Genomic DNA, 49346 nt, shown 5'->3' on the forward strand with positions numbered 1-49346 from the left:
CCGAGAACGGTGAGATGGCGCTCGGCAAGAACCTCCTCGTCGCGGTTCGGCATCCCGCGGACATGCGGTCACCTCGGGAGCGCAGGGCAGACCGCAGTCCCAGGGCGCGCGTCGGGCGCGCCGCCCCGCGGGGCCCGCAGCGCCGTCACCGACGCAGCGACCACGTCGCGGACCGGATCAGCCCAGCAGCATTGGCCTCACCCCGGCGGTCTTCGCCATGCCTCGACTCCTGCTTGTCGCATGCCCGCCTGGACGGCGCGTCGTGCACAAGCCCCGGCCAGCTCACCTAACTGCCCTGGGCCGTGGCAACTGCCAGCCAGCCGCCACCAAGTGGCCGTCAGCCAACCAGCCGCCAGCCGATGCCAGCGGCCACCAACTGGCCGCCAGTCGACGGCAGCGACCACCAACCGGCCGCAAGCCAACCAACTGCCGACCCCAGCCGCTCCCGCCCAGCCGCCAAGCTCCAGCACAACCTCAGGCAGTGGTCGCCAACGCGAACGGCAACACCCCCTCCGCGCCGGCCTGGCGCAGCAGCCGCGCCGCCAGGGTCATCGTCCAGCCGGTGTCGATCAGGTCGTCCACCAGCAGCACCGGACCGCGGCACTGCGCGACGCTCGCCGCCACGTCCTCCGGCAGGCTCAGCCTCCGCCACAAATCGGCCAGCCGCTGTGCGCTGTTCGCCTGCCGGGGCGGCGGTCCGGCCGAGGCGAGTTCGCCCAGATAGTCCAGCCGTCCGATCGCCGCGAGTCGCAGCGCGAGGCTGTCCACCAGTTGCGGCCGCGTCGCCGACGGGATCGCCACCACCGCCACCGGACGTTGCGCCCACTGCCAGCCCGCGAGCACCTTCACACACGCGTCGAAGACCGAGTCGGGGACCTCCGCGTCCTTCGCGCCCGGGCCGAGCAGTTCGCGCAGCCGCCCGCCCCAGCCGACGTCCGTGAGCCGGCCCAGCACCTGCCCCGGCTCGGCCTGTTCGCCCGCTTTGATCCGGCCCGACAGCGGCACGTCGAGCCCGCTCATCCCGCTCGGCCACTGTTTGCGCGGCGCGACCTCGACGCCGGGCCGGTCCAGCCGTTCCCTCGTGGCGCCCGTGACTTCCTCGGACACCGCCGTGCTCCAGTGCTCCCCGGTGCAGTTGTCGCACCGGCCGCACGGCGCCGCCTCCGGGTCGTCCAGTTGCCGCCGCAGATACTCCATCCGGCACCCGGTCGTGCGGATGTACCCGAGCATCGCCTCTTGCTCCGCCGCCCGCGCGACACCGACGCGTTCGTACCGTTCCCGGTCGTACTCCCACGGCTGCCCGGTGCTTTCCCATCCGCCGCGCACCCGGCGCACCGCACCGTCCACATCGAGCACTTTCAGCACCATCTCCAGCCTCGACCGGGAAAGCTCGACCGACGGCTCGAGCGCGGCTGTCGAAAGTGGACGGTCGGCGTACGCGAGCGCGTTGAGCACCTGCGTGACGCGCAGTTCGTCCGGGAATGCCAGCGACCCGAAGTACGCCCAGATCGCCTTGTCCTCCCGTCCGGGCAGCAGCACCACCTCGGCCCGCTCGACGCCGCGTCCGGCACGGCCGACCTGCTGGTAGTAGGCGATCGGCGACGACGGTGCGCCCAGGTGCACCACGAACCCGAGGTCCGGCTTGTCGAATCCCATTCCGAGCGCCGACGTCGCCACCAGCGCCTTAACCCGGTTGGCCAGCAGGTCGTCCTCTGCGGCCTGGCGGTCGGCCGGATCGGTCTTCCCGGTGTAGGCGGCCACCGGATAGCCGCGGTCGGACAGCAACGCGGCGACGTCGTGCGCGGCGGCGACGGTGAGCGTGTAGATGATTCCCGACCCCGGCAGCTCCGCCAGGTGCTCGGCGAGCCAGGCCAGCCGCGCCTCGTCGCTGGGGAGTTCGGCCACGGCCAGCCGCAGGCTTTCCCGGTCGAGCGGGCCGCGCAGGACGAGCGTGTCCGTCTCGCCGCCGATGCCGAGCTGCTCGGCGACGTCCGTGGCTACCCGGTCGTTCGCGGTCGCGGTGGTGGCCAGCACCGGCACGCCTTCCGGCAGGTCGCCCAGCAGCGTGCGCAGCCGCCGGTAGTCCGGCCGGAAGTCGTGGCCCCAGTCGGAAATGCAGTGCGCCTCGTCCACCACGAGCAGGCCGGCGCTGGCGGTGAGCTTCGGCAGCACGCTGTCGCGGAAGTCCGGGTTGTTGAGCCGCTCCGGGCTGACCAGCAGCACGTCCACCTCGCCCGCGGCCACCGACGCCTGGACTTGGTCCCACTCCTGCGCGTTCGCCGAGTTGATGGTGGCCGCGTGGATCCCCGCCCTGGCGGCGGCGGAGATCTGGTTGCGCATCAGGGCGAGCAGCGGCGACACAATGACCGTCGGCCCCGCTCCCTGTTCCCGCAGCAGCGCGGTGGCCAGGAAGTACACGGCCGACTTCCCCCAGCCGGTGCGCTGCACGACGAGCGCGCGCCGGTGGTGCGCGACCAGTGCCTCGATGGCGGTCCACTGGTCCTCTCGGAGGGCGGCGTCGTCTCCGGCGAGCGCGCGGAGCAGGGTCTCCGCGCGGGTCCGGAGGGCTGGGGTGGTATCGGTGGTGTCCACGCCCCCGGTCTACCCCATGCCCCCGACAATCCCGGAGCCGCCCGGACCGGAACGGACAGTTTCCGGCCGGAAACGCAGAGTTATGTGACTCATGTCACAACAGTAACCTAGGTCGCAGCCGCGACGGGAAGCCCTCGCGTGCCCGCGCGTATAGGCTCACCGGCTATGTCACCACGCCGGATCGGGGTCATGGGCGGCACCTTCGACCCCGTGCACCACGGCCACCTCGTCGCGGCCAGCGAGGTCCAGTCGCGGTTCGCGCTCGACGAGGTCATCTTCGTGCCGACCGGGCAGCCGTGGCAGAAGTCCGGCCGCCGCGTCACGCGCGCCGAGGACCGCTACCTGATGACGGTCATCGCCACCGCGTCCAACCCGGTCTTCTCGGTGAGCCGGGTCGACATCGACCGCGGCGGGCAGACCTACACCGTCGACACGCTGCGGGACCTGCACGAGGAGTACCCGGACGACGAGCTGTTCTTCATCACCGGGGCCGACGCGCTCGAGCAGATCCTCACCTGGCACAAGGCCGACGAGCTGTTCGACTTCGCGCATTTCATCGGCGTCACCCGACCGGGCTATCGGCTCAATTCGCACCATCTGCCCAGCGGCAAGGTGAGCCTGGTCGAGGTCACCGCCATGGCCATCTCGTCCACCGGATGCCGCGAGCGCGTCGAGCGCGGCGAGCCGGTCTGGTACCTCGTGCCCGACGGCGTTGTGCGCTACATCGCCAAGAAGGACCTCTACCGCAAGGACGCCGAGGCCTGACCGGGTACCCTCGTCCGGGCGTACCCCGAATCTGAAGGAGCACTGTGGCAGCGACGTCCGAGGCACGGGACCTGGCGGTGGCGGCCGCGCACGCGGCGGCGGACAAGCTGGCCACCGACGTGGTCGTCCTCGACGTGTCCGAGCAGCTCGTGATCACCGACGCGTTCGTGATCGCGTCCGCGGCCAACGAGCGGCAGGTCGGCGCGATCGTCGACAACGTGGAGGAGAAGCTCCGCATCGAGGGGCACAAGCCGGTCCGGCGCGAAGGCGCGCGCGAGGGCCGCTGGGTGCTGCTCGATTACGTCGACGTCGTCGTCCACGTCCAGCACGCCGACGAGCGCTCGTTCTACGGCCTCGAGCGGCTGTGGAAGGACTGCCCGCGGATCGAGGTCGAAGGGCTGGCGACGGTTCCCGCGAACGACACCGGCGACGCGGACGGTCCGGAGGCGTGAGCCCGCGGCGGCTGCTGCTCTGGCGGCACGGCGAGACGGACTACAACGCCGCCGGCCGCATGCAGGGACACCTCGATTCGGCCCTGACCCCGGTTGGCTGGAACCAGGCGCGCTTCGCCGTGCCCGCGCTCGCGCGGTTCGCGCCGGAGCTGGTGATCGCGTCCGACCTGCGCCGCGCCACCGACACCGCGACCGTGCTCACCGAGGCGATCGGCGTGCCGCTGCAGATCGACAAGCGGCTGCGCGAGACCCACCTCGGCGAATGGCAGGGCCTGACCGGCGCCGAGGTCGACGAGGGCTACCCGGGCGACCGGGAGCTTTGGCGCACCAACGCCGCGTGGGCCCCGCCGGGCGGCGAGTCCCGGGTCGAGGTGGCCGAACGCGCCGCCGAGGTGGTCGACGACCTGATGCAGCCGAACTCCGACGCCGGGGAGTCGGTCCTGCTCGCCTCGCACGGCGGCTTGATCCTCGCGCTGACCGCCAAGCTGCTCGGCCTTCCGGTCGAGGTCTGGCCGTCGCTCGGCGGGATCATGAACTGCCACTGGGTCGACCTCGGCCACCGCGACGGGAAGTGGCGGTTGCACGCGTACAACGCGGGCATCACCGGCTGACCCGATGAGCCCGCAGCTGCTCGTCTTCGGCGATTCACTCTGTTTCCACGGCCCTGAAGGCCCTTGCGCGGCCGACGATCCGCGTCTGTGGCCCAACGTCGCCGCGAACGCGTTGTCCGGAAAAGCCGACCTCGTCGCCGGCATCGGCTGGACCGCGCGCGACCTGTGGTGGTCGCTCACCGGCGACCCGCGCGTGTGGGCGGATCTGCGCCGTGTCGACGCCGTCGTGCTCGCTGTCGGCCACATGGACACACTGCCGTCGCCGCTGCCGACGTACTTGCGTCAAGGACTTCGCTACCTTCGCCCCGACGGCGTGCGTCGCGTTGTACGCGGTGCCTATCTCGCTGCGCAGCCACGGCTGTCTGTCGTGATGCGCGGACGTCCTCGCGTGCTTCCTGCGCGGCTGAGCGTGAGCTACTTGGACCAGTCCGTCGAAGCGTTGCGCGCGTTGCGGCCTGAGTTGCCTGTGTTCGGAATGCTGCCTTCAGTGCACCGCGCTGACGCGTACGGGCGCGTACACACGGGACGCGCCGAAGCAGCCGCCGCGATCGCTTCGTGGGCCGCGCGATGCGAAGTGCCGTTGCTCGACACGCCCGGCGTGGTTGGCGAACATGTCTTGAGCGGCGCGGGAAATCCCGACGGCATGCACTGGGGATGGGCGGGACACGAAGCTGTCGGCACCGCCATGGCGAAGCTCGTTGCGCCGCACCTCGGCCCTGGCAACGTAGGCTGACGACGTGTCGGTCGCCGTGGTCACGGATTCCACCGCGCACCTGCCCGAAGGCTTCGCCGAGCGGCACTCGGTGCGCGTGGTGCCCCTGCACGTCCTCGTGGAAGGCGTGTGCTCGCTCGACGGCGTCGAAATGGGTCCCGCCGCGCTCGCGGAAGCGCTGGGGGAGCGGAAGATCGTCACGACTTCCCGGCCCACTCCAGCCGAGTTCGTCACCGAATTCCGGGCCGCTCTCGACGCGGGCGCGGACGCGGTCGTCTCGGTGCACCTGTCGAGCGAACTGTCCGGCACGTGGGAAGCCGCCGTGCTGGCAGCGGAAGAAGTCGGTTCCGACCGGGTCCGCGTCGTCGATTCCCGCACTACGGCGATGGGTCTGGGCTTCGCTGCCCTGCACGCCGCGGACGCCGCCGCTTCCGGAGCCAGCCCCGCCGAAGTCGAAGCGGCAGCAACGAAAGCGGCCGAACGGTCGTCAACGTTGTTCGTGGTCGAGACGCTGGAGCACCTGCGTCGCGGTGGCAGGATCGGCTCGGCCGCGGCGTTGCTCGGCACCGCGCTGGCGGTGAAACCGGTGCTGCACATGTCCGACGGCCGGATTTTGCCGCTGGAGAAGGTGCGCACGATGAACCGCGCGATCGGGCGCTTGGTCGAGCTGTCCGTGCAGGCGGCGGGCACCGGACCGGTCGAGCTGGCGGTGCACCATCTCGCCTCGCCGGAGCGGGCCGTCGAATTGGCGAACCGGCTCGAGGAAGCGATCCCGGGGTGCGCCGGGGGATGCGTGGTGTCGGAGATCGGCGCGGTCATCGGCGCGCACACTGGTCCCGGCGTGCTCGGCGTGGTCGTGCAGCGCGCTAGCTGAGTTCCTGGTTGCCGAACCGCGCGAGCAGGTGCCAGACGCGCTTGAGAGCTTGCTCGCCGTGGCCAGCCGCTTTCCCCAGTATCCGTGGGTCGAGATGTCCGTCCTCGGCCAGTTCGGCACCGAGCGCGGTGAACTTCGGTCCGCGGTAGTCGGGGTGCCGAAGCAGTTCTCCAGTGGTGAGCCGGAACCCTTCGTGCCATTCGACCCTGCCCAGTTTCCGGGCCGTCGCTTCGATTTCCGTTCCTCGATAGGACGGATCGAGTACGAGTGCTTCGACGTCCCGAGCCAGGTCCACCTCTCCGTGCACCTGCGCCTCGATGTAGTCGTCCAGCAAGTCTTTGTCGTCAGCCTCCGCGGCTGCGACCAGCGCAGACAGTCGATCCTCGACGCCGAACGCCGTCGGCTCGAAGAAACTGTCGGGATAGGTGAAAGTGGTGCGGGACATGGTGTGCCGGGCGAGTCGCAGATGCGCCGAACCGAACCGCGGCGAGCCGCCTGTCTTCCGGCCGCGGAAATTCAGCGACCCGTATTTCGGCCGGTGCTCCGGTGCGGCCTCGTCGTAGGCGCCCGCGAACAACCGGCTTTCCCAGCGCCAGCGGTCTACGCCCGGATGCGCGGTCAGCCCGCCGTTGCTGACGCCGGTCTCGAACTGCGAGCGGTACCGGCCGTCCCGCGCCATGCACTCCAGGATCGGCACCCGTCGACCAGCCGATCCGGGTGGAAATGCAGCGTGACCCGTCATGACGGATCCGCTGGCCCGCCAGCCGCCAACCCGGCGACATGGGCGACCGCGCGTTCCCCAGGCTCCACTCGGATCACGGCCAGGACATCGTGATCGTGCGCTCGAAGTTGACGTACCCGGCGCGCCGGAACGCGTTCGCCATCGGGACGTTGCCGAGGTCCGTCGCCGCCCGGATACGAGGAACCTGTTCCGCAGCAAGGATTCGGGTGCCCTCGGCGAGAATGTCTTCGATGTAGCCGTTGCCGCGATGTTCGGGCAGGACGGCCAGATAGCCGATGACCGGGTGGTAGTCATTGCGTGCCGGCGTGACGAATCCGACCGGCGTGCCGTCGGGCAGAGTGGCGACTCGCCACCAATCCCGAGGACTGCGGTAGTGCGCCAATTCGTCCTGGTAATGGCGGATTGCCGCTTCACGAGCGGACATCCGGGTCAGATCGTCACGGCTGTGGGCGTCGAGGGTCCCGTTCAGGACCCGGGTCATCAGGTCGAGGATCTCGTTCTCGTCGCGGATCTTCCGGAAGACCAGCCGGTTTCGCGGCGGGGCGACCGGAATCCCTGGCCGCCACTCGAAGCGCAGCCGCTCGGCGAGCAGGTGAGCACCGTTCTGTTCGAGCGCGGCCATCCGGTCTTCGACCACGCTCCGGGTCGCGGCTTTTTCGCGCCAGTCAACGGGAATTATCCGGTTGTAGACCGGGGGTCGAGTGCCCGCGGGCAGAATCTCCGCCGTCGCGGTCCGGAGCAGCCGCGCGCCGATGGTCACGTCCTCGACATCGAAAAAGTCCAGCAGAAACGGGACAGGTTCCTCAGCCCGCCCCCACCACGCGGCCCTGGCGACGAGTTCTCCGCCGCGAAGCGCGACCCACAACCACTCCGGCCTGCGTCGGCCGGTGGCGAGGTCGTCGGCGAGTTCGTGGTCGAGCCCGTAGGTGAGCTGGCAGAAGAGATCGAGTTCTTGCGGCCCAGAGATCGGGCGGAAGGTCAGTTCGGCGTGGTCCACAGCTACGGCATGCCCCCGTTCAACGGCTGACTACCAGATCTAGCGGACGATTGCAGCGGACGCGAACGCTTTTCGATCGCCAGCGCAGCAGGCCAAACCCGCCAGTATGACCGCGCACCCCGACAAACTCCGCCGCGTCTCGGGCCGTAACGGCCGAACTGTCCCCAAGGGGCGGGTTGTCCACAGATCGCGCGGAACCCCCTCGCCGCCGGACCGGCCGACGCCTAGCGTCGATCGTGTGTTCGAGCACTCCGCCCGAGACCAGGGCACTCCCGTCACCGTCAGGCTCACCTGGCTGGCCGACCAGCTGGCCGCGGCCCCGCACCTCGCCGGACCCGGCAGCGGGTCGGCACGCCGCTGGCTGCCCCTTGGCGGGCCGGGCCGATCAGTGCGCAGCAGCGGGGCGGGCGAGGCGGATCGGTTGTCGGCAGGTGCAGACAGCGACCTGGACGCGGGCGCGGAGCTGCCTGGCGGAGATTCGGCTTCGCGGACCCGGGGCGAGGGTTCGAAACATCGACTGTCTGCGGGTGCCGACAGCCACCTGCAGACAGGCACAGACGGCGCGGCTCCTGACTCGGTACCGGGCCGGAAAGCAAGGCTGTCTCCAGTTGCTGACAGTTCACCGCTTCTGGGCGGCCAGTGGGATGAAGTGGCGAGCAGTTTGGCGGCGACTGCGGACGGCGCTGCGAACGACCGGCCGCTCGGCTCGATGCCGCTCCCACGGTCGGCGGGCTTGAAAGGTCGGCTGTCGCCAGGCGCAGACGGCCCGGCATCCGACTCAACGCCGCACTCGCGCACCACGGGGCGGAAATCGCGGCTGTCGGCAGGTGCTGAGAGGCCTCTGTCGGCAGTTGCAGACGGCGGGGCACCGGCTTCGCGCACCACGGGTCGGAGCCCTCGGCTGTCTGCAGCCGCTGACAGTCATCTGTTGGCAGGCGTGGACGGCCAGGCACCGGGCTCGCGCACAACGGGCAGGAAATCGTGGCTGTCGGCAGAGGCTGACAGTCGTCTGTTGGCAGGCGCGGATGGAGGGGCACCGGTCTCGCGAACCACGCGTCGGACACCTCAGCTGTCTGCAGCCGCTGACAATCGTCTGCTGAGAGGCGCGGACGGCGGGGCACCAGACTCGCGCACCACGGGGCGGAAGTCGCGGCTGTCTGCAATTGCCGACAGTTCACCGCTACTGGACGGCCAGGTGGCACCCGCCGCGGACGGTATGCCGCTCTCCCGGCCGACGGGCCTCAAAGCCCGGCTGTCCGCACTTGCCGACAACCCCGAACCACCGGAAAGCCCCTTGCCCGGCGGCAAACTGGTCCGCAGCTGGCTGCCGGAACACACCGAACACCGCCTGGCCCGCCGCTGGCTCCCCGGCTCAACTGGCCTGACCGGCTTCCTAGGCCGCCGAGGAATGATCTTCGCCCTGGCCTTGCTGGCCGCCACCGCCGTCATCGCTGGCGGCCTGGCAATCTTCGGCCGCTCACCCGCAGCAGAGATCGCTCCGCCGCTCCCAACCGCCCGGGCGCAAGTGCCGCACGCGTCGAAAGCCAACGAGAACCTGGTAATCAGCGTAGTCGGCCACGTACGTTCGCCAGGACTCGTCACCGTGCCGTCGGGCTCCCGCGTCGCCGACGCCCTCCGCGCAGCCGGCGGTGCCGACCCCGGCGTCGATCTGACCGCGCTGAACCTCGCCCGCAAACTCACCGACGGCGAACAGTTGGCAGTCGGTGTCCCAGCCGCCCAATCGGCACCGGTCGGCTCAGGAGCCGCGCCCAGCAAAATCGACCTGAACTCCGCGACCGCCGAACAACTCGACAGCCTCCCAGGCGTCGGCGAGGTCACCGCGCGGCGCATCACCGACTGGCGTACCCAGCACGGCGGATTCTCGAGCGTCGAACAACTCCGCGACGTTGACGGGATCGGCCAGAGCAAATTCGAAAAGCTCCGCGAGCAGGTGACCGTCGGATGAAACTGGACACCGAGGAAAAGTCGCGGCGGGACCACGATTTCCGCCTCGTCCCCGCTGCTGTCGCCGGATGGGCGGCCACCCTCGCCGGACTGCACCTTGGCTGGTGGGTCGCGACCCTGGTCGGTGCGGTAGCGATCATCTGCGCCACTGTGCTTCTGGTGCGCGGCCGCACCAGATATGTCGGTGTCGGGGGAGCGCTGCTGCTGGTAGGGCTCGTGGCAGCAGTACCCACCGCCCTGCGCATCCACGACGCGGCAGCCGACCCGCTGGGATCCGCTGCCGTACATGGCGGCACAGCGGCGCTGCGGGTCGAGATCAGCGAGCGCCCACGGCCGATCCACCAAGCCGGTTACGCCGATCAGCAGGCAGGTACCCGATCGGTGGCGATTCCCGCACGAGTCACAACGGCCACAGTGGACGGTCGTCCCGTCGAGTCGACCGGCAGGGTGCTGTTGCTGGCACCGGTCGCGGGATGGAGCGGCCTGCTGCCCGGCCAGGAAGTTACGACGTCCGGTCGCCTCATGCCCGCACGCGGCGGCGAGTTGACCGCCGCAGTACTCTCCGTCCGCGCGGCGCCAGCCGACGTCGGGCCAGCACCGTGGTGGCAGCGCGCCGCCGCAGTCCTGCGGAACAGTTTGCATTCGCTGTGCGCGATCCTGCCGGAGGAACCAGCGGGCCTCCTGCCTGGACTGGTCCTCGGCGACACGAGCGCGTTGCCGCAACGAGTCGAGGAGGAGTTCAAGGCCTCCGGGCTCACCCACTTGATGGCAGTGAGCGGCGGAAACCTTGTCATCATCGGCGGAGCCGTCCTCCTGCTGTGCCGATTGGTCCGTGCTGGACCGAGACTTTCCGCCGCAGCGGCTGGGAGCAGCTTGGCAGGTTTCCTCGTCCTGGTCGGTCCTGAACCGAGCGTCGTGCGGGCTGGCGTCATGGGCGGCATCGGCTTGCTCGCGCTGGCACTCGGACGGCGTGGTTCAGCGTTGCCCGCGTTGGCCTTCGCGGTGTGCGTACTGGTGGCATGGGACCCGACTATGGCGGGAAATTTCGGTTTCGCGCTTTCGGTTCTCGCAACGGCAGGCCTGGTGCTGCTCGCGCCGCGCTGGGCGGATTCGCTGGTACGAAGGGGAGTTCCTCCCGGTTACGCCGAAGGCCTCGCCGTGCCGCTGGCCGCGTTCGTCGTCACCGCGCCAGTCATCGCCGGGATGGCGGGAACGGTCAGCATCGTCTCAGTTGTCACCAATGTCCTCGCGGCACCGGTGGTCGCGCCGGTGACCGTGCTGGGAGTGCTGGCAACCGTCGTCGGGCCATGGTGGCCAGGTGCGGGGCATCTGCTGATCCAGGTGGCAGATCCGGAGGCCCGGTGGCTGATCACCGTCGCCCGGCACGGCGCGAGAGCGCCTGGCGCGGCGCTCTCCTGGCCGGGTGGCTGGTGGGGCGGACTATGCGCGGCTGTCCTGCTGGTCGTAATCGTCGTGGCGGCGCGGTTTCGCCGGCTCCGGCTGCTGGTGGCGATCGGATTGGTCGTTATGCTGCTGACGGTCGTGCCGGCCAAAGTCCTGGCTCCTGGCTGGCCGCCGGACGGCTGGGCGATGGTGGAATGCGATGTCGGACAAGGAGATGCGGTCGTCCTGGCTACCGCCGAACCCGGACGGGCCGTGGTCGTCGACACCGGGCCGGAGCCGGGGCCGGTCGACGAATGCCTGCGGAGGCTGGGCGTCGATCGGGTGCCGTTGCTCGTGCTGAGTCACCTGCACGCGGACCACATCGGCGGCCTTGCCTCGGTATTCGACGGCCGGGCAGTCGGCGCGATCGCGGTCGGTCCAGGACGTGCTCCGGCATGGGCGTGGCAGTCGGTGTCCGGCGAAGCGCGGCGTCGAGGCGTGCCGCTAGCGCAATTGAGCGAGGGGCAACGGCTGGAGTGGCCGGGGCTGTCGCTGGAGGTGCTCGGTCCGCGTTACGCCACCACTCGCGCACCCGCTCTGCAGGACGGCACGATGATCAACAACAGTTCCGTGGTCCTGCGCGCCGAAACCTCGGCTGGCCGGGTTTTGCTGACCGGGGACGTCGAACTGGCCGCGCAGGCGGATCTTCTCGCCGAGGGTGTGGACCTGCGGGCTGACGTCTTGAAGGTGCCGCATCACGGTTCGCGGTATTCGCTGCCGCAGTTCCTCGCGGCGGTGCGGCCGCGTACGGCGTTGATCAGTGTCGGCGCGGGCAACGGATACGGACATCCGAGCAAGTCCACAGTGGACGTTCTCGGCACGATGGGAGTGCTGGTCACCCGCACCGACGTGGACGGGGACACCGCCGTCCTGCCTGGAGGAAGCGGATCGGCGGTCGCGCGCCGGGGCGAGCCGCGGGGTCCGCCGCGGTAGTGCGGCGGACCCCGGGCCGGTGCGTCAGTAGCCGAGCGCCTTGGCGACGGCTTCGGCGGACGGCGGCACGGTGGCCTTCGGGCCGACGTGGTTCTCGACCGCGTCGAGGGTCTTGAGGCCGTCGCCGGTGATGAGGAGGACGGTTTCGGCGTCCGGGTCGAGCTTGCCGGTTTCGACGAGCTTCTTCGCGGTCGCCACGGTGACGCCGCCCGCGGTCTCGGTGAAGATGCCTTCGGTGCGCGCGAGCAGCCGGATGCCTTCGACGACCTCTTCGTCGGTGACGTCCTCGATCGCGCCGCCGGTGCGGTTGACCACGTCGAGCACGTACGGGCCGTCGGCCGGGTTGCCGATCGCGAGCGAGCGGGCGATGGTGTCCGGCTTGACCGGCTGGACCACGTCGTGGCCGTTGCGGTACGCGGTGGAGACCGGCGAGCAGCCGGTGGCCTGTGCGCCGAACACCTTGTACGGGCTGGCGTCCACGAGACCGAGCTGGCCCAGCTCGCGGAAACCCTTGTCCACCTTGGTGAGCTGGGAACCGGAGGCGATCGGCACGACGATCTGCTCGGGGAGGCGCCAGCCGAGCTGCTCGGCGACCTCGAAGGCGAGCGTCTTCGAGCCCTCGGAGTAGTACGGGCGGACGTTGACGTTCACGAACGCCCACTTCGGGTGCTCGGCGGCCAGTTCGGTGGCGAGCCGGTTCACGTCGTCGTAGTTGCCGTCGACGGCGATCAAGTCGCCGTCGTAGACCGCGGTGGTGAGGATCTTCGCGCGCTCGAGGCTCTTCGGGATCAGCACGACCGACCGCCAGCCGGCGCGGGCCGCCGCGGCGGCGGTCGCGTTGGCCAGGTTGCCGGTCGACGGACAAGCGAGGACCTCGAAGCCGAACTCGCGGGCGGCCGCGAGCGCGACGGCGACGACGCGGTCCTTGAACGAGTGCGTCGGGTTCCCGGTGTCGTCCTTGACCCAGACGCTCTTGAGGCCGAGCTCCTTCGCGAGCCGGTCGGCGCGCACGAGCCGGGTACAGCCGGGTTCGGTGTTCGGGATCTCCTCGACGTTCGAGGGGACGGGAAGGAGTCGCTTGTAACGCCAGATGTTGCGCGGGCCCGCCTCGATGTCCTCGCGGCGGACGCGGCCGAAGTCGTAGGCGACCTCGAGGGGCGAGAAGTCTTCGACGGAGACGAATTCCGGAGCGAGCGGCTGCCGGTGCCCTTCTTCCTTCGACACCAGTTCGACGGCCGGACCGAGGTCGATCGTCTTGTTGGCGGAGGTGGCGCTGAGGGCTGCAGTCATCGCGAGGTTCCTTTCCTCATCTGCCCCGCCGAAGCGGGCCGGAATTGGCACCGTGGTCGTCAGCTACCCCGCGATCGCGGGATGACAGGCTGTACGCCGGTTGCCGGGGCTTCGTCGGGCCGTTCCCTCTGCCCCTCTGGATGAGCGGTATTCGGTTGTCGGAGCGCCGCCGGGCGCGTCCTCGGCTACACCGTACGACATCGCGATCAGCTCATGCCATGGAGGCGGCCCACATCACCGGAGCGGGCGGCCCGGCGGCCGGGTGAGAAGATGGCCGGGTGACCACCGCACCCGCGCCGCTGCACCTCGTCACGGGCGAGGAAGAACTGCTCATCGAACGGGCTGTGCGAGCTTCCCTCGACGCGGCCAGGGCCGCGGACCCGACGGCTGACCTCACGCGGATGCGGGTGTCCGATCTCACACCGCCCGTGCTGGCCGAGCTGGTGAGCCCGTCGCTGTTCGCCGAGGGGCGCGTGATCGTTCTGGAGTCGGCGCAGGACATCTCGCAGGAACTGTCCGACGCGGTGCTGGCGTACGCGAAGGCACCGGCCGACGGCATCGTCCTCGTGGTCGTGCACAGCGGCGGCGGGCGGAGCAAAGCCGCCAAGGCGCTCCCGGGCGCGTTGAAAAAGGCGGGCGCGGAAATCACCGAATGCCCGAAGCTCACCAAGCCCGCCGAGCGCGAGTCGTTCGTCCGCAACGAGGTGCGCCGCGCGGGCGGCAAGATCGACGCCGGGGGCCTGATGGCGCTGCTCGACTCGGTCGGCTCGGACCTGCGCGAACTGTCCTCGGCGGCGACGCAGCTGGTCGCCGACACCGGGGGAGTCGTCGACGAGCAGGCAGTCCGCCGCTACCACACCGGACGCGCCGACGTGACCGGCTTCGCGGTCGCGGAGAAAGCCGTCGCGGGCGACCGGGCCGCCGCGATGGAGTCGCTGCAGTGGGCGATGCAGCTGGGCGTCCCGCACGTGCTGGTGGCCGACGCGCTCGCCGACGCGGTCCGCACGATCGCTCGCGTGTCCGCGGCCGGTCGCGGCAACCCGAACCAGATGGCGGGCGAACTGGGCATGCCGCCGTGGAAGATCCGCAAGGCGCAAGGCCAGGCCCGCGGCTGGGGACAGGACGGCCTGGCGACCGCGATGCGCGTCGTGGCGCGGCTGAACGCCGAGGTCAAGGGCGCGGCGGCCGATTCGAACTATGCCCTGCAGCGCGCGGTCCTCGACGTGGTCGCGGCCAAGGGAGACCGCTGACGTCCTAGTCAGGCGACTGCCTCAGCCGAGCGTCGGCCGCTCGAACCGCTGCGTGCCGAATGTCCCGGCGACCGCTGCGCGGGGCGGCTGCGGCCATGACTGGCGCCGAGCCCTGCGTTCAGCCGGTGCCGCCCCGAACGACTGAACCGGCCCACGATCCAGGACACGGAAAAGGCCCGGCAGCCGAAGCCGCCGGGCCTTCCGGAAAGACTGCGCTCAGAGCTGGTTCGCGCGCTTCGCGAGAGCCGACTTCTTGTTCGCGGCCTGGTTGGCGTGGATGACGCCCTTGGTGACGGCCTTGTCGAGCTTGCGAGCGGCGTCGCGCTGCAGTTCGAGGGCCTTGTCCTTGTCACCGGCTTCGGCGGCCTCGCGGAACTTGCGGATCGCGGTCTTCACCGAGGACCGGATCGCCAGGTTGCGCTGCCGCGCCTTCTCGTTCGTCGTGATGCGCTTGACCTGCGACTTGATGTTGGCCATGGAGGCGTTCCTCTTTCACTCGGTGAAGGTCGCTGCCGCGTTCGTGTGGCTCCGGACCAGTCCCGAGGGACTGCCGGGTTTCCTCCCTGACGGAATGCCGCACGGCAACAGTCGAAAATCTTAACAGCCCTGCTCGCGGCGCTGGAGAGGCCCCCGGCGAGGCGTCCGGCGGGGCCCTGGTGCCCGCGATCGCCCGGCATCCCGGCTCTGGCTCGGTTACGGTGGGCTTCGGTAGTGCCTAGGGTTCCGTCGCCTGCCCGTGGTCCCGCACGGCGGGTCGCGCAGACAACGAGGGCGGGCGGGCCTGGTCCGAGCGGCACCTTCGGCGGGACACCGAGCCTCGCCGTTCATCTGACGGGACAAAAGCCTGGAGGACCCGGTCTTCAGCGTGCGCTGAAAACCTGAAAGGGTCCGGATGAACACCACTGCCCTCGCCATGGTCCTCGTCGCCGCGGTCGTGCACGCCGCGTGGAACCTCGCCGCCAAACGGGTTTCCGGCGGCGGTCCGCGCTTCGTCTGGCTGTACTACACGGTTTCGGCGATCGGGATGCTCCCGGTGATCGCGGTCGCGCTGGCCGTCGAACCCGAACGTCCACAGTGGACTTGGCTGCTCGCCGCGCTGGTCACCGCGGTGCTGCACGTGGTCTACGGAATCGTGCTGCAGCGCGGTTACGAGGTCGGCGACCTGTCGATCGTCTACCCGCTGGCCCGCGGCACCGGGCCGCTGGTGTCGGTGCTCGTGGCCGTTCTGGTCCTGGGCGAACGGCCCGGCGTGCTCGGGCTGATCGGCGCCTTCCTGGTCGTCTCGGGCGTCCTGGTGATCAGTCTCGGCGGCAGCACCGGCGACGCGAAGGCCCGTCGCGCCGGCGTGTTCTACGGCGTCGCCACCGGAACGGTCATCGCGGCATACACGCTGTGGGACGCGCACTCGGTGACGTCGCTCGGCGTGCCTCCGCTCGTCTATTTCGGCGGAGGCGCGATCGGCCAGAGCATCCTGCTGGCGCCGACCGCCGCCCGCGGCCGGTCCGAGATCACGCGGCTGTGGCGGGACCATCGGCGCGAGGTGCTGATCGTCGGGCTCGCCTCGCCCGCGGGATACCTGCTGGTCCTGTACGCCCTGCGGATCGCGCCGGTCAGCCTCGTCGCTCCGGCGCGCGAGTTGTCGATCGTCTTCGGCGGGGTCGCCGCCTGGCTCGTGCTCCGCGAGCGCAACGCGGTCCGCCGGCTCGCCGGATCGCTCGTGGTGCTGGCCGGGATCGCTGCGATTGCGGTCGCCTGAGCGGCTCGGGTAGGCAGGAGCCATGGACGTACTGAGCAGCCGGGTGCTGATCCACCCCCGCGACCACGAGGTGTCGACCGCGTTCTACCGCGATGTCCTCGGCCTCGCGGTCGAGCGCGAGTTCCCTGGCGGCACGCGGTTCTTCGCCGGCGGCGGGTCGATCGAGGTGGTCGGCACCGGCGAGACCGGGCCCGGTCCGGACGTCAATCTGTTCCTGCAGGTCCGCGACCTCCCGGCGACGCTGGCCGAACTGGCCGGGCGCGGGGTCGAGCCGGTGCGCGAGGCCCGGCGCGAACCGTGGGGCACCGACGAGGCGTGGATCGCCGACCCGGACGGGCTGCGGATCGTGCTCGTCGAGGTCCCGGAGGACCACCCGTTGCGCCGAGACAAGCGCTAGCCCGGTTTCACGGCCCGGAGCTGGGCGGCGAGCGCGGCGAATCCCGGCGGGTCCCAGGTCCAGGTCTGCAGGTCGGTGAATCCGGCGGCGGCGGCTTCGTCGGCCAGCTCGTGCCGAGTCACCGGAAGCCACTTCTCGTGCGCCGAGAGCAGCAGCCGTCCGCCTGGCCGCAGCACGCGGAACAGCTCGGCGAAGCCGGCCGGACGGTCTTCCCAGAGCTGGACGTTGTTCACGGTCAGCACGACATCCGCGGACGCGTCCGCGCAGCCGGTGCGGGCCGCGTCGCCCGCGCGCACCTCGGCGCGGTCGCCGCAGCGGTCCGTGCAGAGGTCGCGCATCTCCGCCGAGGGTTCGACGCCGATCACCTCGCCGGCGAGTTTGCTCGCCGCGTCGAGGCCGACCCCTGGTCCGGGGCCGATGACGAGCACGGTTTCGTCGGGTTCGAGACGGGCCAGATCGACGATGCGGTGCTCGGTCGCGGCGTTGCCGGCCGCCATCAGCTTCCCGCCGAGCCTGCCCAGCAGGCCGCTGGGGTGGCCGAAGGCACGGTCGAGCGCGGCGTCGAGGACGCCGGGACCGGGCGGCGAGGGGGAGGGTGAAGTGGTCATGCTTCGAGGTCATCACGAGACGCGCGGGGCCGCATCGGGGATGACCCCCACCCGCACCCGGAGGTCCATGGGACGATGGGGTACGGACATCCCCCACCATCCCGAGGACAGCCCGAGTGACAGCGCCCAAGACGTTCGCCGACACCACCTTCACGCCGCCGGAGTTGATCCGCAACTTCTGCATCATCGCCCACATCGACCACGGCAAGTCGACGCTGGCGGACCGGATGCTGCAGCTCACCGGCGTCGTCGAGGAGCGAGCCATGCGCGCGCAGTACCTCGACCGCATGGACATCGAGCGGGAACGCGGCATCACGATCAAGGCCCAGAACGTCCGGCTGCCGTGGCAGGTGGACGGCAAGGACCACGTCCTGCACCTGATCGACACGCCCGGCCACGTGGACTTCACCTACGAGGTTTCGCGGGCGCTCGAGGCGTGCGAGGGCGCGATTCTGCTGGTCGACGCCGCGCAGGGGATCGAGGCGCAGACGCTCGCGAACCTGTATCTGGCGCTCGACAACGACCTGCACATCATCCCGGTGCTGAACAAGATCGACCTGCCCTCGGCCGATCCGGACAAGTACGCGGCCGAGATCGCGCACATCATCGGCTGCGAGCCCACCGACGTGCTGCGCGTGTCGGCGAAGACCGGCATGGGCGTGACCGAACTGCTCGACGAGTGCGTGCGCCAGGTCCCGCCGCCGGTGGGCGACGCGGACGCGCCCGCCCGCGCGATGATCTTCGACTCGGTGTACGACACCTACCGGGGCGTCGTCACCTACATCCGCGTGGTGGACGGCAAGATCACGCCGCGCGAGAAGATCAAGATGATGTCCACCGGCGCGACGCACGAACTGCTCGAGGTCGGCATCATCTCGCCGGAGCCGAAGGCCAGCAAGGGACTCGGCGTCGGCGAGGTCGGCTACCTCATCACCGGCGTGAAGGACGTGCGCCAATCGAAGGTCGGCGACACCGTGACGTCCGAGCGGCACGGCGCCGCGGAACCGCTGGCCGGGTACCGCGAACCGAAGCCGATGGTGTTCTCCGGGCTGTACCCGGTCGACGGTTCGGACTACCCGGAGCTGCGCGAGGCGCTGGAGAAGCTCCAGCTCAACGACGCCGCGCTGACCTACGAGCCGGAGACGTCGGTCGCGCTGGGCTTCGGCTTCCGCTGCGGCTTCCTCGGCCTGCTGCACCTGGAGATCACCCGGGACCGGCTGGAGCGCGAGTTCGGCCTGGACCTGATTTCCACCGCGCCGAACGTGGTGTACCGCGTGGTGCTGGAGGACCGCAGCGAGGTCATCGTCACGAACCCGTCGGACTGGCCGAGCGGGCTCAAGATCTCCGAGGTGCACGAGCCGGTGTCGAAGGTGAGCATCCTCGCGCCGTCGGAGTTCGTGGGCACGATCATGGAGCTGTGCCAGGCGAAGCGCGGCACCCTGCTGGGCATGGACTACCTGTCCGAGGACCGCGTCGAGCTGCGCTACACGATCCCGCTGGCGGAGATCATCTTCGACTTCTTCGACACGCTGAAGTCCCGCACGCGCGGTTACGCGTCGCTCGACTACGAGGAGTCCGGCGAGCAGGTGGCGGACCTGGTGAAGGTCGACATCCTGCTGCAGGGCGAGACGGTGGACGCGTTCTCCGCGATCGTGCACAAAGACGCGGCGTACACGTACGGAAACCGCATGGCGACACGTCTGCGCGAGCTGATTCCGCGCCAGCAGTTCGAGGTGCCGATCCAGGCGGCGATCGGCTCGCGGATCATCGCCCGCGAAACGATCCGCGCCATCCGCAAGGACGTGCTCGCCAAGTGCTACGGCGGTGACATCTCGCGGAAGCGGAAACTGCTGGAAAAGCAGAAGGAAGGCAAGAAGCGGATGAAGACCGTCGGCCGGGTGGAGGTGCCGCAGGAAGCGTTTGTCGCGGCACTGTCCACTGAGGACAACGGGAAGAACAAGAAGTAGTCCACCTTCGGGTGAACGGCGGCTCCGGGATTCCGGAGCCGCCGTTTTTGTCGGTGGCGGCTGGTGTCCTCAATTGCGGACCGGGACTCTCTGGCGCGAACAGGGAAAGGAGAGCACCATGACGGTCATGGCGGAAATCCAGAATCCTCCCGGGTCGGGACCCATGACGGTGCATGACCTCGAGGGGATGCCGCAGGATGGCCGCCGTTACGAACTCATCGACGGAGTGCTGCTGGTGACTCCGGCACCCGGATACCGCCATCAGAAGATCGGGTACCGGCTCTACCACGTGCTGGAGGCGGCTTGCCCGCCGGAGTTCGACGTCCTCGGCGCACCATTCGCCGTGCACGTCGGCGACCGCATGGAGCTGCAACCGGATGTTCTGGTCGGCCGCAGCGAGGACTTCACCGCCAAGGATCTGCCAGTGCCACCCGTCCTCGCCGTCGAGATTCTGTCGCCGAGCACGTCGATCCACGACCTGAACACCAAGAAGGCCGTCTACGAACGCCTGAGGGTGCCGAGTTATTGGGTGATCGACCCGGCCGCACCCGAGCTGACTGTGTTCGAACTCGACGAGGACGGCTGTTACCAGCAGACCGCCAAGGCCGCGGGAGCCGAGGTATTCGAAGCGCGGCAGCCGTTCCCAGTCCGGGTAGTGCCCGAGGTGCTTGTCGAGAGGGGCTGATCGGTTCGGTCAGCCGTTCCCGATGATCTTGCCCACCTCCACGAACACCGCAGCCCGACGCTCGGCGGCCATCACCCGGTCGTACTCATCCCAGTCGTCGTGGGTGCCGGTGGCGGCTCGGAACACTTCGCGCAGCAGGGGCGGGAGGCCGTCGGCCGGGAAGGAGGGGTCGGGGTCGTCCGGGCCGATCAGGCGGACCGGGCCGGTCACGGAGAGCCAGCGCCAGCCGCGGCGGAACGTCACGGTCGCGTGACCGTTGCGGCGCAGCAGCGTGAGCTTGTGCGCGCCGCCGACGGCGACGAAGCCCACGCTCGGCTTGCCGGTCACCGGGTCGTCGAGGATGCCCGCGTTCACCACGGACGCGTGCACGGTGCCGTCGGCGCGGGTCGTGGCCACGGTGGCCAGGCCGTTCTCCTCGACCGTCAGCGCGCGGAGCTGTTCCAGGGTTGCCGTCATGCTCTTCTGCAACGCGGCGGTGACCCGGCGCATTTCCGGTCCGGCACTAGGCTCGGGGACATGTTCGATGATCTCGAGTTCCCGGTGATCGTGGCGCCGATGGCGGGCGGGCCGACGACTCCGCAGCTGGTCGGCGCCGTCACGGAGGCGGGCGGGTTCGGTTTCCTCGCTGCCGGTTACCTCCGCCCGGAGACGCTGGACGCCCAGATCGCGCACACCGCCGACCTCACCGGCGGCCGGTTCGGCGTCAACCTGTTCGTCCCCGGCGGCCGGTCGGTGGCCGACCTCAGTGCGCACCGGGAACGGTTGCTGGCCGAGGCCGTGCGGTACGGCGTCGAGCTCGGCGACCCGGTCTGGGACGACGACGAGTACCCGGCGAAACTCGACCTCGTCGTGCGGCACCGGGTTCCGGTCGTGTCGTTCACCTTCGGCGCGCCGACGTCCGCCGAGGTGCAGCGCATCCACGAGGCTGGCGGCAAGGTCGCGGTGACGGTCACGAATCCGGAGGAAGCCGACCTCGCTGCCGCGCGCGGAGCCGACGCGCTGGTCGTGCAGGGCTTCGAAGCGGGCGGACACCGCGGTCTGTTCACCGACGACCCGGGCAACCCGGCCGGTGGCGAGGAGTACGGCCTGCTCGCGCTCCTGCGTCTGCTCGGCGCGCGCACGAGCCTGCCGTTGATCGCGGCCGGCGGACTGGTCAACGGCGCCGACGTCGCGGCGGTGCTGGCTGCCGGCGCGTCGGCGGCGCAGATGGGCACGGCTTTCCTGCTCGCGACCGAAGCCGGCACCGGCGACACCCAGCGACGAGCGCTCGCCGAGGCTGGCCGGACGACGGCGTTCACGCGCGCCTTCAGCGGACGCCCGGCGCGCGGCATGGTGAACCGCGTCCTGAGCGACCTCTCCGCGGACGCACCCTCCGCGTACCCGCAGCTGCACCACCTGAGCAAGCCGGTCCGCGCGGCGGCCGCCAAAGCCGGTGACCCGGAGGCGATGTCACTGTGGGCCGGGCAGACCTACCCGCTCGCCGGCGACGGCTCGGCGGCCTCGATCATGGCCCGCCTGCGCACGGAAGCGAAAGCGGCAGCGGAACGGCTCGACCGGTTGCGCTGAGACGCCTGCCGCGGTGTGGACAGGAACCGTGACGGCTCGGCCGGTTGCGGTGTTCGGAACACTCGATGGAATTGCTGGCAGCGCTGAGGTTTCCAGCGCGGCTGGAGGCGTTCGAGTGCTGACTCGGTGTGGCTGAGCGCCTCCGCCGACCATGCGTGATCCGGTCCGGTCGCAGGCAGTGATGGCGACGCGGTGGCACCGTGCGCTCGCGGGTCGGGAACCGTGCCTGAAGGTGCACTCGGCTAAGGGGTCGGGCCAGCGAAGGCCGAGCCGATGGGCGGGGCCGAGACGGTCGGTCGCGGGTGAGCAGAACCAGCGACGCCGGAATTCCCGAGCGGACGGGGGCCAAGACGAGCCAGCGCAATCAGCAGCAGCGCACAAGAAAACGCGGGGGACGCCCTCAAAGCGTCCCCCGCGCCGAACGAGAAGAATCAGTCCGAAGTGGACTTCAGCCCGCCAGGTTCCCCGTCGCCGGAACCAGCGTCCTCGCCTCGTTCCATCAGCGAGTGGCGTTTGCCGTAGGCGAAGTAGATCGCCATGCCGATCACGAACCAGATCGCGAAGCGCAGCCACGTTTCCGGCTTCAGGAACGTGATCAGCCAGATCGAGAAGATCACCCCGATGACCGGGACCACCGGCATGCCCGGCGTCTTGAACGTGCGCGGCAGGTCGGGGCGCTTGTAGCGCAGCACGATCACCGCGAGGCACACGACCACGAAGGCCAGCAGGATGCCGATGTTCGTCAGTTCCGCGGCCTCGCCGATCGGCAGCACGCCCGCGATCAGGGCGGACGCGGCGCCCAGGATCCACGTGATGCGCGAAGGGACCTTGCGCACCGGATGGGTCTTCGAGAACCACTTCGGCAGCAGGCCGTCGCGGCTCATCGAGTAGCCCACGCGCGTCGCGCCCATCAAGAACGTGAACAGCACCGTCAGGATGCCGATGATCGCGCCCACCGCGATGATCGCGCCCAGCCAGCCGAGGCCGACCTTCGCGAACGCGCTCGAGAACGCCGCTTCCGGGTTGATGTCGGTGTACTTCACCATGCCGGTCAGGACCAGGCAGGCCAGCACGTACAGCACCATCGAGATCGCCAGCGAGTAGATGATCGCCTTCGGCATGTGCTTCTGGGAGTCCTGCGACTCCTCGGCCGCGGTGGACATGGCGTCGTAGCCGAAGACCGCGAAGAACACTGTTGCCGCGCCGGTGAAAGCGCCGCTGAGCCCGAACGGGAAGAAGTTGCTGTAGTTGCCGCTCTGGATGTGGAAGGCGCCGACCACGATCACCAGCAGCACCAGGCCGACCTTCAGGTACACCAGCAGCGTTTCGAACCTCGCCGCGTTCTTCATGCCCTGGTTGAGGATGAACGCGATCAGCAGGCAGAGCAGCGCGGCGAACAGGTTGATCTTGTACGACCCCGGTGCGACGCCCGCCGGTTCCGTGCCGGGCGCGCCGGACATCCAGTGCGGCAGCGACACGTGCAGGAAACCCAGCAAATCGTTGAAGTACCCGGAAATCCCGATCGCCACCACGGAGACGATCGCGGTGTACTCCAGCAGCAGGTCCCAGCCGATGAACCAGCCGACGATTTCGCCGAGCACCGCGTACCCGTAGGTGTAGGCGGAGCCCGCGCGCGGGATGAGCCCGGCGAACTCGGCGTAGGAGAACGCCGCCGCGGCGCTCGCGATGCCCGCGATCAGGAACGAGATCAGCACCGCCGGGCCCGCGGTCTTGTTCGCGACCGCCCCGGCGAGCGAGAAGATGCCCGCGCCGATGATGCCGCCGACGCCGATCGCGGTCAGCTGCCGCAAGCCGAGCGTGCGCTGCAGGCCGCTTTCCCCGACCTGCTCGATGGTTTCGATCGGCTTCCGCCGGAAGATCCCGGTCCCGGAGCCCAGGTTAGGGCCGCGCGGAGCTGACATCGATGTCTCCTCAGACTGGTGGTTCGCCGGACCCGGGTTCCGGGCCCTGGCAGGGCACCGTACCCGGAGGTACCGCGCCTGTCACCGACTCCGTAGTGTGACGATGTCGACGGCCCTGCGTCACCCAGTCGCGGAGTCGTCCTCGGCGTCGCTGACCGTGGGCGCCGGACGCGCGGCCGAGCGGACCGCGCCCGCGGCGAAGAACGTGAGCAGCTCCGCGACCTCGGCCGGATCGTCCAATTGCGGGCAGTGGCCCCAGTCCTCGCGCACGACGAGCCTGCTGTGCGGCACCAGCGTGTGCAGCTTCCGCCCGGACGCGGCCGTCACCAGCTTGTCCTTGCCGCACGCGACCGCGAGCAGCGGGATCCGGATCAGGTCGAGCCGGTAGGCGTCGGCGAGTTCGGCGACGAGCTGCCGAGCCTGTTCGAGCCGCGACGTGGTGGCCCGGTAGTCGGGGAAGAGCGTGGTGAAACGGCGGACCTGACCCGCGTCCGCCTGTCGCGAGTCGGCGTAGAGGATCCGCGGCACGAGCTGTCCGGCCACCGCGCGGACCAGGAAACCCGGCACTGGCAACGGAAGCGAGGAGTACAGCCGCAGCGGCAGCGGATTGCGGCCGACCGTGCGCACCAGCCACGAGTCGACGAAACCGGGCGCGGCGATGGACACCACGCCGGCGGTCGGCAGCCGGTGGTTCTGCGCCGCGCGCAGGCTCATCGTGCCGCCGAGCGAGTTGCCCGCGAGCACGACGGGGCCGAGCACGGCTTGCTCGCGCACGACCGCGGCGGTGAACGCGTCGAGCTGCGGCAGCATCGGGCCGGGGCGCAGCGGCTGCGCCTCGCCGAAGCCGGGAAGATCGACAGCGACCGCGGCGATGCCCGCGGCGGCTAGTTCTCCGAGTACCGGACGCCACGTGTCGGCACTGTCGCAATACCCGTGGAGCAACACGAGCCGGGGAGCGCGGGGTTTCTCGGCGCCCTTGCGGCGCGTGCGCTTGGGTGCGGACGCCTCGGCGACGGGCGGGCCGACCTCGAGCACGCGCGTGCGCATGCCGGCGAACCGCCGGAACGATTCGCGGATCGGCTCCGGTTCGCTGGGGTGCCGGCCGCCCCGGCCGGCCGGGACTGGCCGCTGCGTCGCGGTCATGTTCTCCAGGTTAACCGCTCAAGGTCGACTTCTGGTGGAACTTCGGGGGTCACTATCTGATTGCGAAGCTGGGGTGTTGACGATTCACTGGAGAACAGGTACAAGCGCTGGCCCAGGCCCACTTGACGCGGAAAAGCCCAGGCCAGCGCCGTGCGGCCGGGATCAGCGGGTGAACACGATCTTGCCCGCGGTCTCCCCGGCGGCCATCGCGGCGAATCCCGCGGGGGCCTCCGCAAGGGGGAGCTCGGTGCCGATCTGCGGCTTGATGCCCTTCAGATCGAGGTAGGCGAGCAGGTCGGCCAGCTCGTCGCGGGTGCCCATGGTCGACCCGAGGACGCGCAGCTGCAGGAAGAACACCCGCTGCAGGTCGGCCGACGGGTCGGGGCCGCTGGTCGAACCGGACACCACGACCACGCCGCCCGGCTTCAGCGACTTGAGCGTGTGGCCCCAGGTGGCCTTGCCGACGGTTTCGAACACGCCGTCCACCCGCTCGGGCAGCCGCGCGCCGGACTCGAACGTCTGGTGCGCGCCGACGCTCTCGGCCAGCGCGCGCTTCTCCTCGGTGCGCCCGGTGACCCACACGCGGAACCCGGCCGCGCGGCCGAGCGCGATCAGCGCGGTCGACACCCCGCCGGACGCGCCCTGCACCAGCATCGTCTGGCCCGGCCGCAGGCCCGACTTCACGAACAGCATCCGGTACGCGGTGAGCCAAGCGGTGCCCATCGTCGCGGCCTCGGCGAAGGTCAGGCCCGCCGGCTTCGGCACCGCGTTGCGGGCCGGGACCACGACCTGGTCGGCGAAAGTCCCCTGGTGCTTCTCGGTGAGCAGGGTGCGCTTCGGGTCGAGCGTGTCGTCGCCCTGCCAGCCCGGCGCGTTGATCACCGAATGCAGCACGACCTCGGTGCCGTCGTCGAGCGTTCCCGCTCCGTCGCAGCCGAGGATCATCGGGAACTGGTCGGGTTTGATGCCGACGCCGCGCAAGGTCCACAGGTCGTGCATGTTCAGGCTGGCGGCTTTGACGTGCACCCGGACCCAGCCTTCGGGGACCTCGGGTTCCGGCCGCTCGCCGACGACCAGCGAATCGAGCGGGGACTCGGCGTTGGGTTCCTGCGCGTATACGGCGAACATGGCAGCAACCTACCTCCCCTGCCCGCCCCGACGCAGGCGAGCGCGCGTAGGCTCACACTCGTGTTGGACGGCCTGGCGAACTGGTGGGACGGGGTCGAGCTGTGGCTCGCCCAAGCCTGGTTCCCCGTGCAGTTCGTGCTGGTGATGGCCGTCCTCGTGCCGCTGTGCCTGCTCGCCGCGTGGGCCATCGACAAGCTGGTCGAACGCTTCGGCCGCTGGTTCGGCACGGCCCGTGACGACGACGGTCCCGGCCGCTCCTAAGCTGGCACACCATGGTCAACCGTAGGCGGATCACCGCTGCGCTCGTCGGTCTCCTCGTGCTGGTGCTCGGCGGGTGGCTCGTCAAGGAAACCGTCGGCTCCTCCGGTTCGCCGGCGCCCTCGTCCTCGTCGGGCGCTCCCGCCGCCGCTTCCGGGAAGGTGCCGGGGGCGGACTCCAAGCTGCCGGTCAAGCCGCTGTCCTCGCTGCCGCCGCAGGCGAAGGACACGTGGAACCTGATCCAAAAGGGCGGGCCGTACCCGTATCCGCGCAATGACGACGTCGTCTTCCAGAACCGGGAGAAGAAGCTTCCCCCGGAGAAGAACGGCTATTACCACGAGTACACCGTGAAGACGCCGGGAAGCCCGGACCGAGGGGCCCGGCGGCTGATCACGGGAGCGGGGAAAGAGTTGTATTACACAGGGGATCATTACGCGTCGTTCGTCGTTGTGGACCCCGCCCGGTGAGCGGGGGCGAGACGGCGCGAACCGCGGCGGACGCGGCCTTCGCGCGAGGGGCTTATCCGCATCAGGTCGACGGTGCGCGGACCATGGACAAGCTGTCCACACTGGACGCGATCGGCGAGGCGCTGTCTTTTCCGTCGTATTTCGGGCGGAATCTGGACGCGCTGTACGACATGCTCACGGATTTGTCGTGGCTGCCGACCGGGGAGCACGTGCTGATCTGGACCGGGTCGGACGCGTTGAAGGCGGCCGAGCCGAAGACTTATCTCGCGGTGCGGAGCGTGTTGTCGGACGCGCAGCGGGCGATGGGCTCCGGGGCGCGGCGGCTGACCTTGGTGCTGGTGGACGACTGATGGCCGGTGAGGGGAACCCAGGTTCCCCTCACCGATCGCTTCAGTCCTGCGGAACCCAGTTCGGCTTGCGTTTCTGGGCGAAGGCTTGGATGCCTTCCTGTCCTTCCTCGCTCGCGAAGAAGCCCGCGGAGAGGGCGTTCATGTCGGCGAAGCCTTCGGCCGGGGTGGCCGGACGCGGGCGGGCCAGCAGTTCCTTCGTGGCGGCCAGCGCCTTCGGCCCGCCCAGGGTCAGCGACTTGAGGTAGCCCTCGACCTTCTTGTTCAGCTCTTCGGCGGGGACGCAGGCGTTCAGAAGGCCGATCTCCACCGCGCGCTTCGCGTCGAAGACGTCGCCGGTGAGGAAGAGTTCGTGCGCGGCCCGGGGGGTGAGCCTCGGGAGGACGGTCAGGCTGATGACCGCCGGGATGACGCCGATGCGGACCTCCGAGAACGCGAAGGTCGCTTCCGGGACCGCGACCGCGATGTCGCACGCGGCGACCATGCCGATGCCGCCCGCGCGAGCCGGGCCGGCCAGGCGCGCGACGACCGGTTTCGGGCTGGTCCACAGCTGGTCCAGGATCTTCGGGAACTCGTTCACGCCCTGGTCGGACGAGCCGGCGCCGCGGGCTTCCTTCAGATCCATGCCCGCGCAGAAGACCGGTCCGGTGTGGGTCAGCTGCACCACGCGCACCGCGTCGTCCCCGCGGGCCTTGTCCAGCGACTCGCTCAGTTCCCGCCGCAGCTGCGCCGAGAGCGCGTTGCGGTTGTGCGGGGAGTCCAGGGTGATCGTGGCGATGCCGGCCGCCACCTCGTAGTGCACCAGTTCGTCAGCCATGCCTGACACTTTCGCACACCGCCGGTCCGGGAGCGGGTGTGAAGTTCATGCACGAAAACGCGTGCACGGAAACTCGTGCACGGCTAGGTTGGAGGCATGCCCGAACCTCGCTCCGCTGATCTGAAGGCCCTCAAGGCGCTCGCGAATCCGTTGCGGCAGCGAATTCTGGAGCTGCTCGCCGCGTCCGGACCGGCGACGTCGACGACGCTGGCCGAGCGGCTGGGCGTGACGAGCGGCGGGACCAGCTACAACCTGCGGGTGCTGGCGGAGAACGGGTTCGTCGAGGAGCTTCCCGAACGCGCGCGCGGCCGGGAGCGCTGGTGGCGCGCGGTGCCGAACGACGTGCGGCTGCCGGCCGCGCACGAGCGGGACGATCCGGCCGCGGCGGCGATCGGCGAGCTGCACCGGCTGTGGCTCGCGGGCGACACCGACCTGTACGAACGGTTCGAGCGCGAGCGGCCGCGGCTGGGGGAATGGGCGGACGCGATTCCGTACTCGCGCGGCGCGATCACCGTGACGCTGGACGAGCTGGGGGACTTCTTCGAGGCGTATCTCGCCTTGCTGCGGCGGTATCAGCGTCCGGACGGCGAAACGCCGGAGGGAGCGCGCCGGGTCGAGACGCGGATGCTCGCGTTCCCGTCGCCGGCCGGTGAGGAGGCCGCCCAGGACTGACCTCGAGGAAGGCCCTGGGTGCCGAGCGGCCACTCGGCACCCAGGAATAAGGGAAAACGCGCACGATCTCCCGAAGCAAGGAGAACACTTCATGCTGCCCTGGGGCAAATCGCGGCTCGCTGCCGCGATCCTCGTGCTGGGCTCGGTCCTGGCGACCGCCCAGCCGGTGCAAGCACAGCCGCCGGATGACGTCAGCTTCGCCGGCGCTGGCGGGATTACGTTGCACGGCACGGTATTCCGGCCCGACGGACCGGCGAAGTCCGCGATCGTCCTTCAGGGCGGATCGGACTGGCGGACGCGGGGCAACCTGCGGGTGCAGGCCGAGATGTTCACGCGGCTCGGCGTCACGACGCTCGTGTACGACCGGCGTACCAGCGGTTATTCCAAGACTCAGCGCGATTACGGCGTGCTGGCGGACGATCTGGTGTCGGCAGTGCACGCGTTGCGAGCGCAGTCAGGAGCCAAGGATGTCGGCGTCTGGGGCGTCAGCGAGGGCGCGTGGGTCGCGCCGCTGGCGGCGACGCGGACGGCCGGCATCTCGTATGTGATCACGGTCGGCGGATCCGGGATGGGCGGGGCCCGGCAGACCTCGTGGTATTGGGGGAATGTCCTTCGCCACCAAGGGATTTCCGGTTCCCTTCTGATGACCTTGCCGGTGCGAGGGACGCGGTTCGCGATCGGGGCCGGGTGGTTTCCGCAGGCGGATTACGACCCGGTGCCGGTGTTGCGGCGGCTGAAACAGCCGATCCTGGCGTTGTGGGGCGACCTCGACATCAACCACGCGCCGGTCGAGAGTTCCCGGATTTTCGCGGACGCGCTGGCGGCGAACCCGAACCACACGATCCGCTTCGTCGCTGACGGCGGGCCGGATCTGTACGCGACCAGCGACGCCGGGTTCGACCGGCTGCCTCAAGTCGTGCCCGGTTATCCGGCGGCCGTCGGGGAGTGGCTGGCGGATCGACAGGGCGTACACGTCGATGCCGCGCCGGTTGCGCAGCGTCCGACGGAAGCACTCCGGCCGTTGGCGTGGTGGGAATCTGTGACGGCGCAAGGGATTGCACTCGCCCTGTTGCTGGGCGGGTTCGTCGTCGGCGGCGTGGTTTCGCTGGTGCGTCGCCGGGGGACCAGGTCGTCCCGGTGGCTCGCGGGATGGGGAACGGCGACGGTCGCCGGGTTCGCGGGAATGCTCGGCTGGGCGCAGATGTCCGGGATGAAGAACCTCGGACCGGTGCTCGCCGGGCGGCCGTTGGCGTGGCTGGCACTGCAGGCGTTGGCGGTCGCGACGGTGGTGGCCTTGGCGATAACCCTGGCGGGCCTGCGAAAACCGGAGCGGCGGCGCGGGACGATCGCACCGCTGGCGGCTGGGCTGGTGTTCGTGCCGTGGGCGGTCTACTGGGGGCTGCTGCTGCCGTGAACGGGCGCGGCTACCCGCTCCGCAGCGGGTAGCCGCGGTCCGGGTCAGCCGATGGTCGTGGTCGTGAAAACCGGGCTCGGGTTGGGGAAGCACGACGTCGGCGCGGTCACGTCGCCGATGATGCTGCTCGCGACGGCCTTGAAGGTCAGACCGGGGTCGCGGTAGCTGGTGCCGGACAGTTTCGTTGCGATCGTGCCGGAGTCGCCTGCCTTGAGGTGCGCGGTGATGGTCGGCAGTTCGAAGGTCGACCCGCCGGCGATCGGGCCGGGGAAGCTCAGCGTCGCGACGCCGTTGGCGACGCTGATCGTCGGCGGGGTGTCGCCGAGACCGGAGCCGCCGGCGAGGTCGGCGCTGACGTAAGTCGAGTTGGCCGGGACGGGGAACTTCAGCGCGAAGGTGTTGATGTTCTTGACCTTGTTGCCGCCCACGTCGCTCGGGACGGTGTTGGGCGCCGGGTCGATGACGACGTCGAACGCTGCGCCGGGCGCGACTGTCGCGGGCGCGGTGACGTCGGCGTTCTGGGTCAGCGACACCTGCTGCGGGCCGACCACCGGCGCGTCGGCCTGGCAGTCGAAGTTGATGGCGGTCGCGGCGGACGCCGGGGCCGCCAATGCGAGCGGAAGGGCCGCGACCGCCGTCAGCGCGGCCAGCCGGTAAAAGTGAGGTGCTTTCATCTGTGTGCTCCTACCTGCGGGTTTCACGAGGGGAGAGAGAAAGCTGCGCAGCGATTAGAGAGTTACCGGCAAGTTAAGCAGTTCGTCAAGAAGTGGCCGTTCACAGGAGCACACCGTGACGGAAAATGTGAATAGTGCTCACCTTGTGGCGGTAGGGCTGGCCTGATCGGCCGTTCGGGCCTACCGACGGTGGTCCAGTTGCCCGGGGCGGAAGTCAGGCGGCCTGCGGGGTCCGCAGCAAACCGGCGACCGCGGCGGCGTAGCGGCCGATCACGACGTCCGCGACGCGCGGGTCGTCCGCGAGCGGCTCGGCGATGAACGCGCCCGGGTCGGCGTCGCGGGCCAGCAAGGCGATCCGGTCCGGCAGCAAGCCGGGAGCCAGGAACCACGACGCGACAATGAGATGCCGTACGCCGCGGGCGCGCAGCCGTTCCGCGGCGGCCGGGATGTCCGGCTGAGCGGCGCTGGCGAACGCCTCGCTCACCGGCAGCCCGAGCTGCTTTTCCCAGCGCGCGGCCAGCCCGGCGACGACCGCGTTGGCTTCGGGATTGGAGGAACCGACCGCGCTCAGCAGCACGCCGGTCCCGCTGCGGCGGCGGGCTCCGGCGAGCCGGTCGAGGGCGACGGCTTGGAGCGCCGGGTCGGCGCCGAGCACGTCCGACACCTGGATCCGGAATCCCGGGCACTCCGCGGTCACCTCGTCGACCAGCGCGGGCAGGTCGATCCGCGCGTGAAAAGCGCTGCCCAGCAACAACGGCACGACGACCGCGGAGCGGCGCCCCTGCGCGTAAAGCCCGCGCAGCACGTCGGTGACGCGCGGTTCGGACAGATCGAGGAACGACTCGTGCACGTCCAGCCCCGGTGCCTGCGCACGGACGACGTCGACCAGCGCCCGCACCGTCGCGGCGGAGCGGGGATCGCGACTGCCGTGCGCGACGGCGACCAGGGGAGGCGTCACGAGAAGCGCTCGCCGACGAGTCCGGCGGCGAGGGTGTCGCCGTCCTTCGGGTCGATCACCAGGAACGCGCCGGTGCGCGGGCTCACGCCGTAGTCGTCCACCGGCAGCGGCTCGGCCAGCTGAAGGCTGACGCTGCCGATGTCGTTGAGCTCCAGGCTTGTCGGAGAGTCCACACTGGACAGGGTCTGCTCGTCGAACCGGGCGTGCAACTCGGTGGCGAGCCCCTGCACGGTCCGGGCGCCGTGTTTGATCAGCACCCGCGCGCCGGTCTTGAGCGGCTTCGAGGACAGCCAGCACAGCGTGCCGGTGATCTCGTCCGTGACCTCCGGCGACGCGTCGGCGGCCGCGATGAGGTCTCCGCGGCTGATGTCGATGTCGTCGGCGAGCAGCAGGGTCACCGAGGTTCCGGCGCCCGCTTCTTCGAGCGGTCCGTCCGCGGTGTCGATCCGCTCGACTCGGCTGCGGATCCCCTGCGGCTGCACGACGATCTCGTCGCCGCGGCGCACTGTGCCGGCGGCGATCTGCCCGGCGTAACCGCGGTAGTCCGGGTACTCCGGGGTGCGCGGGCGAATCACGTACTGCACCGGGAATCGCAGCGCGGAATCGTGCGGATCCGGTGCCACCGGCACGTTTTCCAGGTGCTCCAGCAGCGACGGGCCGTCGTACCACGGGGTCTTCTCGGACCGGGTGGCCACGTTGTCGCCGACCAGCGCGGAAACCGGGATGGCGACGACGGACGCCGAGTCGTAGCCGAGGGATTCCGCGTGCGCGGTGAATTCCTTGGCGATGACGCCGAAGGTGTTCTCGTCGTAGTCGACGAGGTCGATCTTGTTCACCGCCAGCACCAGCTGCGGCACGCCGAGCAGCGCGAGCACGGCCGCGTGCCGCCGGGTCTGCTCGACCACGCCGTTGCGCGCGTCGACCAGCAGCACCGCGAGCTGCGCGGTGGACGCGCCGGTGACCGTGTTGCGCGTGTACTGCACGTGCCCCGGGGTGTCGGCGAGCACGAACGACCGCTTCGGCGTGGCGAAGTACCGGTACGCCACGTCGATCGTGATGCCCTGTTCGCGCTCCGAGCGCAGGCCGTCGACGAGCAGCGACAGGTCCGGAGTGGACAGTCCTTTGTCGACAGACGCGCGGGTGACCGCGTCGAGCTGGTCGGCGAGGACGGACTTGGTGTCGTACAGCAGCCGCCCGACCAGCGTGGACTTCCCGTCGTCCACGCTGCCCGCGGTGGCCAGCCTAAGCAGGCTCGACATCAGAAGTAGCCCTCCCGTTTGCGGTCTTCCATGGCCGCTTCGGACATCCGGTCGTCGGCGCGGGTGGCGCCGCGTTCGGTGAGCCGCGAAGCCTGGACCTCGGCGATGACTTCCTCCACGGTGGACGCCGTGGACTCGATCGCACCGGTGCACGAACCGTCGCCGACAGTCCGGTAGCGCACGCTCAGCTCGCGCACTTCCTCGCCGGGCCGCGGCCCGCCCCACGGGCCTTCGCTGAGCCACATGCCGTCGCGCTGGTAGACCGCGCGCTTGTGGGCGTAGTAAATCGAAGGCAGCTCGACCTTCTCGCGGGCGATGTAGTTCCACACGTCGGCTTCGGTCCAGTTGGACAGCGGGAACACGCGGACCTGCTCGCCCGGACGATGCCGTCCGTTGTAGAGGTTCCACAGCTCCGGCCGCTGCCGGCGCGGCTCCCACTGGCCGAAAGCGTTGCGCAGGCTGAAGATCCGCTCCTTCGCGCGCGCCCGTTCTTCATCGCGGCGGCCGCCGCCGAAAACCGCGTCGAACTTGTTCTCCGCGATGGTCTCCAGCAGCGGCGTGGTCTGCAGCGGGTTGCGCAGGCCGTCGGCGCGTTCCTCGAGCCGTCCGTCGTCGATCCAGTCCTGGACCTTCGCGACGACCAGCCGCAGCCCGTGCTTTTCGACCACGCGGTCGCGGAACTCGAGGACCTCGTCGAAGTTGTGCCCGGTGTCCACGTGCAGCAGCGGGAACGGCACCGGCGCGGGCCAGAAGGCCTTGATCGCCAGGTGCAGCATCAGCGTCGAGTCCTTGCCGCCGGAGAACAGGATCACCGGCCGGTCGAACTCGCCCGCGACCTCGCGGAAGATGTGGATGGCCTCGGACTCAAGGGCGGCCAGGTTGTCGACAGCCGCGTCGGCCGCCGGTTCCAAAGTCGTCATGCGTCCTTCCTCAGCCATGCAGACCGCACTCGGTTTTGCTCTGCCCGGCCCACCGGCCGCTGCGCGGGTCCTGCCCCGGCTCGACCTTCGCCGTGCAGGGCGCGCAGCCGATCGAGAGATAGCCGATCGACACCAGCGGGTTCTGCAGGATCCCGTTCTCGTGCAGGTAGCCGTTGAACTCGTCGTCGGTCCACGCCGCGATCGGGTTGATCTTCACCAGGCCGTTGCGCTCGTCCCAGGTGACGATCGGCGTGTTCGCGCGGGTCGGCGCGTCCACCCGGCGCACGCCGGTGACCCACGCCGAGTACTTGGCGAGCGTCTGCCGCAGCGGCACGACCTTGCGCAGGAAACAGCACTGGCCGGGATCGCGTTCGTGCAGCTTCGGCCCGTACTCCGCGTCCTGTTCGGCGACGCTCTGCTCGGCCTGGGCGTTGACGATCCGTACCTCCGGGTACACCGTCTGCACCGCGTCGCGCACCCCGAGGGTTTCGGCGAAGTGGTAGCCGGTTTCCAGGAAAAGCACGTCCACCGCGGGCTTGACCTTCGTCGCGAGGTCGATCAGGACGGCGTCCTGCATGTTCGACGCCACGATGAAGTCGTCGCCGAAGGTTTCGGCCGTCCAGCGCAGCGCCTCCTCGGCGGTCGCGTCGGCCAGCTCCTTCTCGGCGCGTTCGGCCAGAGCCCGGTAATCCGTCGTCGCGGTCACTGCAGCACCCCTTCGTCCGCCCGCAACGCCCACTGCGGGAACCGTTCGCCCGGTTCGCGGCCCGCGACGTACGCGCGCACCACGCGTTCCACGTAGTCGACCAGTTCGCCCGCGGTGACCTTGTGCCCGCGCAGCTTCCGGCCGAACCCGGCGTCGAGGCCGAGCCCGCCGCCGAGGTGCACCTGGAAGCCCTCGACCTGGTTGCCGTCGGCGTCGGTGACGATCTGGCCCTTGAGCCCGATGTCCGCGGTCTGCACGCGGGCGCAGGAGTTGGGGCAGCCGTTGAGGTGCACCGTCACCGGCGTTTCCAGCTGGGAGTTGATGTCCGCGAGCGACTTCTCCAGGTCCGCGACCAGCTGCTGCGCGCGCACCTTCGTCTCGACGATCGCGAGCTTGCAGAACTCCAGCCCGGTGCACGCCATCACGCTGCGCCGCCACGGCGACGGCTTGGTCTGCAGGCCCAGCTCGGCCAGTTCCGTCTGCAGCGAGGCGACCTTGTCCTCGAGAACGTCGAGCACGATCAGCTTCTGGTGCGGGGTCAGCCGCACGCGGTGCGATCCGGCCCGCTCGGCCGCGTCGGCGACCGCGACCAGCGTGCTGCCCGAGACGCGTCCGGCGATCGGCGCGGCGCCGAGGTAGAACTTGCCGTCCTTCTGCCGGTGCACGCCGACGTGGTCGACCGGGACCTCGGGGTTCTCCGGCGGCGGGCCGTCGATCAGCTTCCGCTTGAGGTACTCGGTTTCGAGGACTTCGCGGAACTTCTCCACGCCCCAGTCCTTGACCAGGAACTTCAGCCGCGCCCGCGAACGGAGCCGCCGGTAGCCGTAGTCGCGGAAGATCGAGACGACGCCGGCCCACACCTCGGGCACCTCGTCGAGCGGCACCCACGCGCCGAGCCGCTGCGCGAGCATCGGGTTCGTGGACAGCCCGCCGCCGACCCACAGGTCGAGGCCGGGGCCGTGCTCGGGGTGGTTCACGCCGACGAACGCGATGTCGTTGATCTCGTGCACGATGTCCGGCAGCCCGGAGATCGCGGTCTTGAACTTGCGCGGCAGGTTCGCGAACTGCGGGTCGCCGATGTAGCGCTCGAGGATCTCGTCGATCGCCGGGGTGGCGTCGAGCACCTCGTTCTCGGCGATGCCGGCGACCGGGGAGCCGAGCACGACGCGCGGGCAGTCGCCGCACGCCTCGGTGGTGGTCAGGCCCGCGTTCTCCAGCCGGGACCAGATGGAGGGCACGTCCTCGATCTGGATCCAGTGGTACTGGACGTTCTGCCGGTCGGAGATGTCGGCGGTGTCGCGCGCGTGGTCCCGCGAGATCTCGCCGACCAGCCGCAGCTGCTCGGTGGTGAGCGCGCCGCCGTCGATCCGGACGCGCATCATGAAGTAGCGGTCGTCCAGCTCTTCCGGCTCCAGCAGCGCGGTGCGGCCGCCGTCGATGCCGGGCTTGCGCTGGGTGTAGAGGCCGAACCAGCGGAACCGGCCGCGCAGGTCGCCCGGGTCGATCGAGTCGAAGCCGCGGTGCGCGTAGATGTTCTCGATCCGCGCGCGGACGTTGAGCGGGTGGTCGTCCTTCTTCGAGCGCTCGTTCGGGTTCAGCGGCTCCCGGTAGCCGAGCGCCCACTGACCCTCGCCGCGCTTCTGGCGAGTCCGAGGCGTGCGGCCCTTCGCGGGCGTCTCACGCGGGGGTGCGGACATGGAGATCCTCCGGGCGGGGTGGTCGAGGCGGCTCCGGCTGCCCGCCGCGGCGTCGGTGATGGGCGGGAGCGGGGCCGGTGGTCCAGGTGGTGGGCTGGGCAGGCTTTGCGCGGGAGTCAGCGAACAGGCCGGCAGAGCGCGCTCGCGACCCGGAGAAGGTCGACGTGGCGGCGCGCCACGAGAAGGACACCGGCAGGACTCACCGATTCAGATTGCCACGCGGGCCGAACGTCGTCCAAGCGCGTCCGGATGGTGGGAGAAGGCTCACGCCAGGGGTGCGAAACCGGCCCGGATGTGCATTGGCCGGGCGATCTGCCAGGTCTTTCCCGGCTTTCGGACGCATCGTGAGACGGATTTGGGCGCTTGTCAACCGGGTGCGCGGCGGGCGGTGCATCGTTCGGCGGCCGAACTTTCCTCCAGGCGGCGCAGGGGCGCGCGAGGGTCCGCGCGCGGCGGGGGAGAATGGACGTCGTGCCTGTTCCCGACACCCATCGCCCTCCCGCCGGACTGCCCGAGACCGCGCTCGCGGGCCTCGGCACCCGTCCGTTCGGCGTGTACGTCCACGTGCCGTTCTGCGCGACCCGCTGCGGTTACTGCGACTTCAACACCTACACCGCGGGCGAACTCGGCTCCGCCGCCTCGCCGCGGTCGTGGCTGGACGCGCTGCGGCGGGAGCTGGAGCTGGGCGCGGAGATCCTCGGCTCCGCACCTCAGGCGGAGACGGTGTTCGTCGGCGGCGGGACGCCGTCCATGCTGGGCGCGGACGGCCTGGCCGAGGTGCTCGACGGCGTCCGGTCGGTGTTCGGGCTCGCGCCGGGCGCGGAGGTGACGACCGAATCGAACCCGGAGTCCACTTCGCCCGAGTTCTTCGCGGGCATCCGTGACGCGGGTTACACCCGGGTGTCGCTCGGCATGCAGTCCGCGGCCCAGCACGTGCTGAAGGTGCTCGACCGCGTGCACACGCCCGGCCGTCCGGTCGACGCCGCGCGCGAAGCCCGGGCCGCCGGGTTCGAGCACGTCAACCTCGACCTCATTTACGGCACGCCGGGGGAGCGCGTCGAAGACTTGCGCGCCTCGCTCGACGCGGTGTTGTCGGCCGGAGTCGACCACGTGTCGGCGTACGCGCTCATCGTGGAGGACGGCACCGCGCTGGCCCGCCGGGTGCGGCGCGGCGAGCTGCCCGCGCCCGACGACGACACGCTGGCCAGCTACTACGAGCTGATCGACTCCGTCCTCGCCGGTGCGGGCCTGACCTGGTACGAGGTGTCGAACTGGGCGACTGACGAGGCCGCGCGGTGCCGCCACAACCTCGGCTACTGGCGGGGCGGCGACTGGTGGGGCGCCGGGCCGGGCGCGCACAGCCACGTCGGCGGCGTGCGGTGGTGGAACGTCAAGCATCCGGCCAAGTACTCCAGCCTCCTCGCGCGGGGGCAGAGCCCGGAAGCGGACCGCGAGGTGCTCACCGACGAGGACCGGCACCTGGAGCGGATCATGCTGGAGCTTCGGATCTCCGACGGCCTGGCGTTGTCCGCGCTGGACGAGGCCGGAGTGGAGGAAGCCCACGCCGCCGCGGCGGAGGGCTTGCTCGAACTGTCCGATGTGGACAACCGGGGCCGCGCGGTGCTGACCGACCGCGGCCGCCTGCTCGCGGACGCCGTGGTCCGGAGGCTCGCCGGCTGAATTTCCGCCCGCCGGGCATAAACGCGGCCGATCGTTTGTTGGGCTAATCATACGAGCGAGGGAGACGCGTATGCCGCAAGCGGTCAGATACGGCGAACACGGCGGGATCGAAGTGCTGCAGCTGGCCGAAGTGCCCCGGCCGGCGCCGGAATCCGGGCAGGTGCTCGTGCGGGTCCGCGCCGCGGGGATCAATCCGGGGGAAACGAAGATCCGGGTGGGTGCGCTGGCGGAGCGCTGGCCGTCCACCTTCCCGTCCGGGCAGGGCAGCGACCTGGCCGGAGTGGTGGCGGAGCTGGGCGCGGACGTCGAAGAAATCCAGGTGGGGGACGAGGTCGTCGGCTTCGTGCACACCCGCTCCAGCCACGCCGAGTACGTGGTCGTCCCGGCGGAGCATCTCGTCCCGAAACCGAGCGGGCTGTCGTGGGAGGTCGCGGGCGGCTTGTTCGTGGCCGGAACGACCGCGTACGCCGCGGTCGGGGCGGTGTGCCCGCGCGAGGGCGAAACGATCGTCGTGTCCGGGGCTGCCGGCGGGGTCGGTTCGCTGGCCGTGCAGCTGGCGAAGCTCACCGGCGCGACCGTGATCGGCATTGCCGGCGAAGCGAACCACGAGTGGCTGCGCGAACACGACGTCGTCCCGATCGCGTACGGCGAAGGGCTCGAAGAACGGCTCCGCGAGCTGACCGGCGACCAGGTGCACGCGTTCATCGACACCTACGGCGACGGTTACGTCGAACTCGCCTTGCGGCTCGGCGTCTACCCCGGCCGGATCGACACGGTGGTCGACTTCGCCGCCGCCGAGACCTACCGCGTGAAGACCGAGGGCAACATCGCCGGAGCGAGCGCCGAGGTGCTGCGGGACCTCGTCGCGTTGGCGGACAAGGGATTGCTGGACGTCCCGATCGCCGCGACCTACCCGCTGGCCGAGGTTCAAGCCGCTTACCGCGAGCTGGAACAGGGCCACACGCGCGGAAAGATCGTGCTTACCGTTTGACCATCGCCGCCAGCCCCGCCACGAACGCCTCCAAGGCGAATTCGAGGCGGGGCTGGCTGGTCTCCGCGGTGAAGAATTCCCCTGCCTGCAACAGGTTCGGGAACGTGCTCGTGGGCAGCGACCGCATGTACTCCGCCATCTGCCGTCCGCGTTCGCTCATTTCCTCCGGGTCGTAATCGCCGAAGGTCCAGCCGCTGGCCTCGTAGGCGAAGGCCTTGGCGTACGTGCTCAGCGCGTCTCCGGCGAACACCGCCTGCTTGAGATCCAAACCGCCCGCGCGCAGCAGCTGAAGCATGACCTCGCCCTGCCACAGCGAATTCGGCGTCACCGGAATCGGCGTCCGCCACGCGACTTTAGCGATGCCCGGATACGCCATCATCGCCCGGATCTGGTGCCGCACTTGCTCTTTGACCTGTTCGGTCCACCGCCGCGGATCCGGTTCCGGGCACGGCACCTCGCTCAGCGCCGCGTCGAGCATCAGTTCGTCGAGTTCCTCTTTGTTGGCCACGTACGCGTAAAGCGACGCGGGCCCGGTCTCCAGTTGCTGCGCGACGCGGCGCATCGAGACGGCGTCGATGCCCTCGGCGGCGAGGATTTCGAGCGCGGTTTTCACGATCAGTTCCTGCGACAGCATCTGCTTCGCGGCGCGTCGGCGCGGGCTCGGCGTCCGGCGCCACGGCGGGGGCGGTGCGGTCATGCCCGAAGCCTAGACGACCCCCGCGCTTGACGCGAACGGTGTTCGTGAGTACAACTGGACCTCGTACGCGAACGACGTTCGTTAAGGAGAAGCAGCATGTCGCAGCGCGAAGAAGTCCTGTCCGTCCTCGCCCGTCTCGCCGGCGCCTGGAACAGCGGCGACGCCGACGCCTACGGGAACCTGTTCACCGAAGACGCCGATTACGTGACGTTCTTCGGGCTCCGGTCCGTCGGCCGCCAGGCGATCGTGGATTCGCACCGCGAGCTCTTCCAGGGGCCGCTGAAAGGCTCGAAACTCGCTGGCTTCGGCGACCCCCGGGTGCGGTTTCTGCGGGACGACGTCGCGGTCATCGTGACCGGCGGCGGCTCGTCGCTGACCGGAGGCGACGACCCGGCCGCCGAGGGCCGCGAAAGTTCGTTGACCTACGTCCTGGTGCGGGGCGACGGCGGCTGGCGGATCACCGCTTTCCAGAACACCCGGGTCTCGAAGCCGTGGGAAGCATGAGAACGCTCGTCGAGGTCTCCGGCGTCGTCCCGGCCGCTCCGGAGGACGTGTTCGCACGGCTCGAAAAACAGTTGACCGCGTCGGACTGCCTGATGAAGCTGGAAGTGGACCGCGAGCGCCGGTTCCTCGCCGCGCAGGGCGGCTGGTGGTATCGCGGGGAGTACGAGGTCGCCGGCGATCCGGCCGGGTCCCGCGTCACGCACCGGATCCGGAACGCCGCGGGCGGGCAGTGGTGGGCGGTGCTGCTGGCGAACCGGTTCTTCGTCGGATTCCGGGACCGGGTCAGCGCGGGTTTCCGGGCGACGCTCGCCGGACTCGAGAAGGGGAACGGGGACGGCGGCACTGGGCGGAACGGGTGAAGGCGCGTACCGTGGGACCCGCGACTTAGGTAGACCTTACTGAAACAGGGGTGTTCGATGGCCGAAGGTCCGGCTCGCAAGGGGAGGACCGCGGTGCGGCTGGAGGTGCTGCGCAAGGAGCACCTCACCCCGCACATGATCCGGATCGCGGCCGGCGGCGAGGGACTGCGGGATTTCCGCCCGAACGAGTTCACCGACGCGTACGTGAAGGTGATCTTCAAGGTGCCCGGGGTGGAGTATCCGGAGCCGTTCGACCTGAACCGGATCCGCGAGGAACTGCCGCGGGAGCACGCTCCGCGGATGCGCACGTACACGGTCCGTTCGTACGACGAGGCCGCGGGCGAACTGGTCCTCGACTTCGTGGTGCACGGCGACGAGGGGCTCGCCGGGCCGTGGGCGCAGCGCGCGCAGCCCGGTGACGAGCTGCTGCTGGTCGGTCCGGGCGGGGCGTACGCGCCGCGCGCCGACGCCAGCTGGCACCTGCTGGTGGGCGACGAATCGGCGTTGCCCGCCATCGCCGCCGCGCTGGAGGCGCTGCCGCCGGGCGCGCTGGCGCACGTGTTCCTGCTCGTGGCGGACAAATCGGAGCATCAGCCGCTCGCGACCAAGGCTGACGCGCAGGTCACCTGGCTGCACCGCTCGGCGTCCGACGATCTGGTCGCCGCGGTGAAGGCACTGCCGTGGCCGGACCAGGACGTGCACGCGTTCGTCCACGGCGAGGCTGGTTTCGTGCGGGAGCTGCGGCGGTACCTGTTCGACGAGCGCGGCGTCGCGCGGGAGTCGGTGTCGCTGTCCGGATACTGGCGCGAGGGCAAGAACGACGAGGCCTGGCGCGAGGAAAAGGCGGCGGAGCGGAAAGCGGCCAGTTCGGCGTAAGGTCGCCGCCATGGCGACCGAGGTGAAGGTGGAGGCCGATCCGGCCGACGCGGGTTTCGACGGGGCACGGCTGCGGCGGATCGACCGGCATTTCGCCCGCTACGTCGAGGACGGTTTGCTGCCGGGCTTCCTCGCGGTGGTGAGCAGGCACGGCCGGATCGTGCACGTCGCGTCGCACGGCGCGCGGGACGTCGAGGCCGGCGCCCCGGTCGAGACCGACACGATCTGGCGGATGTACTCGATGACGAAGCCGATCACCTCGGTGGCGGCGATGACGTTCGTCGAGGAAGGCCTGATCGACCTCACCGACCCGATCTCGCGATGGCTGCCGGAGTTCGCCGAGCCGCGGGTGTACGTGAAGGGGTCGGCGCTGGCTCCGGTCACCGAGCCGGCGACCGAGCCGATCCGGTTGTGGCACCTGCTTTCGCACACCGCGGGCCTGACCTACGGCTTCCACCACACGCATCCGGTCGACGCGATCTACCGCGCCGGCGGGTACGAGTGGGGCACGCCGCCGGGGCTGGACCTGGCCGAGTGCACCAAGGCGTGGGCGCAGTTCCCGCTCGTGTTCCAGCCGGGTGCGGAGTGGAACTACTCGGTGGCCACCGACGTCCTCGGCCGGCTGGTCGAGGTGCTCGCGGGGAAGCCGCTCGACGAGGTGTTCGCCGAGCGGATCTTCGGTCCGCTGGGCATGGCCGACACCGGGTTCTGGACCTCGGACACCGACCGGTTGGCGGCGCTGTACCTGCCCGCTCCACGGACGAAAAAGCTCGTTCGCAACGACGCCTTCGGTGCGACGGGCACGTCGCGTCCAGCATGCCTTTCGGGCGGCGGCGGCCTGGTCTCCACGGCGGCGGACTACCACCGGTTGACGCAGATGCTGCTGCGCCGCGGAGAGCTCGACGGCGTGCGGGTGCTGAGCCCGCGCACGGTGGACCTGATGACGGCCAACCACCTGCCGGGCCATGTGGACCTGGAGGCGTACGGCCGCCCGCTGTTCGCGGAGATGCCTTTCGACGGGTACGGATTCGGGCTGGGCTTCTCGGTCCTGATCGACTCGGTGAAGGCGAAAACCCTGTCCACGCCCGGCGAATACGCGTGGGGCGGGGCCGCGTCGACGGCGTTCTGGGTGGATCCGGACGAGGACTTGACGGTGGCGTTCTACACGCAGCTGCTGCCGTCGTCGACCCATCCGATCCGGCAGCAGCTGCGGCAGTTGGTGTATCAGGCGATGGTGGACTGATCAGGCGGTCAGCTTCGGAATCACCTGCGACCCGTACGCGGCCATCGTCTCCTCCCGCTCGTCGTGCATCAGGTACAGCGCGAACTGGTCCACGCCGAGTTCCGTCAATTCCTCCAGCCGCGCGATGTGCGCTTGCGCCGGGCCGAGGAGGCAGAACCGGTCGACGATCTCGTCCGGGACGAACGCGGTCGACGGGTTCCCGGCGCGGCCGTGGTGGGAGTAGTCGTAGCCTTCGCGCTCGCGGATGTAGTCGGTCAGCTCGTGCGGCACCGGGCCGGACGAGCCGTACCGGGACACCAGGTCCGCGACGTGATTGCCCACCATTCCGCCGAACCATCTCAGCTGTTCCCGTTGGTGCGCCAGGTCTTCGCCGACGTACGCCGGGGCCGCGACGCAGATCGTGATCCCGCCCGGATCGCGGCCCGCGGCGCGCGCGGCGTCCCGGACCGCGCTGATCGTCCAGCGGGCGATCGCCGGGTCGGCGCATTGCAGGATGAAGCCGTCCGCGTGTTCGCCGACGGTCTGCAGCGCCTTCGGGCCGTACCCGGCCATCCACATTTCCAGCCGCCCGCCGCGGATCCAGGGGATGCGGACCGCGGTGTCGTTCATCGTGACCTCGCGGCCCTCGGCGAGATCCTTGACCACGCGCATGCATTCGCGCACCGTGGCCAAAGTGGACGGCGGACGGCCGACCACCCGGTGCGCGGAGTCGCCGCGGCCGATGCCGCACACCGTGCGGTTGCCGAACATGTCGTTGAGCGTCGCGAAGGTCGACGCCATCACCGACCAGTCGCGTGTGCCCGGGCTGGTCACCATCGGCCCCACGACCAGCGCGGACGTCGCTTCGAGGATCCGCGAGTAGATCACGAACGGTTCCTGCCACAGCACGCACGAGTCGAACGTCCAGCCGTACCGGAACCCGGCGTCCTCGGCGGCCTTCATCATCCGCACGACCTCCGCCGCCGGCGGGTCGGTCTGCAGCACGATCCCGAAATCCATCCGACCTTCTTCCCCTCCGCCGCCTCAACCGAGCGGCGTCGCCGCGCGGTGTTCTTTCGCCCTCAATTCAGGTACTGATTGAGCTCGCGAGAAAGGAACTTGCCGTGCCCCGGGCTGCCGTGGAATCCGTCCGGCGACACCACGACACGACCGCGCGACAGGACAGTGTGGACCTTCCCGGTGAGCGAAAACCCTTCGTACGCCGAGTAATCCACGTTCATGTGGTGCGTTTCCGCGGACAGCGTCTGCTGTGCGGAAGGGTCGTACACCACGATGTCCGCGTCCGATCCCGCCGCGATGACCCCCTTGCGCGGATACAGCCCGAACATCCGCGCGGGCGTCGCCGAGCACGTCTCGACCCAGCGGCCCAGCGAGATCTCGCCCGCGACGACGCCCTGGTGCAGCAGGTCCATCCGGTGCTCGACGCCCGGCATCCCGTTCGGGATCGCCCGGAAGTCGCCGCGCCCCAGCTCTTTCTGGTCCTTGAAACAGAACGGGCAATGGTCGGTCGAAACGACGGACAGATCGTTCGTCCGCAGGCCTCGCCACAGGTCCGCCTGATGCGATTTCTCCCGCAACGGCGGCGAAGCCACGAACTTGGCACCCTCGAAATCCGGCTTGGCCAGGTCTTCAATGGACAGGTAGAGATACTGCGGGCAGGTCTCGGCGAAGACGTTCTGCCCGTTGTCCCGCGCCTCGGCGACCGCGGCGAGCGCCTGGGAAGCCGACAGGTGCACGATGTACAGCGGTGATCCGGTCACCTGGGCGAGCCGGATCGCCCGCGAGGTCGCCTCGCCTTCCAGTTCGGGCGGGCGGGTGAGGCCGTGCTGCACCGGGTCGGTGTGTCCGGCGGCGACCGCCTGCGCGGCCAGCTCGTCGATCGCGATGCCGTTTTCCGCGTGCATCATGATCGTCGCGCCGATCTCGCGCGCCTGCTGCATGGCGCGCAGGATTTCCCCGTCGGTGGAATAGAAAACGCCCGGGTAGGCCATGAACATCTTGAAACTGCCGACGCCGCCGTCGACGCACGCCCGCATTTCCTTGAGCGTGGCGTCGTTGACGTCCGACATGATCATGTGGAACCCGTAGTCGATCGCGCAGTTGCCGTCCGCTTTGGAATGCCATTTGTCCAGGGTGGACAACAGCGAGGTTCCCTTGGCCTGCACGGCGAAGTCGATGATCGTCGTCGTTCCGCCCCACGCGGCGGCGATGGTGCCGGTCTCGAAGGTATCGACGGAATGCGTGCCGCCGAACGGCATTTCCATGTGCGTGTGCGCGTCGATTCCGCCGGGCAGCACGTACTTGCCGGTCGCGTCGATCGTTTCGTCACCGGTCAGCGTGCCGGGCGCGCCGACGGCCGCGATGGTTTCGCCGTCCACCAGCACGTCGGCGGTGACCGCGCCGGACGGCGAAACGACTTGCCCGCCTTGGATAAGGGTAGTCATCAGGCCTCCGCGAGCGGGCCGTAGGTGTCCGGGCGACGGTCGCGGTAGAACTGCCACAGGTCGCGGACCTCGGCGAGCTTGCCCATGTCGAGATCGCGGACGACGATCTCCTCCTCGGTGTCCGAGGCTGCCTCGCCGACGAGCTGCCCGCGCGGGTCCACAAAGTACGATTGGCCGTAGAAGTCGTTGTCGCCCAATGGTTCTACGCCGACGCGGTTGATCGTGCCCACGTAGTACTCGTTCGCCACCGCGGCCGCTGGCTGCTCCAGCCGCCACAGGTACTCCGACAGTCCGCGGCTCGTCGCCGAAGGGTTGAACACGATCTGCGCTCCGGCCAGCCCGAGCGCGCGCCAGCCTTCGGGGAAGTGCCGTTCGTAGCAGATGTACACGCCGATCCGGCCGACCGCGGTGTCGAAGACCGGATAGCCGAGGTTGCCCGGCTTGAAGTAGAACTTCTCCCAGAACCCCTTCACCTGCGGAATGTGGTTTTTGCGGTGCATTCCGAGGTATTTCCCGTCGGCGTCGATCACCGCCGCGGTGTTGTAGTAGACGCCCGGCTGTTCCTGTTCGTACATCGGCACCACGAGGACCACGCCGTGCCGTTCGGCGACCTCCTGCATGAGTTTCGTGGTGGGGCCGTCCGGGATCGCCTCGGTGTAGGAATAGAAGTCCGCGTCCTGCACCTGGCAGAAATAGGGGCCGTAGAACAGTTCCTGCAGGCACACCACCTGCGCGCCCTGCGAAGCCGCCTTGCCGATGGCGTCGACCGCGTTCGCGATCATCGATTCCTTGTCGCCTGTCCACCGCTGCTGGATCAAGCCGGCTCGGACCGTGTCAGACACTGGTTTCCTCCTCGTTCCGGTGCGCGTTCAGGGGAAGGTTGAGCAGGACATAGGCGACGAAGGCGCCGACAAAGCCCATTACCCAGTTGTAGTCGTACAAAGGCTTCAGGACGGGAATCAGCCCGTCCGCCGGGAACGGCCCGCCGTAGGCGCCGCCGACCGCGAGCACCGCGCCGATCAGGGTCGCGACGAGTGCGCGCCAGTGCCAGCCCGCGGTGAACCAGTACTCGCCGCTCGGCAGGTAGAGATCGGCCAGCTTCAGCCGGGTCCGTTTCACCGCCCAGTACCCGGCGACGAGCACCCCGGCGACCGCGCCGAGCAGCCCGCCGTAGAAGCCGAGCCAGGCGAAAATGTAGATGCTCGGGTCGGAGTAGAGCCGCCACGGCTGGATCAGGACGCCGATCACGCCGGTGATCAGCCCGCCGAGGGCGAAGGTGATCCGCTTCGGGAAGGCGTTGGAGAAATCGTAGGACGGGCTGACGACGTTCGCCGCCAGGTTGGCCGAGATCGTCGCCAGCACCAGCGCGATCAGCGCGACGACCACCACGATCGGGCTGGAGAACTTGTCCGCCAGTTGCGCCGGGTCCCAGATGTCCTGCCCGTAGAGCACGTGCCCGCCGGACGTGGTGAGGATGGCGACGATCGCGATGAACGTCATCGTCGTCGGCAGCCCGAGGATCTGCCCGCGCATCTGCTTGCGCTGGCTGCCTCCGAAGCGGGTGAAGTCCGGCATGTTCAGCGACAGCGTCGACCAGAACGCGATCATCGCCATCAGCGACGGCGCGAACACCTTCCAGAAGCCCGGCCCCCAGCCGAGTTTCCCGTTGTCGTGCAGGATCGGGCCGAAGCCGCCCGCCTTCACCAGCACGTAGCCGAGCAGGATCAGGAAGCCGACCGACACCAGCGGCGCGGTCCAGTTCTCGAACTTGCGGACGGCTTCCATGCCGCGCCAGATGATCAGCATCTGGACCACCCAGAACACCGCGAACGACAGCCACAGCGTCCAGTGCTGCCCGCCGATCACCGCCGAATCGCGCCAGCCGGATCCGGCGAGCCGCCCGACGATCACGTAGATCGCCTCGCCGCCCACCCAGGTCTGGATGCCGAACCAGCCGCACGCGATGAACGCGCGCAGCAGCGCGGCGAGGTTCGCGCCGCGCAGGCCGTAGAACGCGCGGGCGAACACCGGGAAGGGGATGCCGTATTTGGTGCCGGCGTGGCTGTTGAGCAGCATCGGCGCGAGCACGATCAAGTTGCCGATGGTGATCGTGATCAGCGCTTGCAGCCAGTTCATGCCGAGCGCGATCAGCGACGCGGCCAGTGCGTACGACGGGATGTTGTGCGCCATGCCCATCCACAGCGCGAAATAGTTGTAAGTCGTCCAGGTCCGCTTCTCGACCGGGACCGGGGCCAGTTCGTCGTTGAAGAACCGGCTGCCTCGCAGCGCCCGCACGTCGCCGAGGTCCACCCGGCTGTGCTCACGTGTCATCGGCTCCATTGCGGAATCCTGCGCGCCGGGCGGGGGCCGGGGGCAGAGACAGTCTGTTCACTGTTGCGGTGCCCTCGGCGCAGTCTGTCGATTGCGCCGAACCGCGCCGGAGTGCATGACCTGCGTCACAACCTGGTCGTCATCCCGGGGCAAAACGGCCGAAACATCTCCACCGGATCTCCACATCTCACCCGGATGGCCTCCACGGCGATTGCTTAAAGTCGGCGGCATGGACAACGGGGGAAGACGGGTGCTGGTCGTCGAGGACGACCTCACCATCGCCGCGTCGATCGACGCCCGGCTGAGCGCGGAAGGGTTCTCCGTGACGGTCGCGCACGACGGCCCCGCGGCGGTCGAGGCGGAGGCGGCGACCAGTCCCGACCTGGTGGTTCTCGACGTGATGCTGCCCGGTTTCGACGGCCTCGAGGTCTGTCGCCGGATCCAGGCGCGCCGGCCGGTGCCGGTGCTGATGCTCACCGCCCGCGCCGACGAGACCGATCTGCTGGTGGGCCTCGGCGTCGGCGCGGACGACTACCTCACGAAGCCGTTTTCGATGCGGGTGCTGTCCGCGCGGATCCAGGCGTTGCTGCGCCGGGTGGAGCGTTCGTCGGCCGCGGCGGAAGAGCGGATCGTGCTGGGGGATCTGGAGATCGACATCGCGGAACGGCGGGTTCGCCGAGGGGGCGAACCCGCCCAGCTGACGCCGATCGAATTCGACCTCCTGGTGCATTTCGCGCGCCGGCCGCGCGCGGTGCAGCCGCGGGAACGGCTGCTCAGCGAGGTGTGGGACTGGGACGTGCAGGCGACCGGAGCCGGCACCCGGGCGGTGGACAGCCACATCAAGGCGTTGCGGCGGAAGCTCGGGGCCGACTTGATCCGGACGGTGCACGGGGTCGGGTACGCGCTGGAGGTGCCCGCGTGAAGCCGTTTTTCGCGAAGGCGGTTGATTTTCTGCCGAGACCGCTGGACGGGATCCGGTCGATCAAGCTGAAACTGGCGATTCTGATGGTCGCGTCCGGCGGGATCGCGTTCGCGTTCTTCCGGGTCCAGATCGGCTGGCTGCCGCCGCGGACGACGGTGACCGCGGTGGCGATCGCGTTGCTGACGTCGCAGGTTCTGGCGCACGGCATGACCCGGCCGCTGCGCGAGATGACGGCCGCCGCGCGGGCGATGGCGAAAGGCGACTACACCCGCCGGATCCGCGCGACCGCCCGCGACGAGGTCGGCTCGCTGGCCGCGGCGTTCAACCAGATGGCCGCCGACCTGTCCACCGCGGACCGCCAGCGCCGGGAGCTGATCGCGAACGTCTCGCACGAACTGCGCACGCCGATCACCGCGCTGAACGCCGTACTGGAGAACCTGGTGGACGGCGTCGCCTCGCCGGACCCCGCGACGCTCCGCACGGCTTTGCACCAGACCGAACGCCTGGGCCGGCTGGTCACCGAACTGCTGGACCTGTCGCAGATCGACGCCGGGACTCTGCCGCTGGACCGAACGCCGGTTGACCTGGAAGACCTGCTCGCCGAGGTCGCCTCCGAAGCGGAAGCAATGGCCGCCGCGGCCGGTCGAGGGGTCCGGTTCGCGGTGTCGGTGTCCCCGCCGGGCGCGACGGTGCCCGCTGACCGCGAGCGGCTGTACCAGGTCGTGCTGAATCTGCTGGAGAACGCCGCCCGGCACGGCCCGGCCGGGGGAGAAGTGGCGGTGCTGGCGCGGATCGAGGCCGGAGAAGCGCGGATCGAGGTGCACGACCAGGGGCCGGGCATCCCGGAACCCGACCGGGACCGGGTGTTCGAACGCTTCACCCGAGGAGAACGCGCCGGAGGCGGCGGGACCGGACTGGGGCTGGCGATCGCGCGATGGGTGGTGGAACTGCACGGCGGAACGATCGCGGTGGTCGACCCGGAGCCGGTCGCAGCAGTGCCCGGCGGTCCCGCGACTGGCGGCGGCGGGCCGGGGTGCCGGATCCGGGTGACACTGCCTGCTTGACGGTGGGCTTGGGCGCGCCGGATGAGGCTGGTGGGGGTTGCCGGGGGTTGCCGGGGGTTGGTGGCGGTGGCTGTTTGACGGCTTCGGGCCCGGCGGTCGTTGATTTGGGTGCCGCGTAGACGGCGGCCGATTCCGGGGACGCCGTCTACGCGAGGGCCTGTTGCCTCGCCGGGAGGCGGCGGCTTGGTCCCGGGGAAGGGTGCCTACGGAAGTCCGTGAGGGGAACCCTGACGGAATCTGATTCCCTG

49 protein-coding genes and 1 riboswitch are annotated in these 49346 nt (G+C 69.8%); of the genes, 26 read left to right on the plus strand and 23 right to left on the minus strand.

The features are described from left to right. Positions 1–474: 474 nt before the first annotated feature. Entirely contained in the window at positions 475–2592 is a 2118-nt protein-coding gene (locus H5411_RS34335; RefSeq protein ID WP_183126197.1) for a RecQ family ATP-dependent DNA helicase, read from the minus strand. A 165-nt stretch (positions 2593–2757) separates the two neighbouring features. Between H5411_RS34335 and nadD the strand changes: the two genes are divergently transcribed. Genes nadD through H5411_RS34360 form a run of 5 tightly spaced genes read left to right on the plus strand, consistent with a single transcriptional unit; the run spans position 2758 to position 6006 of the window. After that, a complete protein-coding gene (nadD, locus tag H5411_RS34340) occupies positions 2758–3357 on the plus strand; it encodes a nicotinate-nucleotide adenylyltransferase (protein WP_078560899.1) in 600 nt (199 codons plus the stop codon). A gap of 44 nt (positions 3358–3401) precedes the next feature. Further along, the gene (rsfS, locus tag H5411_RS34345) at positions 3402–3809 is read left to right on the plus strand and encodes a ribosome silencing factor (protein WP_101434249.1); all 408 of its coding nucleotides are present in this window, start codon (positions 3402–3404) and stop codon (positions 3807–3809) included. After that, positions 3806–4420 carry a histidine phosphatase family protein gene (locus tag H5411_RS34350; protein WP_101434250.1) on the plus strand — a complete coding sequence of 205 codons (615 nt, stop codon included), beginning with the start codon at positions 3806–3808 and terminating at the stop codon, positions 4418–4420. The genes rsfS and H5411_RS34350 overlap by 4 nt, the downstream gene beginning before the upstream one ends. A gap of 4 nt (positions 4421–4424) precedes the next feature. Beyond that, positions 4425–5153 carry a diglucosylglycerate octanoyltransferase gene (gene octT / locus H5411_RS34355; RefSeq protein WP_101434251.1) on the plus strand — a complete coding sequence of 243 codons (729 nt, stop codon included), beginning with the start codon at positions 4425–4427 and terminating at the stop codon, positions 5151–5153. A gap of 4 nt (positions 5154–5157) precedes the next feature. Beyond that, positions 5158–6006 carry a DegV family protein gene (locus tag H5411_RS34360; RefSeq protein ID WP_101434252.1) on the plus strand — a complete coding sequence of 283 codons (849 nt, stop codon included), beginning with the start codon at positions 5158–5160 and terminating at the stop codon, positions 6004–6006. Here H5411_RS34360 and H5411_RS34365 read toward each other — a convergent pair. Next, a complete protein-coding gene (locus H5411_RS34365; RefSeq protein ID WP_101434253.1) occupies positions 5999–6685 on the minus strand; it encodes a DUF3626 domain-containing protein in 687 nt (228 codons plus the stop codon). The genes H5411_RS34360 and H5411_RS34365 overlap by 8 nt on opposite strands. A 136-nt stretch (positions 6686–6821) precedes the next feature. Beyond that, on the minus strand, positions 6822–7745 hold the full coding sequence (locus tag H5411_RS49090) for a GNAT family N-acetyltransferase (protein WP_101434254.1): 924 nt from the start codon (positions 7743–7745) through the stop codon (positions 6822–6824). 937 nt (positions 7746–8682) lie between these two features. On the opposite strand from H5411_RS49090, the gene H5411_RS34375 reads away from it, so the two are divergent. Further along, on the plus strand, positions 8683–9711 hold the full coding sequence (locus H5411_RS34375; protein ID WP_376772266.1) for a ComEA family DNA-binding protein: 1029 nt from the start codon (positions 8683–8685) through the stop codon (positions 9709–9711). Next, positions 9708–12086, plus strand: coding sequence for a ComEC/Rec2 family competence protein (locus H5411_RS34380; RefSeq protein ID WP_101434255.1), 2379 nt, complete (start codon positions 9708–9710; stop codon positions 12084–12086). The genes H5411_RS34375 and H5411_RS34380 overlap by 4 nt, the downstream gene beginning before the upstream one ends. Positions 12087–12110: 24 nt before the next feature. Here the strand turns inward: H5411_RS34380 and thrC are convergent, their stop codons facing one another. Continuing rightward, positions 12111–13376 (minus strand): threonine synthase, encoded by a 1266-nt coding sequence (gene thrC, locus H5411_RS34385; protein ID WP_101434256.1) that lies wholly within the window; start codon positions 13374–13376, stop codon positions 12111–12113. A gap of 13 nt (positions 13377–13389) precedes the next feature. Beyond that, positions 13390–13523, minus strand: a riboswitch (SAM riboswitch). Positions 13524–13654: 131 nt separating this feature from the next. Here thrC and holA point away from each other — a divergent pair. Further along, positions 13655–14626, plus strand: a complete 972-nt coding sequence (gene holA / locus H5411_RS34390; RefSeq protein ID WP_101434257.1) for a DNA polymerase III subunit delta — start codon at positions 13655–13657, stop codon at positions 14624–14626. A gap of 216 nt (positions 14627–14842) precedes the next feature. On the opposite strand, the gene rpsT is transcribed toward holA, so the two are convergent. Continuing rightward, complete coding sequence (rpsT, locus tag H5411_RS34395) at positions 14843–15103, minus strand: 30S ribosomal protein S20 (RefSeq protein WP_009081037.1); 261 nt, start codon at positions 15101–15103, stop codon at positions 14843–14845. A gap of 415 nt (positions 15104–15518) precedes the next feature. Here rpsT and H5411_RS34400 point away from each other — a divergent pair, with 415 nt between their 5' ends. After that, positions 15519–16382: a DMT family transporter gene (locus tag H5411_RS34400; protein WP_183126198.1), complete on the plus strand. Its 864-nt coding sequence runs from the start codon at positions 15519–15521 to the stop codon at positions 16380–16382. Between the two features lie 22 nt (positions 16383–16404). Beyond that, entirely contained in the window at positions 16405–16779 is a 375-nt protein-coding gene (locus H5411_RS34405; RefSeq protein WP_183126199.1) for a VOC family protein, read from the plus strand. Here H5411_RS34405 and H5411_RS34410 read toward each other — a convergent pair. Next, entirely contained in the window at positions 16776–17387 is a 612-nt protein-coding gene (locus H5411_RS34410) for a class I SAM-dependent methyltransferase (protein WP_183126200.1), read from the minus strand. The genes H5411_RS34405 and H5411_RS34410 overlap by 4 nt on opposite strands. Positions 17388–17503: 116 nt before the next feature. Between H5411_RS34410 and lepA the strand changes: the two genes are divergently transcribed. Together lepA and H5411_RS34420 are read left to right on the plus strand one after the other, a co-directional pair. Beyond that, the gene (gene lepA, locus H5411_RS34415; protein ID WP_101434261.1) at positions 17504–19354 is read left to right on the plus strand and encodes a translation elongation factor 4; all 1851 of its coding nucleotides are present in this window, start codon (positions 17504–17506) and stop codon (positions 19352–19354) included. Positions 19355–19472: 118 nt separating this feature from the next. Continuing rightward, positions 19473–20039 carry a Uma2 family endonuclease gene (locus H5411_RS34420; RefSeq protein ID WP_183126201.1) on the plus strand — a complete coding sequence of 189 codons (567 nt, stop codon included), beginning with the start codon at positions 19473–19475 and terminating at the stop codon, positions 20037–20039. Between the two features lie 9 nt (positions 20040–20048). Here H5411_RS34420 and H5411_RS34425 read toward each other — a convergent pair whose 3' ends face one another. Beyond that, entirely contained in the window at positions 20049–20495 is a 447-nt protein-coding gene (locus H5411_RS34425) for a pyridoxamine 5'-phosphate oxidase family protein (protein ID WP_183126222.1), read from the minus strand. 60 nt (positions 20496–20555) lie between these two features. Between H5411_RS34425 and H5411_RS34430 the strand changes: the two genes are divergently transcribed. Continuing rightward, positions 20556–21605, plus strand: coding sequence for an NAD(P)H-dependent flavin oxidoreductase (locus H5411_RS34430; protein ID WP_183126202.1), 1050 nt, complete (start codon positions 20556–20558; stop codon positions 21603–21605). 431 nt (positions 21606–22036) lie between these two features. Here H5411_RS34430 and H5411_RS34435 read toward each other — a convergent pair whose 3' ends face one another. The 3 genes from H5411_RS34435 to H5411_RS34445 form a co-directional block, all read right to left on the minus strand. Continuing rightward, positions 22037–23527: an amino acid permease gene (locus tag H5411_RS34435; RefSeq protein WP_101434264.1), complete on the minus strand. Its 1491-nt coding sequence runs from the start codon at positions 23525–23527 to the stop codon at positions 22037–22039. 120 nt (positions 23528–23647) lie between these two features. After that, positions 23648–24670 carry an alpha/beta fold hydrolase gene (locus H5411_RS34440; protein WP_183126203.1) on the minus strand — a complete coding sequence of 341 codons (1023 nt, stop codon included), beginning with the start codon at positions 24668–24670 and terminating at the stop codon, positions 23648–23650. Between the two features lie 162 nt (positions 24671–24832). Next, a complete protein-coding gene (locus H5411_RS34445; RefSeq protein WP_183126204.1) occupies positions 24833–25798 on the minus strand; it encodes a zinc-binding dehydrogenase in 966 nt (321 codons plus the stop codon). A gap of 60 nt (positions 25799–25858) precedes the next feature. Between H5411_RS34445 and H5411_RS34450 the strand changes: the two genes are divergently transcribed. Genes H5411_RS34450 through H5411_RS34460 form a run of 3 tightly spaced genes read left to right on the plus strand, consistent with a single transcriptional unit; the run spans position 25859 to position 26873 of the window. Then, positions 25859–26059: a hypothetical protein gene (locus H5411_RS34450; RefSeq protein ID WP_101434267.1), complete on the plus strand. Its 201-nt coding sequence runs from the start codon at positions 25859–25861 to the stop codon at positions 26057–26059. A gap of 11 nt (positions 26060–26070) precedes the next feature. Beyond that, complete coding sequence (locus H5411_RS34455) at positions 26071–26523, plus strand: guanyl-specific ribonuclease (RefSeq protein ID WP_183126205.1); 453 nt, start codon at positions 26071–26073, stop codon at positions 26521–26523. Further along, positions 26520–26873 carry a barstar family protein gene (locus tag H5411_RS34460; protein ID WP_101434269.1) on the plus strand — a complete coding sequence of 118 codons (354 nt, stop codon included), beginning with the start codon at positions 26520–26522 and terminating at the stop codon, positions 26871–26873. The genes H5411_RS34455 and H5411_RS34460 overlap by 4 nt, the downstream gene beginning before the upstream one ends. A 40-nt stretch (positions 26874–26913) precedes the next feature. Here the strand turns inward: H5411_RS34460 and H5411_RS34465 are convergent, their stop codons facing one another. Continuing rightward, a complete protein-coding gene (locus tag H5411_RS34465; protein ID WP_183126206.1) occupies positions 26914–27687 on the minus strand; it encodes an enoyl-CoA hydratase-related protein in 774 nt (257 codons plus the stop codon). Between the two features lie 96 nt (positions 27688–27783). Between H5411_RS34465 and H5411_RS34470 the strand changes: the two genes are divergently transcribed. Together H5411_RS34470 and H5411_RS34475 are read left to right on the plus strand one after the other, a co-directional pair. After that, positions 27784–28359 (plus strand): ArsR/SmtB family transcription factor, encoded by a 576-nt coding sequence (locus tag H5411_RS34470; protein ID WP_183126207.1) that lies wholly within the window; start codon positions 27784–27786, stop codon positions 28357–28359. Positions 28360–28450: 91 nt separating this feature from the next. After that, positions 28451–29773: an alpha/beta hydrolase family protein gene (locus H5411_RS34475; protein ID WP_183126208.1), complete on the plus strand. Its 1323-nt coding sequence runs from the start codon at positions 28451–28453 to the stop codon at positions 29771–29773. 44 nt (positions 29774–29817) lie between these two features. Here H5411_RS34475 and H5411_RS34480 read toward each other — a convergent pair whose 3' ends face one another. From H5411_RS34480 to H5411_RS49420, 7 genes are all read right to left on the minus strand, one after another. After that, entirely contained in the window at positions 29818–30447 is a 630-nt protein-coding gene (locus tag H5411_RS34480; protein WP_183126209.1) for a cyclase, read from the minus strand. A 214-nt stretch (positions 30448–30661) separates the two neighbouring features. After that, the gene (locus H5411_RS34485) at positions 30662–31405 is read right to left on the minus strand and encodes a sirohydrochlorin chelatase (RefSeq protein WP_183126210.1); all 744 of its coding nucleotides are present in this window, start codon (positions 31403–31405) and stop codon (positions 30662–30664) included. After that, positions 31402–32664: a sulfate adenylyltransferase subunit 1 gene (locus H5411_RS34490; RefSeq protein WP_183126211.1), complete on the minus strand. Its 1263-nt coding sequence runs from the start codon at positions 32662–32664 to the stop codon at positions 31402–31404. The genes H5411_RS34485 and H5411_RS34490 overlap by 4 nt, the downstream gene beginning before the upstream one ends. Continuing rightward, positions 32664–33584: a sulfate adenylyltransferase subunit CysD gene (cysD, locus tag H5411_RS34495; protein ID WP_183126212.1), complete on the minus strand. Its 921-nt coding sequence runs from the start codon at positions 33582–33584 to the stop codon at positions 32664–32666. Before cysD ends, H5411_RS34490 begins: the two co-directional genes overlap by 1 nt. Positions 33585–33594: 10 nt before the next feature. Beyond that, complete coding sequence (locus H5411_RS34500) at positions 33595–34290, minus strand: phosphoadenylyl-sulfate reductase (RefSeq protein ID WP_101434277.1); 696 nt, start codon at positions 34288–34290, stop codon at positions 33595–33597. Beyond that, positions 34287–35987 (minus strand): nitrite/sulfite reductase, encoded by a 1701-nt coding sequence (locus tag H5411_RS34505; protein ID WP_183126213.1) that lies wholly within the window; start codon positions 35985–35987, stop codon positions 34287–34289. The genes H5411_RS34500 and H5411_RS34505 overlap by 4 nt, the downstream gene beginning before the upstream one ends. A gap of 116 nt (positions 35988–36103) precedes the next feature. After that, positions 36104–36526, minus strand: a complete 423-nt coding sequence (locus H5411_RS49420) for a putative leader peptide (RefSeq protein ID WP_376772265.1) — start codon at positions 36524–36526, stop codon at positions 36104–36106. On the opposite strand from H5411_RS49420, the gene hemW reads away from it, so the two are divergent. Together hemW and H5411_RS34515 are read left to right on the plus strand one after the other, a co-directional pair. After that, a complete protein-coding gene (gene hemW, locus H5411_RS34510; RefSeq protein ID WP_183126214.1) occupies positions 36450–37667 on the plus strand; it encodes a radical SAM family heme chaperone HemW in 1218 nt (405 codons plus the stop codon). The two genes, H5411_RS49420 and hemW, sit on opposite strands and share 77 nt — an antisense overlap. 70 nt (positions 37668–37737) lie before the next feature. Then, entirely contained in the window at positions 37738–38658 is a 921-nt protein-coding gene (locus tag H5411_RS34515; protein WP_183126215.1) for an NADP-dependent oxidoreductase, read from the plus strand. Here the strand turns inward: H5411_RS34515 and H5411_RS34520 are convergent. Further along, complete coding sequence (locus H5411_RS34520; protein WP_183126216.1) at positions 38648–39355, minus strand: TetR/AcrR family transcriptional regulator; 708 nt, start codon at positions 39353–39355, stop codon at positions 38648–38650. The genes H5411_RS34515 and H5411_RS34520 overlap by 11 nt on opposite strands. A gap of 96 nt (positions 39356–39451) precedes the next feature. Here H5411_RS34520 and H5411_RS34525 point away from each other — a divergent pair, with 96 nt between their 5' ends. From H5411_RS34525 to H5411_RS34540, 4 genes are read left to right on the plus strand one after another with little or no spacing between them, the layout of a single operon-like run. Continuing rightward, positions 39452–39859: an SgcJ/EcaC family oxidoreductase gene (locus tag H5411_RS34525; RefSeq protein ID WP_183126217.1), complete on the plus strand. Its 408-nt coding sequence runs from the start codon at positions 39452–39454 to the stop codon at positions 39857–39859. Continuing rightward, complete coding sequence (locus tag H5411_RS34530; protein WP_183126218.1) at positions 39856–40218, plus strand: hypothetical protein; 363 nt, start codon at positions 39856–39858, stop codon at positions 40216–40218. The genes H5411_RS34525 and H5411_RS34530 overlap by 4 nt, the downstream gene beginning before the upstream one ends. 57 nt (positions 40219–40275) lie before the next feature. After that, entirely contained in the window at positions 40276–41094 is an 819-nt protein-coding gene (locus H5411_RS34535; protein WP_183126219.1) for a siderophore-interacting protein, read from the plus strand. A gap of 10 nt (positions 41095–41104) precedes the next feature. Then, the gene (locus H5411_RS34540; RefSeq protein ID WP_101434285.1) at positions 41105–42337 is read left to right on the plus strand and encodes a serine hydrolase domain-containing protein; all 1233 of its coding nucleotides are present in this window, start codon (positions 41105–41107) and stop codon (positions 42335–42337) included. On the opposite strand, the gene H5411_RS34545 is transcribed toward H5411_RS34540, so the two are convergent. From H5411_RS34545 to H5411_RS34560, 4 genes are all read right to left on the minus strand, one after another. Next, complete coding sequence (locus H5411_RS34545; RefSeq protein WP_101434286.1) at positions 42338–43336, minus strand: TIGR03842 family LLM class F420-dependent oxidoreductase; 999 nt, start codon at positions 43334–43336, stop codon at positions 42338–42340. It lies immediately after the preceding gene. Between the two features lie 62 nt (positions 43337–43398). After that, positions 43399–44781 carry a dihydropyrimidinase gene (gene hydA / locus H5411_RS34550; RefSeq protein ID WP_183126220.1) on the minus strand — a complete coding sequence of 461 codons (1383 nt, stop codon included), beginning with the start codon at positions 44779–44781 and terminating at the stop codon, positions 43399–43401. After that, positions 44781–45623, minus strand: coding sequence for a nitrilase-related carbon-nitrogen hydrolase (locus H5411_RS34555; RefSeq protein ID WP_101434288.1), 843 nt, complete (start codon positions 45621–45623; stop codon positions 44781–44783). The genes hydA and H5411_RS34555 overlap by 1 nt, the downstream gene beginning before the upstream one ends. After that, the gene (locus H5411_RS34560) at positions 45616–47112 is read right to left on the minus strand and encodes an NCS1 family nucleobase:cation symporter-1 (RefSeq protein ID WP_416333228.1); all 1497 of its coding nucleotides are present in this window, start codon (positions 47110–47112) and stop codon (positions 45616–45618) included. Before H5411_RS34560 ends, H5411_RS34555 begins: the two co-directional genes overlap by 8 nt. A gap of 250 nt (positions 47113–47362) precedes the next feature. On the opposite strand from H5411_RS34560, the gene H5411_RS34565 reads away from it, so the two are divergent. Then, a complete protein-coding gene (locus H5411_RS34565; RefSeq protein ID WP_037714914.1) occupies positions 47363–48034 on the plus strand; it encodes a response regulator transcription factor in 672 nt (223 codons plus the stop codon). Continuing rightward, positions 48031–49098, plus strand: coding sequence for a HAMP domain-containing sensor histidine kinase (locus H5411_RS34570; RefSeq protein ID WP_101434290.1), 1068 nt, complete (start codon positions 48031–48033; stop codon positions 49096–49098). The genes H5411_RS34565 and H5411_RS34570 overlap by 4 nt, the downstream gene beginning before the upstream one ends. Positions 49099–49346: the final 248 nt, after the last annotated feature.

It is taken from the genome of Amycolatopsis echigonensis, from assembly GCF_014174495.1.
GTDB classification, from domain to species: Bacteria; Actinomycetota; Actinomycetes; order Mycobacteriales; family Pseudonocardiaceae; genus Amycolatopsis; species Amycolatopsis echigonensis.

Coding starts and splice junctions, on each gene's coding strand:
- nadD (WP_078560899.1), top strand. CDS start 2,758: ATGTCACCACGCCGGATCGGGGTCATGGGCGGCACCTTCGACCCCGTG.
- octT (WP_101434251.1), top strand. CDS start 4,425: ATGAGCCCGCAGCTGCTCGTCTTCGGCGATTCACTCTGTTTCCACGGC.
- H5411_RS34365 (WP_101434253.1), bottom strand. CDS start 6,685: ATGGCGCGGGACGGCCGGTACCGCTCGCAGTTCGAGACCGGCGTCAGC.
- H5411_RS34380 (WP_101434255.1), top strand. CDS start 9,708: ATGAAACTGGACACCGAGGAAAAGTCGCGGCGGGACCACGATTTCCGC.
- thrC (WP_101434256.1), bottom strand. CDS start 13,376: ATGACTGCAGCCCTCAGCGCCACCTCCGCCAACAAGACGATCGACCTC.
- rpsT (WP_009081037.1), bottom strand. CDS start 15,103: ATGGCCAACATCAAGTCGCAGGTCAAGCGCATCACGACGAACGAGAAG.
- H5411_RS34400 (WP_183126198.1), top strand. CDS start 15,519: ATGAACACCACTGCCCTCGCCATGGTCCTCGTCGCCGCGGTCGTGCAC.
- H5411_RS34405 (WP_183126199.1), top strand. CDS start 16,405: ATGGACGTACTGAGCAGCCGGGTGCTGATCCACCCCCGCGACCACGAG.
- H5411_RS34410 (WP_183126200.1), bottom strand. CDS start 17,387: ATGACCACTTCACCCTCCCCCTCGCCGCCCGGTCCCGGCGTCCTCGAC.
- H5411_RS34420 (WP_183126201.1), top strand. CDS start 19,473: ATGACGGTCATGGCGGAAATCCAGAATCCTCCCGGGTCGGGACCCATG.
- H5411_RS34425 (WP_183126222.1), bottom strand. CDS start 20,495: ATGACGGCAACCCTGGAACAGCTCCGCGCGCTGACGGTCGAGGAGAAC.
- H5411_RS34430 (WP_183126202.1), top strand. CDS start 20,556: ATGTTCGATGATCTCGAGTTCCCGGTGATCGTGGCGCCGATGGCGGGC.
- H5411_RS34435 (WP_101434264.1), bottom strand. CDS start 23,527: ATGTCAGCTCCGCGCGGCCCTAACCTGGGCTCCGGGACCGGGATCTTC.
- H5411_RS34440 (WP_183126203.1), bottom strand. CDS start 24,670: ATGACCGCGACGCAGCGGCCAGTCCCGGCCGGCCGGGGCGGCCGGCAC.
- H5411_RS34445 (WP_183126204.1), bottom strand. CDS start 25,798: ATGTTCGCCGTATACGCGCAGGAACCCAACGCCGAGTCCCCGCTCGAT.
- H5411_RS34455 (WP_183126205.1), top strand. CDS start 26,071: ATGGTCAACCGTAGGCGGATCACCGCTGCGCTCGTCGGTCTCCTCGTG.
- H5411_RS34465 (WP_183126206.1), bottom strand. CDS start 27,687: ATGGCTGACGAACTGGTGCACTACGAGGTGGCGGCCGGCATCGCCACG.
- H5411_RS34470 (WP_183126207.1), top strand. CDS start 27,784: ATGCCCGAACCTCGCTCCGCTGATCTGAAGGCCCTCAAGGCGCTCGCG.
- H5411_RS34475 (WP_183126208.1), top strand. CDS start 28,451: ATGCTGCCCTGGGGCAAATCGCGGCTCGCTGCCGCGATCCTCGTGCTG.
- H5411_RS34480 (WP_183126209.1), bottom strand. CDS start 30,447: ATGAAAGCACCTCACTTTTACCGGCTGGCCGCGCTGACGGCGGTCGCG.
- H5411_RS34490 (WP_183126211.1), bottom strand. CDS start 32,664: ATGTCGAGCCTGCTTAGGCTGGCCACCGCGGGCAGCGTGGACGACGGG.
- cysD (WP_183126212.1), bottom strand. CDS start 33,584: ATGACGACTTTGGAACCGGCGGCCGACGCGGCTGTCGACAACCTGGCC.
- H5411_RS34505 (WP_183126213.1), bottom strand. CDS start 35,987: ATGTCCGCACCCCCGCGTGAGACGCCCGCGAAGGGCCGCACGCCTCGG.
- hemW (WP_183126214.1), top strand. CDS start 36,450: ATGGACGTCGTGCCTGTTCCCGACACCCATCGCCCTCCCGCCGGACTG.
- H5411_RS34515 (WP_183126215.1), top strand. CDS start 37,738: ATGCCGCAAGCGGTCAGATACGGCGAACACGGCGGGATCGAAGTGCTG.
- H5411_RS34520 (WP_183126216.1), bottom strand. CDS start 39,355: ATGACCGCACCGCCCCCGCCGTGGCGCCGGACGCCGAGCCCGCGCCGA.
- H5411_RS34525 (WP_183126217.1), top strand. CDS start 39,452: ATGTCGCAGCGCGAAGAAGTCCTGTCCGTCCTCGCCCGTCTCGCCGGC.
- H5411_RS34530 (WP_183126218.1), top strand. CDS start 39,856: ATGAGAACGCTCGTCGAGGTCTCCGGCGTCGTCCCGGCCGCTCCGGAG.
- H5411_RS34535 (WP_183126219.1), top strand. CDS start 40,276: ATGGCCGAAGGTCCGGCTCGCAAGGGGAGGACCGCGGTGCGGCTGGAG.
- H5411_RS34540 (WP_101434285.1), top strand. CDS start 41,105: ATGGCGACCGAGGTGAAGGTGGAGGCCGATCCGGCCGACGCGGGTTTC.
- H5411_RS34545 (WP_101434286.1), bottom strand. CDS start 43,336: ATGGATTTCGGGATCGTGCTGCAGACCGACCCGCCGGCGGCGGAGGTC.
- hydA (WP_183126220.1), bottom strand. CDS start 44,781: ATGACTACCCTTATCCAAGGCGGGCAAGTCGTTTCGCCGTCCGGCGCG.
- H5411_RS34560 (WP_416333228.1), bottom strand. CDS start 47,112: ATGACACGTGAGCACAGCCGGGTGGACCTCGGCGACGTGCGGGCGCTG.